We start from the raw sequence: 57,671 nt of genomic DNA, 5'->3' as shown, positions 1-57,671 counted from the left end.
GGGCAGCCGTTCGGCACGTCGAGCGGCACCCACACCCCGGTCACCGGCACGACCTCGTCCGGGTCGACGACGACGCCGTCGGCCGGCGGCATCGGCTGGAGGTGGGCGTGCGGCGGCGCCGGGCGCTGCAGGGCCATGAGCGTGTGCGACCACTTGGCCTCGGCGGTGCGCTGCATCTGCGCCGCCATCACCACCGCCTTCTCGGCCCACGCGAACAGGCCGACGCTCGGCCGCTCGCCGTAGTTGTAGCCGAACTTCTCCCAGCGCATGCCGCCGTCGAAGCCGTGGCCGAGCAGCTCGGCGAGGAAGCCGGCCTGGATCAGCGCGTCGTAGGCCCGCGTCTTCTGGTTGCCGAGCAGAAGGCCCGGCACCTGCTCGAGCGCCGCCAGCGGCGGATACACCGTCTGCAGCGCCTTGCGGGCGAACTGGGTGTGATCGGGCCCCGACTTGCGGGCCCACGCGTCGAAGCCGGCGCTGAACTTCTGCACGAGCTCGGTGCAGCGCTTGACGTAGGTCAGCGACGAGTATCGGCGCAGGCGATAGAACACCTGCGCGAGGGTGGTGGCGTCGATAGCGAGCTCGGCCGGCGAGAACGGCCGGACGATGGTCTGGAGCTCCGTCACTGCTGCCTCTGCCGCCTCTCCTCGGCCTGCGAGCCGCGGACCGCCGCGCCCGTGACGCGCGTGACCGCCGTGAATTCGCCGACCCGCTCGGCGCGCTCGGCGTGCCCGAGCAGGATGGCACGGGTCTGCTCGTTCGGCACGTTCACGCCCCTGTGATCGCGCCAGCCGGTCGGGTGCAGCGGCAGCGCCTCGACGTGGCTCATCGCCCACGCGTTGCTCGGGTGGCGCAGGTCGATCAGCAGCTGCTGCGCGCCGCCGTTCAGCACCTGCCCGTAGGTCGCCTTCGCCGCGTCGGTCTCGACCTGGCTCGCCACCTTGCCCTGCCACACGTAGAGCGTCATGTTCGGCGGGATCTCGAACTCGATGTAGTGGCCGTCGCTGTTCCACGACTCGAGCACCGCGTAGTCCTCGCGCCACGCGCGGCCGCTCGCCGGCTTCTCGAGCGACCAGAAGGCGCCCGCGCGGCCGTCGGCGTTCTCGATCACGCGGTAGATCTTCCGCGGGTGCCGCAGCGCGACCGCCTGCAGGTTTCCGCTGAAGGTGCGGATGTTGCGGTACGGGTTGTGCGACGGGTTGTGGAAGCCGCCCTGGCGCAGGTCGGGCCACGGGACGCGGTGGCGGTAGTTGGCGATCGTCGACGGCGGGAACGGCAGCTCGTCGGGCCGCGGCAGCCGGCGCTCGCGCAGGAGGCCGCGCTCGAGCTCCCGCGTCTCGGCGCGCAGGCTCGACGGGATCTCGTGGTACGACCCGGCGTAGATGTGGCGCTGGACCGTGTGCAGCCACTGATTCAGGTCGCGCACCGCCTGCGGGATCATGCGATCGCCGAGCGCCAGCAGCTCCTGCATCGCCGCTCGCAGCTGACGCAGGCGCTCCGTCATGCTGTCCGGCAGCACCCACCGGCCGCGGCGCAGGATCGCGTCGACCGTGGTGGTCACGCGCCCGACCAGCTGACGGAAGTGGCGCTGCAGCTCGGCGGTGTAGCGCGACAGGTCGAGCTCGCGGATGAAGCGGACCGCGTTGCCGTTGCCGAGCCGGTTGAGCAGCTCGATCGCCTCGCGCAGCACCGGCGCCGCGTCGGCGGCGTTGCGACCGACCCGCGCGAGCAGCCGGCCGACCCCCTTGATCGCGCCGCCCGCCACCGGGATCAGCGCGAACAGGCAGATCGCCAGCTCGACCCACTGCATGGTCTCCTGGCGCCGCTCGGGGTGGTCGGCGAGGCGGATGACCACCGCCAGGAGGTCGCGCACCGCGGTGACGTCGCCGACCACGGGGATCATGCCGATGATGGCGTCGACGATGATCTGGCTGATCGACTGCTGCTCGTTGAACCCGCCGCGGACGAGGCCCCAGATCCACTCACCGACGTCGGTGATGGCGCGCATGTACTCGCCGCCGCTCATCGCTGCTGTCCCTGGCCGGTGACGGCGTCGACGAGCGCGTCGGCGTCGCTGTCGGAGAAGTCTTCCTTGAAGGTCGGGTTCGGCGTCTGGTCCTTGCGCTCCCACGTGCGCACGTCGGGGCCGTAGCGGACGCGGGCCCGCTCGGGCGGCACGCCCTCGATGCGGGCCTGGCCGTTGGCGTCGAGCTTGCCCTTGAGGATCGTGCCGTCGCGCAGCTCGACCTCGTACTCGGCCTCCTGCACCGGATCGTCGTCGTGGTAGCGGTGGTCGAGGATCAGCGTGGTGTTGCGCTTCTTCTCGCACTCCTCGCAGAAGGGCTTGTCGGTGCGCAGCGCCTCGACCTGAGCCGACGAGCCGATGATCACCGTCGGACAGCCGACGACGATCGTGCCGCCGTGGGTGGTCGGGTCGCCGAGGCGCGCGGCCGGCTTGTTGCCGATGATCACCGACGGCTCGCCGCGAGCGACGCTGTCGGGGCCGGTCGCGCACACCAGCTTGTCGCCCTCGCGCGCGGCCGGCATCATGCCGATGAGCACCGAGGTCTCGCCGACGACCACCGGGCCGCCGACGTGGGTCGGCACCGGGCACACGTGCATGTCAGTGATGCGGGCTGCGGGCGGCATGACGTGTCCCTCGGGTCAGATGCCGCCGCTGTCGGCCGGGTCGGGCTTGGTGGGCTCGACCGGCTTGGCCTCGTCGGGGTTCAGCGGGCCGGCGGCCGTGCCGGTGAGCGCCGAGCCGCCGCTGTTGATCTTCACCAGCGTGCCGACGATGTCGATGCCGCCTGAATGAATGGTGATGAAGCCGCCGGGGCCGCGGATGGTCAGCCCCTGCGAGGCCTCGATCACGACCTTGGACGACTTGTAGTGGACCTCCTTGAGCGCCTCCACCGACAACAGGCCCGTGACCTTGCGGTGGACGTCGCCCAGGACCTGCTCGTGGTGACCGCCGCCGATCTTGATCTTGAGGTCGGCCTTGACCTCGAGGCTCTGGCTCTGCATCACCAGCTCGCGGCGGTTGCCCTCGATGACGGTGTCGACGTGACCGACGCCGTCGATGCCGCCGACGCGGATCCGCAGGTCGCCGCCGACGTGCTCGTTGCGGTTGCGATCGATGCGCCAGTGGTGGTCGCGCCAGATGTTCTCGTAGTAGTCGCCGATCTTGGCCCCGCCGTCGTTGCTGCCGACGGTCAGGTGGCGGTTGTGCAGCACGCTCTCCATCCGGTCGTGCAGGACGCGGATGTCCATGTTGCGCTGCGCGTGCATGAAGATCTGCTCGATCCCCTTCTGGTCCTCGAAGCGCAGCTCGTTGTAGCCGGCCCCCTGGTAGGTGTCCGACTTGATGGTGCTCTTCGTCTTCTGCTCCGGCAGCGGGTACGGCGGCAGGTTGAGGCCGTGGTAGATCCGGCCGACGATCACCGGGCGATCCGGGTCGCCCTCGATGAAGTCGACCAGCACCTCGTGGCCGATCCGCGGGATGAACATCGCGCCCCACGAGTTGCCGGCCCACAGCTGACTGACGCGGACCCAGCACGACGAGTCCTCGCTGAACTTGTCGCTGCGGTCCCAGTGGAACTGCACCTTCACCCGCGCGTGCTCGTCGACGTAGATCTCCTCGTTGGGCGGGCCGACCACGGTGGCCGTCTGCACGCCCCGCACCGTCGGCCGCGGGGTCATCCGCGGCGGCCGGTACGGCGTCCTGGCCTCGATGCACACGAAGCTGTTGTTGTAGGAGAACTCGGTGCCGGCGTCCTGCTCGAGCACCTGCGACTGCTCGCCCTTGTGCTCGACGCGCAGCAGCTTGTAGTCGCCGTCGAGGTCGCCGCGCTGGTGGCCGGCCTGCGTGAACGAGTAGCCGGGCACGAGCCGCGGGCAGTCGCTCTCGCCGAGGCCGCGGCGGCGGTCGTGCTGCATCGCCTCGAGCCGGATCTTCGCCAGGCCGGCGCCCTGATCCGAGGTGCGCCCGCCGCTCTCCTGGTACTCGCCGGGGAAGTCGTAGACCTCGAGGTCGGTGGCCAGCTGCGCCGACTCGCTGGCGTCCATCTGCTGGTCGGGCTTGTGGAGGTTGTGGTCGCGCAGGGATGACTTGCCGGTGCGCACGCCCTCGAGCAGGCGGAAGCGGGTGATGTGCTCCTGCCCGCGCACGAACCCGTGCGGCGGGGCCCACCACACCTCCTGCGGGCCCGCGATCGCCGGCGCGCCGGGCTTGTCGCTCATCACGAGCACGTGCTTCTCGGCGCTGTGCTCGAAGTAATAGTAGATGCCGTCCTCCTCGAGCAGCCGGCTGACGAAGTCCCAGTCCGACTCGCGGTACTGCACGCAGTAGTCGCGCGGGTTGTACGAGGCGAACAGGTCGAAGCGGAACCAGTCGCGCGGGATCCCGGCCTTCTCGAGCACCTCGCCGACGATCTTCTGCGTCGTCTTGCGCTGGAAGATCCGGCTGTCCTGGCGCCGCGTCAGCCGCCACACCCGCGGCACGAAGGTCACCTCGTAGACGTGGTGCTGGCGCAGCTCGCCGCTGTACTCGGCGCCGCACACGAGGCCGTGGATCTGGCGCGGCGACTCGACGCCGCCGATCGTCAGCAGGGCCGGTTTGTCGACCAATGCCGCGAGGTCGATCTCGGGGCCCGCGAGCTCGATGCGCAGCTCGAACAGCGACGAGACCGCCTCGAAGCCGGCGAAGCGGATGACTTCGAGATCGCCCGCGGAGGCGGTGAACGTGAACAGCGCCGCGTTACCCGTCAGCGCCGAGACCAAGTTGGCGATCAAACCCCTTCCACCCCCCGGACGCGCCATCGTAACAGAGCGGTGTACTGGCTGTTGCCGGCCGATGTCGCGCACGGGGCCTGCAGCGGAAGGTCCTGCCGCGCGCGCCGACGCCCGCTAGGATGCCCGCATGCGCGTACTGTTCTGCACCGACCCGCTGCTCGAGCGCCATCCCGATCGCGCGTTCGCGCCCGAGGTCGCGGCCGCCGACGCGGTCGGCGTCGCGTGGTCGTGCGTCGACTTCGAGGCCCTGGTCGCAGGAGACGTCGGCGCTGCGCTGCGTCGGGTCCGGGCGAGCGAGGCCGTCGAGGTCGCGGTCTACCGCGGCTGGATGTTGCCGCTGGCGGCCTACGACGCGCTGCACGCCGGCCTCGGCGCGCGCGGCCTGCAGCTCGTCAACGACCCCGCGGCCTATCGCAGCGCGCACCTGCTGCCCGCCGCGCTGCCGCACCTCGCGGACGACACGCCGGAGACCGTGGTGCTGCCGCGCGAGGACGGCCTGCACGGGTCACGGATCGAGGCCGCACTGGCGCGCTTCGGCGGGCGCGCGCTCGTCGTCAAGGACTACGTCAAGTCGCGCAAGCACGAGTGGAACGACGCGTGCTTCATCCGCGCGGCCGACGACGTCGCCGAGGTCCGTCGCGTGGTCGGCAACTTCCTCGATCGACAGGGCGACGACCTCGTCGGCGGCCTGGTCTTCCGGGCCTACGAGCCGCTGGTGCCGCTCGGGAACCACCCGAGGAGCGGGATGCCCCTGCCCCGCGAATGGCGGCGGTTCATCGCCGACGGACGCCCGCTCGTCGAGGCGCCGGCGTGGGAGATCGCCGACGAGGTCGCGCCGCCCGAGTTCGCCGACCTCGCCCGCCGCGTGCCGAGCCGCTTCTTCAGCCTCGACCTCGCCGAGCGAGCGGCCGGAGGTTGGACCGCGATCGAGCTCGGCGACGGCCAGGTCGCCGGCCTGCCGCCGCTACTGGATCCGGAGGTCTTCTACCGGGCCCTCACGGCCTGGGATCCGCAGCCGACCAGGCCGTGACGCGGAGCCGGCGAGCGCCGCGCCGCGGCGGTCCGCGAGGACATGTCCGTTCGGCCAGGCGGCGAGCGCGAGGCGCCTTCGCTGGCGCACGAAAAAACGGCCATGTCCTCATGGACATGGCCGTGTGAGCAGGTTCGGCGTGCGTCTCGGGCGCCGCGCCTGCTCGACCTCATTGCGGGCGCGGCGGGACCGTGCCGGCCCACGTGATCGCCGGCCGCTCGTCGGCGGGCTTTCTCGGCTGCTTCGTCCGCTTCGGCGGCACCTTCCCGGCCCACGTGATCGCCGGCTGCTTCGCCTTCTTCGGCGCCTCGCCCGCCCACGTGATCGCCGGCTTCTTCGCTTTCTTCGGCACCTCGCCCGCCCACGTGATCGCCGGCTTCTTTGCTTTCTTCGGCACCTCGCCCGCCCAGGCGATCGCCGGCTGCTTCGCCTTCTGCGGCGCCGCACCGGCCGGCTTCGTCGCGGGGCGCTCGCTGGCGTCGACGCGGCGGGCCGGCTTGCCGCGGCCGTGCAGGCCCGGGTCGCCCGCGGAGGCCCAGCCGTAGCCGCGGCCGGCCATCCGCGGCGCGGGCCCCTCCGACCCCCAACCGCCGTGCGACGAGAGCGTGAAGCTGCAACCGGTCACGCTGAAGAGGAGCGCCAACAGGGTCAGGATGAGCTTGGGCATTTCTTTTAAAAACCTCGGTGCGCACGGACGCGCGTCGGATCCGCCTATTCAGGGTGTCGACATTCGCCGTAGATCGGCCTCTGCTCACGGCGGGACCGCCGCCGGCGCGGGGAGCGGCGAATCGCCAAGAATGACGGTACATGTCCCAAAGTTCATTGTCATATCCGTACGGGCCTCCGCGACGACTCGGCGCTGGCGCGTTCGTTCATGGCGACGACCTCAGGAGGTGAAGCGTGGAGCCGCCGGGGCGGAAGGCGTCGAAGACGAGGTCGTCGCGATCGTCGCCGTCGAGGTCGGCGCAGACGATCCGCCCCACCCCTCGGCCGCTCCGGAGGACCTTCGGCTCGATGACCCGGGTGTCTTCGGCGACCTCGAACCGGGTGAGCCAGCCGTACCCGTTGAAGTCGCGCGTCACGACGATCTCGGGGCGCTCGTCGCCGTCGAGCTCGCACACGGCAAAGCTCGCTTCGTGCCGGCTGTAGTGCTCGGGAAGCGCGATGCCGTGAGGCGCAGCGAAGGCGCTGCCGCCGAGGCCGCGCAGCGTGACGAGCCCGCCGACGTGCAAGACCACGAGGTCGAGGGTGCCATCGACGTCGAGGTCGGCGACGGCGACGGCGAACGGCTGGTCGCCGACGGGCAGCAGCGTCTGCGGGAGAAAGCCGCCGAGACCGTCGCCGCGGAGCAGGCTGAGGTCGTCGGTGCCGACGTTGGCGGTGACGATGTCAACGGCGCCGTCAGCGTCGAGGTCGGCGGCGACGATGTCGACCGGCTCGCCCCCCAGACCCAGCGGCGGCCGCAGATCGAAGACCCCGCTGGCATCTCCATGGAGGCGGTCAAGTACGTTCCCGCCGGCCAAGAACAGGTCGTCGAGGCCGTCGGCGTCGGCGTCGCCGCGCGCGGCGGCGACACCGGCGGAGGGGGCGTGGAGCGCCTCGTGCGGCCCGTGCAGCGGATCGCGGAGCAGGACGAGGTGTGCGCTCCAAAGGACCGCGAGGTCGCGGGCGCCGTCGCCGTCGAAGTCCCCGCCGACGACCGCGCTCGCATACGAGTCGAAGCCGTCACCGAGGCCGATCGGCGCGTCGAAGCTGCCGTCGCCACGACCGCGAAGCAGCTGGACCGCGGTGGTGTAAGCGCTGGTGACGAGGTCGATGTGCCCGTCCTCGTCGAGGTCGAGCAACGCGAAGCCGTCGGCGACGACGCCGAGGTCGATCTCGGCGGGTGCGTCGTCGAGAGGGTCGGTCGTCGTGCTGGCGGCGCTGCTCGTGCCCGGCTCGACCGGCCCGAAGGCGGTCGACGTGGAGCCGTCGGAGTCGCCCGCGAGCGGCGCGGGTGTGCAGGCGACGAGCGCGAGGGCGAGGACGCCGCGGCGCTTCATGGCGCGCTCTCCAGGTAGTAGATGCCGCCGTCGTTGTACGCCGAGAGATAGTGGCCGAACACGAGGTCGAGGCGGCCGTCGCCGTTGAAGTCGCCGAAGTGCGGCGACAGCACTTGCTGGGCGTGGACGAGCGTGGCGGTCAGAGTGAAGCCCTGCTGGGGGTCGCCGGTGAGCAGGCGCGTACGGGCGGTCTGATGCTCGGGGTTGTTGTAGTCGGTGCCGTGGACCAGGATCTCGAGCAGGCCGTCCTCGCCGTCGAGGTCGACGGCGGCGATCGCTTGACCGACGAACGCCGGGCCGATCGGCTCGAGCGGGCCGTATTCGCCGGGGGCGACGGCGATGGCGATAGCGATGTCGGTCTCGCGGAGCAGGACGAGGTCGCGTCTCAGGTCGCCGTCGAGGTCGGCGATGGTCAGCGCCTCGATCCACTGGTCGCTGGCGACGAGCGGCGCCGGATCGGCGAAACCGCCGTGGCCGTCGCCGCGATGAAACTGGACGCCGCCGTCCTCGGAACACGCCCGGACCAGGTCGACGAGGGCGTCACCGTCGAGGTCGTCCGACGAGTCGATGCGGCAAGTCGGGGGCAAGGTGATCGTCTGGCCCGGCACGAAGCCGCCGAGCCCGTCTCCCAGGAGCACCTGCGCGATACCAGAGTCGTGCGCGATCAGGTCGGGGTCGCCGTCGGCGTCGAGGTCGGCGGCCGTGAGACGAGAGGTCGAGGGAAGCTCCGGAGCGAGTACGAGCTCTTGCGGACCGAAGCTGCGTCCGCCGCGGCCGCGAAGCAGACTGAAGAGCGCCCCTCCCCCGCCGAAGTCGTCGCCCCCCGCGAGGATGTCGAGATGCCCGTCCATGTCGAAGTCGGCGACGGCGACCGACGAGGGGGACGAGAGGACGGCGTGCTCGACAGGGCACGCCAGCGGCCGCTGGCTGCCGCCGTAGTGGACCACTGCGCGCGACTCGTAGGAGCAGGCGCTGACGATGTCGTCGAAGCCGTCGTGATCCAGGTCGACGAGGACGACGTCGACGCTGTCACTGCACGAGCAATCGACCAGCAGCGGGTAGAACGGCGCCGGCGCGGTGAACGGTTCGACGTCGCACACCTCGGCGGCGGCGGTCCAGCCGGAGACGCACGAGGGCTCGCAATCGGCGGCGAGCGGCTGCTGCTCGCACGCGGGATCGGGGAGATCGGGGTACGGAATGTCGAACTTCGGTCCCGTCGCAACCTCGGGGCTGCCGGTGCTCGTGCTGCTCGTGCTCGTCGTCGTGAGCCCCTCGTCGGCCGTCGCGCCCTCGGCAGGCGGCTGATAGTAGCTGGAGAGGCACGCGGCAGTGAGCGCGAGCGCGAGGACCAAGACCGCGTGCGCGTGCTGCATGTCCATACGGTACATCAGTCGAACAAGCCACGACGGCCGCAGCTCGACCGCTCCCAGCGGATCTGCAGCATCATCGAAGGGTCCGAGATCGAGACGCCAGCGCAAGCGGGCGCGACGCGAGCGATCGGGCTGCCGAGCGCCCTGCTGTCGGACTGGCGTTCCCGCCGTTCCGCAGGATGACGCAGCCTCCATGGCCAAGCGTTCCCGCCGACGGTCCTCGCCCACCCGAACGAGGTCGATCCCGGCTTTGCGCCGTCCAGCACATCTTCGCGGAGGCGCCGATCGTCGCGCTCGGCCATGGACCGGACCGCCCGGACCGCGAGCGACCGGGGTGAGCCGCCCGCGGACGTCGCCGCGACGTCGCTGTCGCGGCGGCCCCTGTCCGCGACGGCCCGGCGCCTGTCGCTTCGTGGAGAAGTTCGCCCCGCGCTGATATCCTCGCCGCCCCGTGCCCCGCGCCCTGCTCCTCTGCGCGCTCCTGCTCGCCTGCGCGCGTCAGACGGCGCCGGACAAGGCGCCGCCGGCCCCGCCGCCGGCCCCGGCCGCGGTCGATCCGTGCGCCCCGGCGCCTGTCCCCGGGGACAGCTCCCGCGCGCTCGCCCGGGCCGACGTCCTGCTCCGCTGCGGCGACGACGCGGGCGCGCTGGCGATCCGCTTCGCCCTGCTGCGCCGCGATCCGGGCTCGACCGCGCGGGCCTACGCGCTGGCGGTGCTGGCCCACGAGTCGGGGCGGGTCGGCGACATCGACGCGGCGGTGGGCGAGCTGCCGCTGACGGCCGGGGCGCGCGCCGTCTACCGCCTCACCCGCGACGTCTCGGCGTACCTCGACGCCAGGGCGCGGCGGCCCGAGGACCCGGGCAAGCGCGACGGGCCGATCGACGCGGCCGCGCTGGCGCGCGACGTCGCGGCCGCGCTGGCGGTCACCGCCGACGACCCCTACGCGCTGAGCCTGGCGCTGCGCTTCACCGCGCTGCACGACGCCGATCCGCGCGAGCGGGCCGCGCCGATCTGCCGCGACCGCGCCGACCCGCTGCTCGCCCGCCTGCGCGACCGCGAGGGCGCGGCGGTGCTGGCGGCCGCGTGCGGGCGGATCGCCTTCCGCTCGGCCGATCCGGTCGACGGTCGGCGTCGCTTCGCCCGCGCGCTCGAGCTGGCGCCCGACGACCACGCCGCGGCGCTCGCCTGGGCCGCCGCCGAGCTCGCGGCGGGCAACCTCGACGAGGCGGTGCGGCTGTACCGGCTGGCCTCCGCCGCCCCCTCGCCGCGCCTGCGCTACGCCGCGTTCCTCGGCCTCGGGGTCAGCCACGCCCGCCGCCGCGAGCGCGAGCCGGCCGAGGCCGCCTATCGCAGCGCGCTCGCCGAGCTCGGGCTCGACACCGCGACGCCCGCCAAGCTGCCGCCGGAGCTGACCTTCAACCTCGGCATCCTGCTGGCCGACGCCGCCGACCCGGCCGCCCGCGCCGAGGCCCGCGCGCTCCTGCGGGCCTACGTCGACGCCCTCGGCGCCGACGAGCGCCGCCGCCTGCGCGCGCGGATCCTGCTGCGCGAGCTCGGTGACTGAGGCTGGCACTTCGGGCATGTCTCACGGGACATGCTCTTTCAGGCAGTCTCTATCCGACATGCTCTTGGAGACATGATCGTTCGAGCATGTCCGTAAATGCTCGCCTCAGCGCGTCGCCCGCGGCGGCTCAGCCTCACCGCGGAGGGCCCGACGCTCGGGCCGCCGCGCCGACGATCACCCGCCCGTCGTGGTCGGGCGCGTACTCCAGCGGCTCCTCGTAGCGACCGACCAGGCGGCCGAGGCCGGCGCGGCACAGCGCGCTCTGGCCCCCGGCGTCGTGGCCCCACGCGGCCACGTGGTCGAGGCAGCGGGCGTACGCGGTGAACACCGCCTCGCGGCGCTGGGCCGCCAGCTCGCGCATCTGCTGGGCCAGGCCGGCGTCGCCGGCGGCCTCGACGGCGGCGCCCACCTCGTCGAGCAGCGCCAGGTCGGACTCGTACACCTGCGCCTTGCGGGTCTCGACCAGCGCCGCCGACTGATCGCGGCCGCCGGTCCCGCCCGCGGTGGCGGTCTCGTAGACCGCGCTCATGCGCTCGACCTCGGCCTTGCGGACCTCGAGCCACGCGCGCGAGCGGGCCGGGTCGAGGCTCTTCGGCGGCTGGCTGGTGAGCGCCGACTCGGCGTCGAGGTCGCCCTGCAGCAGCGCGACCTGGCGGCTGGCGACGCGCGCCTCGTCGGCGTCGACGGCGATCGGCGCCTCGAGCTTGTCGACCTCGCCGCCGCTGACCTCGGGCAACAACTTCTGCGCGCGGTCGAGGTGCTCGCGGCCCTTGGCGTGCGGCTGGCAGGCGCGCGACCACCCGCGCAGGCGTGCGGTCGCGGCCGAATTCGACGCACAGGCCCTCGGCCCCGGGGACCGGGCAGGACGCGCGCAGCCACGCCTCGGCCGCGCGCGCGTGGGCGATCGCCAGCCGCCGCGGCCCGCCCTCCTTGCCGAACCGCTCGATGTACTTCTCGGCCGCCTCGGGCGTGACGCCGGGGCGGAACACCGCGCGGAACTGGATCGCCGCCGCCAGCGTGCGCTCCTCCGGGCGGCCGCGGATCAGCGCGTCCAGCTGTCCTTCGGGCAATGTCCCGGCGCGCAGGCTCAAGATCAGCGAGCGGCGGCGGGCGGTCGCGGCGGCGCGGTGCCGCGGGGCGCGGGCCACCAGATCGAGGTAGCGGTCGCGGGCCTGCTCGTCGTTCAAGATCCGCTCGTGCAAGCGGGCCAGCCGCAGCACCGCGTCGGGGGCCCGCGGGTCCTCGCGGTGGACGTCGGCCATGCGCTCGAGCCAGTCGATCGCCTTCTGCGTCAGGCCGGCGCGCTCGTAGCAGCGACCGGCGCCGTCGGCCGCCTCGGCCGCCGCGTGGATGTCGGCGCCGAGGTCGGCGTAGAGCCCCTCGAAGGCCGCGCCGCAGCGGGCGTCGTCGCCGACCGCCTCCGACTCCTCGGCCTGGGCCCACAGCGCCGCGCGCCGCAGCGCCGCCACCTGGGCCACCTGCGGCCCGCCGGCGGCCTCGACCTCGACAGCCGCGGTGACCAGGGCGACGCGGGCGGCCGAGCGATCGCCGGCGCTGGCGGCCTCCATCCAGCGCGCCAGCAGCAGGCCGACCAGCAGCACCCGCGCCTGCTCGCGCGCCGGCCCGGTGACGGCGCGCAGGCTCGTCTCGGCCTCGTCCCAGCGGCGGTATCGCATCAGCAATTCGGCCCGCTCGACCGCGACCTGCCCGGCCTCGGGCGTGCCCTGCAGCCCGGGCTCGGCGAGGAAGGCGTCGTAGGCGGCCAGCCACTCGCGGTCGCCGGCGGTCAGCTCGCCGGGGGCGACGCGCGGGACCGGGTCGATGCAGCGGCCCCGCGGATCCGGCAGACATGTCTGTTCAGACATGACCCATCGAGCAGGCTCTCCCTCGCGCACGCGGCGGACCGCGTCGAGCTGGGCGCGGGCCGAACGGGCGGCCTGCTCGGTCGGCAGCCCGCCGGCCAGGGCGGCGCGGTGGTGGGCGTGGGCCTCGCGCAGCGCCTCGTCGGTCAGGGTGCGCTCGCCGATCTCGAGCGTCAGCCGCTCGGCGCGGGCCCACTCGAGCTTGCCCATCGCGTGGTGCAGCAGCGGCGCCTCGGCCTCGGCGGGGAAGTGCTGGCGCAGCGCCGCGTAGGCCTGGCGGGCCAGCGCGTGGCTCTGCGACCCGCCCGACTCGGCCCCCTGCTCGGCCCAGCGCAGCGTCACGGTCGTCAGCGCCGCGCGGGTCGCCTCGGCGCAGCGAGCCGCGTCGGGCCGGCCGCGGGTCGCCGCGTGAGCCTGGACGAGCAGCTCGATCTCCTCCCACAGGTAGCGATCCGCCAGGCGCACCAGCCCGTCCTGGACCGCGCTCGCCTGCTTGTCGCAGGCCGCCACCGCCGCCGCACCGGATGTCTCCGAGGACATGTCCTTCGGGGCACCCGGCGCCGCGGTCGTCGGCCCGCGCGGGGCGCAGGCCGAAGCCGACAGCAAGACCGGCAGCAGGGTCCGCAGCGCCCGCGCGGTCCGGCGCTCACGCCTTGCCATAGCAGTACTTCCGCTTGGCCCGGCCCTTCTTGGCCGCCTCCGCCGCCTCGGCGCCCTCTTCCCACGAGATCGCGTTGTACTCGCAGTCGCGCAGGGTCTTGGCGCACTCGGTCTTCTTGAGGCTCGGATTGTTGTAGCACCACTCCTTGAACTGCTGCGCCTCGCCGCCGCCGGAGCGCAGCCAGCGGGTCACGCCCTCCTGGGCCTTGAACGGCGCGCGCACCAGCAGCACCCCGAGCGTCGGCGACGACAGGGCCGCCTCGACGTCGTCGAGCGCCGCGACCGCGGTGGCCTTGCGGTCGATGCCCTCGAGCCCGACCTCGTACGCGGCCCACAGCCCGTTCGGCGCGCTGACGCGGACCAGCTCGCCGATGCTGCTCCGCTGCGAGTCGATCGCCTGCGCCAGCTGGTCGAGCGGCTCCTTCCACGCGTTCGCGGCCGGGCCGACCAGGCCGAGGCCCTCCGAGCCGAGCTCGAGCTGGGCCGCCTCGGCCGGGACCACCGGCGCCAGCAGCTGGAACAGCGCGGCCAGGTCGACGTGCTGGGTCTTCATCAGCGCGACGCCGGCCTGGCCGACCGCGGGCGGGCCGGGCAGCGTCGGCGTCGGCGCCGGCGCGGCGTCGCGGTGATCGACGACGGCCTTGGCGGGCGGCGGCCGCGGCGAGTCGCCGGGGTCCGGCTCCTCGGCTGTCATTCCGGACATGTACACGAGGCCAGCCACCAGCGGGGCCGCGAGGCCGAGGGCGTAGAGGCCGTAGCGCGGGCGGGTCGCGTCGGCGCGCATGGCCGCGTCGAGCTCGGCGAGCAGCTGCGCCAGCGCCGGGTAGCGCGCGTCGGGGTCGGGCTGCAGGCCGCGGCGCAGCACGTGCCACACCGCAGGCGGCACCTGCGAGCGCCGCGACGGCGACACCACCTTGCCGTCGATCACCGCCATCGACAGCTCGCTGTAGCTCTCGCCCTTGAACGGCCGCTGGCCGTACAGCGCCTCGTAGGTGGCGACGCAGAACGAGAACTGGTCCGAGCGGGCCGAGCTCGGGCGCGCCAGGTGCTGCTCGGGGGCCATGTACGCCGGCGTCCCGACGGTCATGCCGGTCAGCGTCAGCGACTGCAGCAGCGCCTCGCGCCCGGGCCGCAGCGTCAGCGAGGGCGCGGGCGCCGTCGGCAGGGCGGCGGCGTCGATGGCCGGGCGGGCCAGGCCGAAGTCCAGCACGTGGGCGCGGCCCTCGACGCCGACCAGCACGTTGTCGGGCTTGAAGTCGCGGTGGACCAGGCCGGCCGCGTGCGCGGCGACCAGCCCCTCGCCGGCCATCAGCATGATCGACAGGATCTCCCGCCACGTGCGCGGCTGCTGGCGCAGCCAGCCCTTGAGCGTCGAGCCGGCGATCAGCTCCATGGCGATGAACACCCGCCCGGCGACCTCGCCGGCGTCGAACACCGTGACGACGTTGGGGTGGCGGATCTTGGCCGCCGCCTGGGCCTCGCGCAGCATCCGGTTGCGACCCTCGGTCCCGCCCTCGGCGCCCGCGAGCAGCAGCTTGAGGGCGATCTCCCGATCGAGCTGCGGGTCGTAGGCGCGGTAGACCACGCCCATGCCGCCGGCGCCGATCCTGCCGGTGATCTTGTAGCGACCGACCTCGGCGCCGATCGGCAGCTCGGGCGCGTCCGTCGGCTGCTTCGGCGTGGCGTCGCCGAGCAGCGTCGGGGCGTTGGCGAGCGAGGCCCCCGGCGGCAACGTGCGCTGATGCGACGCCGTGTCTTCGAGGGCGCTCGCCTGAGTCTCGCGTCCTTCCACGCCCCAGCAATGGTGCCGGCAACGCCGTCCGGCGACAACGCCCGCGCACGCGCCTGCGCGCCGCCGCTCTCCGCGCACGGATCGGCGCCCGCCGGCCCTGGGGGCGCCCGGACGCGTGAAACCGGCCGCCCGCGCGCAAGCTCCGCGGTGGGCCCTATAGTGCCGGCACGATGCACTTTCGCCCGGCCACGAGCTCCGATGTCCCCGCGATCCTCGACATGATGGAGGACTTCAACCGCCTGGAGCACATCCCGTGGCGCCGCGGCCCCGGCGAGGCGCCGCTGCGGACGCTGATCGGCTCGCCCGGGCTCGGCACCGTGGTCCTCGGCCTCGAGGGCGACGCGCCGCTCGGCTACTTCGTGCTCACCTGGGGCTTCGACCTCGAGTGGGGCGGTCGCGACGCTTTCCTCACCGAGCTGTATCTGCGGGCCGAGGTCCGCGGCGCCGGCCGCGGGCGCCTGTTCCTCGACGCCGCCCTCGCCTCCGCCCGCGCCCACGGGGCCCGTGCGGTCCACCTGATGGTCCGCACCGACAACACGCCCGCCCTCGAGCTCTACCGCCGCTCCGGCTTCACCGCCCCGCCGCGGGTGCTGATGACGCGGCCGCTCGACTGAGTCTCATGGCGTTCAGGGCATGTTCCTCGCGCCATGCCGCCGAGGCCATGCCCTTTCGGACCTTCCCCTCGGGACATGTCCTCGGGTTCACAGGCCCGCGGCGGCCGCCTTGGCCGCGGCGGCGTCGAGCAGGTCCTGCAGCGCGAAGTTGTAGTCGAGCACGTGCAGGCCGAGGAAGGCCGGGGCGAACAGCGGCGCCGTGACGTCGATCGGGTCGGTGCGCACGTCGCCGTCGTCGGGCGCGGGCGCGACCGCGAGGAAGTGCTGGCCGTCGCCGTCGGTCTGGCACGACAGGTCGTAGAAGTCGCGCATCACCACGAAGGGCGTGTCGATGACCGCGCCGAAGTCGATCTTCGGGAACACCGCCTCCTGGTGGGTGAAGTTGGGGAAGAACGCCCCGCGGGCGCGCGCCGAGCCGCCTCCGGGCGCGGCCGGGTTGGCGCAGGCGACGTCGTTGCCGGGGATGTCGGGCGCGTTCGAGCCGCCCTCCGGCGGCAGCTCGGCCGCGTAGGTGCGGTAGGCGACGACGCAGCCGAGCTGCTCGGCGCTGTCGCACAGCGGGATGGTCGAGAGCGTGCCGCCGACCGCCGCGCCGAACGGCACGCTGAACGAGCCGCCGAGCAGGAACGCCGCCAGCAGCCGCTCGCGCAGGACCGGGTCGGGCTCGACGACTTCCTGGAGCAGCCGAGTCGTCATGTACGTGCCCTGCGAGTGGCCGAGGATCAAGAGCGGCCGGCCGTCGGCGTGGTGCTCGAGGTAGCTCTCGAACGCAGCGAGCACGTCCTGGTACGCCGCGGTCAGCAGCGTCTCGGCCTCGCCGCTGCCGTAGGTGCCGATCGTCACCTGGTGGTACAGCGGCGCGAACATCCGGCACATCGAGGTGAAGCGAGCCGCCTGGTTGAGCAGCGGGTCCAGCTCCTGATCGAGGTCGTCGAAGCTCTCGGTCTGGCCCGGCTGCAGGCGGATGTCGACGGTCGGGTAGACGTAGAAGCAGTCGAACGCCGGCGCGGCGGCGATCGTGTGCTCGACGATCGCGGTCCCGCCGTCGGGCAGGAGCTCGGTCGCGGTCAGGTCGGCGGAGAGGCAGGCGTCCGAGTCGACCGGCTTGTCCGGGTGACACAGCCACAGCGCCGGATCGGCGTAGCCCTCGAGCGGCGCGCCGGTGGTGCTCGGATCGCCGCTGGTGCCCGTGGTCGTCGGTGCGGCCTCGGTGGTGGTGGTCGTCGTCGTGTCGACCGTCGTGCCGGTCGTCGTCGTCGTGGGCTCCGTCGACGTCGCGGCCGTCCCCGTCTCCGTGGAGCTGCTCGCCGCCGCAGGCGACGAGCACGAGGAGGACGGCCAGCGGGACCCGGGGAGCGGTGAGCATCGCCTCACGTAAAGATCTGCGGCGACCGCCTGTCAAGCGCGGTCGTCGGAGGTTCGGCGCCCCCGGGCGCCCCGCGTCGACGAATCGCAGCAGCGAGTCGCATTCGCGGGACCGCCGACCTCGCTGGCCGCGAGCGGGCCGTCACTCGCACTTGCCGTGGATCAGCGGCGCCGCCTTCTTCTTGGTGACGATGTGCTGCGGATCGCCGTCGGCCGAATAATACCAGTCGGTCGTCGGCTTGCCGGTGCCGAGGTACGCCTTGAGGTCGCGGGCGACCTCCTCCGGGGCGGCCCACTGCGTGTTGTGGCCGAGGTCGTCGACCTGCACCCCGTCGGGGCCGAGCGGGCGCTTGCCGTACTGCTTGAACCAGTACTCGAGCTTGCAGGCGTCGACGGCCACGTCGAGCGCGGCGCGCAGCGCCTGCTGGTCGGGGTCGTCGTAGAAGAAGCCGTCCTGGGTGGCCCACAGGATCAGCGTCGGCACGCTCAGGTCCTGCAGGCGCTGGCTGTTGTCGGTCTGCAGCAGCGCCCGGGCCACGCCGATCCACGTGCCCATCCGCGTCGCCGCGGTCTCGGGCACGATCGAGGCCAGGTAGTCGGGGTCGGCCGCCGGGTCGACCACCCACGCGCCCTCGATCCACGCCTGCGCGTCGGCGTTCGCGTCGAGCGGATCGAGCTCGTACACGTCCTCGGGGAATTGCAGGCCCTGGGCCTCGAAGCCGGCCTTCCACGAGCCCTCGACCGGCTCGGCGAGGATGTAGTCCTGCAGCACCACGTTGCCGACCACGCTCGCGGCGGTGCCGATCAGGACCAGCTTGTCGACCCGCTGCGGGTGCGACAGGCCAAGCTCCTGGGCGACGAAGCTGCCCATCGAGTGGCCGACGATCGAGGCGCGGGCGATGCCCTTGGCGTCCATGAACGCGATGACGTCGTCGGCCAGGTCGGCCGGCTCGAAGCACTGCGCCGGCGCGGCGGCGCAGTCGGCCGCGGGCGGCATCGACGAGCCGCCGTGGCCGCGCTGGTCGAGGACGTACAGGTGATAATCGTCGTCAAGCTGGTGCAGCGCCAGCGCCGTCGGCAAGAACGAGCGCGAGGTATCGGTGTAGCCGTGGAGGAAGATGACCACGTCGCCGTCGGGGTCGCCGAGCTCGCGGTAGGCCACGTCGATGCCGGTGGACAGCGAGATGGTGTCGTGCTGCACGGGGCTCGAATCGCCGTCCAGCAGGTCTTCGAGGAAACAGGCCGGAGTAGCGACGGCCAGGGCTGCCAACAACGATGAATGACGAATCACGCGACGCATGAGCAGTCCGGTCATAGGCCAGGCGCGGAGCGCTCGCAACGGTGATTGCCCGGAGTGCGATTCAGGTCGATCGTGGCGACATTGTCCGGACAGCTGTGGCAAGCGCGACCCGCACTGCCTCGCGCGTGAACGGCTCCGCGACTGCGGCCACGAACCCCCGGAGCAGCGAACCATCGGAGATAGCGATGGCCACGGCGCTCGGCGGAGCGACCACGTCGCCCTCGAGGATCCAGACGTCGACGCCGGCGTCGGCGGGCGTCGCGGTATCGCTCGCGCGCTCGACGACGAGGCCGAGGTTCCTCAATGTAGCCACCAGTGCGTCGCGGGACGGTGAGCTCGCACCGACGATCCGCGCGTGCAGGCCCGCGAACGGCGAGATCTCGGCGGCCGGCGCCTGCTCGACCAGCGGCAGCTCGAACCAGAACAGCGAGCCCTCGCCCGCCTCGCTGTGATAGCCGATCGAGCCGCCCATCAGCTCGACCAGCCGCTTGCACACGCTGAGCCCGAGGCCGGTGCCGCCGTGCCTGCGCGCGTAGGAGCCGTCGACCTGGGTGAACAGCTGGAACATCCGCTCGCGCGCCTGCTCCGGGATCCCGATCCCGGTGTCCTCGACCTCGACGCGCAGGCGCGCGTCGAACCGCCGCACCCGCACGACCACGTCGCCGCGCGGCGTGAACTTGATGGCGTTGCCGACCAGGTTGAACAGCACCTGGCGCATGCGGCCCTGGTCGCCGACGACCGCGGCCGGCAGCGCCGGGTCGACGACCACCGCGAGATGCAGCCCGCGCGCCCGCGCCTGCGGCACGAACAGCTGCACCACCGACTCGACCAGGCCCGCGGGGTCGAAGGGCGCGGTCGACAGCTCGATGTGCCCGGCCTCGATGCGCGACAGGTCGAGGATGTCCTCGACGATCCGCAGCAGGTCGCGACCGGCGCTGTCGATCGCGTCGGTGTAGCGCTGCAGCTCCGGGTCGCTCACGTCCTCGCGCAGCAGCTCGTTCATGCCGATGACGATGTTGAGCGGCGTGCGCAGCTCGTGGCTCATCGTCGCCAGGAACTCCGACTTGAGCTGCGAGGCGCGCTGGGCCCCGTCGCGGGCGACCTCGGCCTCGTGGTAGGCGGCGCCGAGCTGGCGGCCCATCTCGGCCACCGCGTGGGCGCTGGCGTCGAGCTCGGCGATCACGATCGGCGGCGGCTCGACCACGTACTCGCCGGCGCCGATCCGGCGCACCAGGCCGTCGATGGCGAGCAGCGGCGTGACGACCTCGGCGGAGATCTGGCGCGCACGCCGGGCGATGAACCACAAGAACCCGCAATAGAACGCGATGAGCCCGAAGACCATCCAGCCGCCGATGCGGAACAGACGGTCGCCGAGGCTGTTGGCCTGGGCGTAGATGTCGCGCTCGGGCGCGACGATGAGGAGGGTCCAGCCGGTCTGCGCCGCGGTGCCCCAGGCGACCACGTGCGGGCCCTTGAGGTCGATCGCGGCCACGCCCTGCGGCGCGCCGCGGATCTTCTCGGCCAGCGCGGCCAGGTCGGGGCGCTTGTACACGTTGAAGTCGTCGGGCTTGAAGGTGTCCCGCGTGATGTGCTCGGTGTACGAGTAATCGGTCAGCTCACGCAGGCCCCACTCGGCCTCGCCCGCCGGCGGCAACGCCAGCAGCGTGCCGTCCTTGCCGATCAGCACGCCGTAGCCGCTCCACGGCAGCTGCAGCTCGAGCACCTCGGCGATGATCGTCTTGGTCGTGATGTCGAGCCCGATCACGCCCTCGAGGAAGTCGCCGCGGTACACCGGGGCGATGCACGACACCATCCACCCCTGCCCCGCCGGATCGACGTACGCGTCGGTCCACACCGCCTCGCGCGCCGGGTTGTGCTTGGCGTCCGCCTCGTAATAAAAATTGTACGAGGGGATGTCCATCCGCGGGCCGTACTGGCCGAGGCTGTCGACCGCCGGCAAGATCCGGTTCATCGAGTCGAACGTGTTGAAGTACAGCTGGACGATCAGCGGATTGCTCGCCAGGATGTCGCGCATCACCGGGTCGAGCTGGGTCGTGCGCGCGACCTTGTCGAGCTCGGCCGGGCCTATCGGCGTCGCCGCGCTGTAGTACAGCGAGCTGCCGGGCGCGCCGAGCTCGCTGTAGAACACGCCGTCGGGCGAGGTCTTGTAGGTCGCGCGCTGCTCGGGCGTCAGCGTGTACGGCCGCGTCAGCGCCTCCTGCGTCTGGCGGGCGTAGAGCGTCGCCATCTGCCGCACGCCGGCCAGCTGCCCGTCGATGATCGCGGCCTTGTGGGCGGCGATCCGCGCCAGCTCGGCGTCGGCGATCTCGCGCACCGCCGCCAGGTTCTCGCGCGTGCCGGCGACGTTGGCCAGCAGATAGACCGCGATGAGCGCGATCTCCACGAGCAGCAACGGGAGCAGCGCGACCCGCAGGAAGGCGCGCCAGACGTGCTGACGGAGCAGCAGTGGCGGGCGGACGGTCAAGTGCCCCCTACGTATCACGTTCCGGCGGCGCATGACCGCCCCGCGAGGGCGGGCGCGGCGACCGCCGCCGCAGGCTCGGAGCAGGCCCGATGAACGCACCTGCGCCCGATTCACACCACGGCGGGATCCCTCGCCTGAAGACGGCCCGTGCCCCGATTGCGGGCACCGATCGGCCGCGCAAATGCTGCCAATCGGCCCGGCGCCGCGCCGACCGCGTCCGCATCGGCGGTCGGCGTCATTTCGCGCGCCGCGGCGGCCCCGCGGCGCCCGCCCGCCGCTGTCACCAGATGTCCTTTCGGACATCCCATCCGCCACGCCCGCCGCGCTACCCTGGCGCCCCGGAGGAGACCATGGGCGTCCTGGCGATCTGGCGCTACCCCGTCAAGGCGATGCTGGGCGAGTCGTTGCCCGAGACCCACGTCGATCACGCGGGCTGCGACGGCGATCGCAAGTACGTGGCGGTCGACGTCGACACCGGCGAGACGATCGCCAACAAGCGCGGGCCGACGCACCCGGCCCTGCGCGCCTGCCGGGCGGCGCTGCTCGCCGACCGCGACGCCCTACTGCCGCTGCGCGTGACGCTGCCCGACGGCGAGGTCGTCGAGGGCGCGGACGTCGAGCCCGCGCTGTCGTCGCTGCTCGGCCGCCGCGTGCGCTTGCAGGCCGCCGCCGACGTCCCCGGCCGCTTCGCCGCGCCCGGCCGCCACCAGGACTTCGCCCCGGTCCACGTGCTCACGACCCGGACCCTGGCGCATCTGCGGGCGCTGCAGCCGGAGGTCGAATGGGACCCGCGCCGCTTTCGCCCCAACTTCCTGCTCGACGACGGCGACGAACCGGGCGCCTTCTCGGAGGACGCGCTGCTCGGCCGCGACCTCCGCGGCCCCTCGGGCCTGGCCCTGGCGGTCGGCCTGCCGACCCCGCGCTGCGTCGTGATCACCCGCGCCCACGAGGCGCTGCCCGCCGCTCCGCGGGCGCTGCGGACGATCGCCGAGCACCACGAGTTCGACCTCGGCCCGTTCGGCCGCCACGCCTGCGCCGGCGCCTACGCCGAGACCCGCTCGCCCGGGCGCGTGCGCGTCGGCGAGCTTTTGACCGCGGACGGCGACCCTGGCCCGCCTTCGGCCGCGATCGCGGCCTCGCTGGCGCGCGTGCAGGCGCTGCTGGCCGGCGAGGCGCCGGCTTGAAGGGTGACCTTCGGGACATGCCCCATCGGGCATGACCGAAAGAGCAGCAAGTCCGCCGCCGCGCCGACAGCCGGTGACATGAACTCTACGATGTCCTTCAGGACAAAAAACCGGCGTGGCCGCGCGGCGGGCTCCGCGGGGCGCCCGCATGGCCTGCTCGTTCGGTCCTGTCCCTCGGGACTTTCACCACCGGCACTCCGCTCACGACGCCGAGCACGGCGGGATTCGCATGACATGCATCAAGGGACATGTCCTTACAATAACCCCACCGGGATCTCGCGGCTGGTCGCGCGCGTCTCGGGGTCACGGGCGAGTTCGATTCTCCGCCCTGCCGATGCAATCGGCGAGGCGATACCCGGCCAGGGCCGCGCGGCGCATCGCCACCGCGCGGGCCGCTTGCAGGTAGCGGCGGTCGAGCGCGATCGGGAACGGCGAGGTCGCGCCGGCCGCGAGCGGGGCCAGCAACGCCTCGCGCAGGCGACCGTCGTACACGCTGGTGTCGGCGGCGCGGTAGCTCTCGTCGAGCCACAGATTGACCATCGCCTCGACCCCCGCCGAGCCGTCCGAGGCCGCCAGCTTCGGCTTCAGGCTCCGCCGCGGGACGGCGGCGACGATCCGGCTCTTGGCCGCCCGCTCCGTCTTCGGATCGTCGCCGAGCATGTCGTCCCACACCGCGTGCAGCCGGGTCGGCGTCGCGCCGGCCGGTCCGGGCAGCCGGACGATCAAGGCGTTGCCGCCGAGGTCGCCCTGCGGCAGGTGCCGCGACGAGAACAGCGCCACCGTGTGCAGCGGCTGGTGCGAGTCGCCGACCAGGTGGAGCACCCACGCCAGAGCGACCGCCCGGCGCTCGACCGGCAGGCTGCGATCGTCGAGCTCGCGCAGCGCGTTCGGCAGCGCCTGCTGGACCCCGAGCGGTCGCGTCGCGGGCGGGGCGATCGCCGGCAGCGCGTACGGGTCGATGTGGATCGGCTTGTTGTCGTAGTGCCACGTCGGGTTGTCGTGGCGCTTCACGTCGGCGAGGCGGCGCTCGATCTCGGTCTTCTCCGGGCCGGCCGACAGCGCCGCGATCGCCTCGTTCAGCTGCCTGTTCGCGCCCTTCAGCAGGTCGGGCCAGATCGCCGCGTGCATGAACACCCACTGCTGCCGCTCGGCGTCGTCGGCCGGGCGCGCCGCGATCTCCGGCGGCATGCGGGCCGCGAAGTCCTCGGCGAAGCGCGGGTGACGGACCAGCAGCTCCGACGCGAACACCTGCTGCGCCCGCGTCAGCTCGTCCCAGGCGATGCGGGCGACGATCCGGTGCCCGCTCTCGTTCCACGCCCGCGCCGTCCCCGGAGCCGCGACGATCGCCGCGGCGATCGTCAGTCTCGCTGCCATCCTCACGCGCATGGGCTCCTCCGCGGACCGATCTTACCGCAGTTCGGCGGCGCCATCGACCGCGGAGCGCCCGGCGAGTCGACGCCGGAGTCACCGCCCGCCGCTCACGACGCCAGGCGAGGGAGCGGACCGGCGAGGCGCGCGGCGAGCTCGTCGACCTCGGCCTCGGCGGCGGCGATCGAGGCCCGGAAGCGGCCGTCCTGAAACTCGTCGAAGCCGACGCGGACGAACGTGACATCGGTCAGGCCGATGAAGCCGAGGCAGGTCGTCAGGTGCGGCTCGAGGAAGTTGAGGTGCGCCAGGGCGCCGCCCGGGTTCAAGGCCCCGTCGCCGAGCGAGACGATCACGACCACCGGTCGCGCGCGCAGCAGCGGCTGGTAGGGCTCGGCCGCGGTCGCGTCGAAGCCGAAGGTCCGGCCCACGCGGATCACCTGGTCAAAGTACGCCTTGAGCTGCGCCGGCATCCCGAAGTTGTACATGGGCGCGCCGATCACCACCGCGTCGGCCGCCTCGAGCTCGTCGATCAGCGCGTCGCTGGTTTGCAAGGCCGCGCGCCCGGCCTCGGAGCGCGTCGCGGGGTCGCCGAACGCGGCCGCGATCCACGGCTCGTCGACCGGCGGCGGCGGCTCCAGCCCCACGTCCCTGTGAAGCACCGCGCCGCCGGGCTCGCGCGCGCGCCAGGCCTCGGCGAAGCGACGGGTGAGACGACGGGTGATCGAGCGAGTGACGCGCCCGCTGGCATCGACGACGAGGAGCTTGTGCATGGCGAGGAATGTAGCGACGCCCCTCGCCGCGTGCCTCCTCGCAAATTGTTGAGCTGCTCACCAAAAAGTGAGCGGCTCAGGCGACCCGCGATCGCGTCGCCCCGCGGCGCTCCATATAGGCCGCGCCCCACACCTCGAGCTGGTCCAGCACGCCCGACAGCGTCTTGCCCGACTCGCTCAGCGCGTACTCGACGCGCAGCGGGCTCTCCTCCGCGTGTACGGTGCGGACGACCACGCCGTCGGCCTCGAGCTGGCGCAGCTGCACGGTCAGCGCCTGCGCGGTGATGCCGGCGAGCGCCGCCTGCAGCTGCGAGAAGCGCCGCGGGCCGTCCTTGAGCTCGTAGAAGATCGAGGGCTTCCAGCGCCCGCGGATGACGTCGAGCGCGGCGCGGACGGGACAATCCTCGTGCAGCCGGTCGAACTTCTGCTCGTAATCGGCGAGGGACTTCATCGACGATGACGCTAGCCCGACCTCCTCGGCCCGACAACCATCGACCAGCGTCGCATGGCCGCGGCCCAGGGCCAGCGGCCGGAGCTCCTCGACGAGCCGCAGCGACGGTGTGCGGCGCGGTCGGCTTCGCGCCCGCCAGCGGTCCCTCGCGAGCCGCTCCGCCGAGCGGGTCTTGCGCCGAGCACCGGCGTCGACGGTCGGCGAACGCCTCGCGGGCGCGCCAGGCCGCGACCGCTCGCGCGCTCGACCATCGCGCCCATGCTGCCCGGCATGGGCGACGACACCTGCGCCATCACCTTGAAGGTGAACGGGTCCACGCTGCGCCTTCAGGTCGCGCCCTGGACCACCCTGCTCGACCTGCTGCGCGAGCGCCTCGGCCTCACCGGCAGCAAGAAGGGCTGCGACCACGGCCAGTGCGGCGCCTGCACGGTGCTCGTCGACGGCGTCCGCATCAACAGCTGCCTCAGCCTCGCGGTGATGCGCGACGGCGCCAGCGTCACCACGATCGAGGGCCTGGCCGAGGGCGACGCCCTGCACCCGCTGCAGCAGGCGTTCATCGAGAACGACGCGTTTCAGTGCGGCTACTGCACGCCGGGCCAGATCTGCTCGGCCGTCGGTCTGCTCGCCGAGGGCCACGCGCGCAGCGACGACCAGATCCGCGAGCTCATGAGCGGCAACCTGTGCCGCTGCGGCGCCTACCCCAACATCGTCGCCGCGATCGGCCAGGCCATGCGGCCGCGGAGGGACGCGTGAACCGGTTCGGCTACACCCGCGCGAGCGACGTCGGCGAGGCCGTGCACGCGGCCGCCAATGGCGACGCGGCCCAATTCATCGCCGGCGGGACCAACCTCGTCGACCTCATGAAGGAGCGGATCGCCGCGCCGAGCCGGCTCATCGACATCACCCGCCTGCCGCTGCGCGCCGTGAAGTCATTGCCGGACGGCGGCCTCGAGATCGGCGCGCTCGTCAGCAACAGCGAGGTCGCCTCCCACCCCGAGGTCGTGTCTCGCTATCCGCTGCTGTCACAGGCGATCCTCGCCGGCGCCTCGCCGCAGCTGCGCAACATGGCCAGCACCGGCGGCAACCTGCTGCAGCGCACCCGCTGCTATTACTTCTACGACGCCGCCCTGCCCTGCAACAAGCGCGCGCCCGGCAGCGGCTGTCCGGCGCGCGACGGCGTCAACCGGATCCACGCGATCCTCGGCGCCAGCGAGCATTGCATCGCGGTCCACCCTTCGGACATGTGCGTCGCCCTGGCCGCGCTCGCGGCCACGGTGCACGTCACCGGCCCCGCCGGCGCGCGCGCGATCGAGTTCGCCGAGTTCCACCGCCTGCCCGGCGACGCGCCCGAGCGCGACACCACCTTGCAGCCGGGCGAGCTCGTCACCGCCGTCGCGCTGCCGCGCGAGGGCTTCGCCGCCCACTCGACCTACCTCAAGGTCCGCGATCGTCACTCCTACGCGTTCGCCCTGGTGTCGGTGGCCGTCGGCCTGCGGATGGTCGACGGCACGATCGGCGAGGCCCGCCTCGCGCTCGGCGGCGTCGCGCACAAGCCGTGGCGCGACCCGACGGCCGAGGCGCTGCTGCGCGGCCAGAAGCCCGACGACGCCCTGTTCGCCGCCGTCGGCGAGCACCTCGTGCGCGACGCTCGCGGCTGCGGCCACAACGACTTCAAGATCGCCCTCGTCCGCCGCGCGGTGGTCCGCGCGCTGCAACAGGCGGTCGCCGGAGGGCCACGCGCATGACCACGGGAAAGACCGGCGAGCCACACGATCGCGTCGACGGCCGGGCCAAGGTCACTGGCCAGGCCCGCTACGCCGGCGAGTTCACGGCCCCCGACCTCGTGCACGGCTTCGTCGTCGGCAGCGCGATCGCCCGCGGCAAGATCGTCCGCATCGACGCCGCCGAGGCGCTCGCGCTGCCCGGCGTGCTGCAGGTATACACCCACGAGAACACCCCGCGGCTGGCCTGGCGCGACCGCAGCTGGCGCGACATGGTCGCCCCCGGCGGCTCCCCGCTGCGCCCGCTGCACGACGCCGAGATCCGGTTCAGCGGCCAGCCCGTCGCGCTCGTGATCGCCGAGAGCTTCGAGCTCGCGCGCGAGGCCGCCGGGCTCGTCAAGGTCGACTACGAGGCCGCGCCGCACGAGACTCGCCTCGCCGAGGTCGAGTCCGAGGCGCACGAGCCGGCCCGCGGCAAGAAGGGCTACACCCCGCCCCCGAAGCCGCGCGGGCGCGCCGACGAGGCCCTCGCGGCCGCCCCCGTGCGCGTCGAGGCGACCTACGAGCACCCGCCGCTGCACCACAACCCGATGGAGCCGCACGCCACCACCGTGATCGTCGAGGCCGACGGCAGCCTGACGATCCACGACAAGACCCAGGGCGTGAGCAACAGCCGCGACTACGTGTGCAAGGTGTTCGGCCTGGCGAGCGACCAGGTCCGCGTCGTCACCCCGTTCGTCGGCGGCGGCTTCGGCTCGGGCCTGCGTCCGCAATATCAATTGTTCCTCGCGGTCCTGGCCGCCCGCGAGCTGCGGCGCTCGGTCCGGGTGGTGCTGAGCCGCCAGCAGATGTTCACGATCGGCTACCGGCCGTGGACGCGCCAGCGCGTGGCCCTCGGCGCCGAGCGGGACGGCCGGCTGTGCGCGCTGATCCACGAGGCCGTCGGCAACACCTCGCGCTTCGAGGATTACTGCGAGAACGTGGTGCCCTGGTCCGGCGTGCTCTACGAGTGCCCGAACACGCGGCTCGAGTACGGCGTGGCCGCGCTCGATCTCTACACGCCGATCGACGCCCGCGCGCCCGGGGCCGTCACCGGCCTGTGGGCGCTCGAGTCGGCGATCGACGAGCTGGCCGACGCCCTGGACATCGACCCGCTGGCGCTGCGGCTCAAGAACTACGCCGAGGAGGATCAAGATCACCGGCGCCCGTTCTCGAGCAAGGCCCTGCGCGACTGCTACCGCGAGGGCGCGGCGCGGTTCGGCTGGCACCGGCGCACCCTCGCCGCCCGCTCGATGCGGGAGGGCGCGCTGCAGATCGGCTGGGGCATGGCCACCGGCATCTGGGAGGCGCAGCAGGCCCCCTCGCAGGCCAAGGCGCTGCTGACCGTCGACGGCCGGCTGCACGTCGCCAGCGCCAGCGGCGAGATCGGCCCCGGCACTTACACGATCATGTCGCAGATCGCCGCCGAGCAGCTCGGCTTACCGCTCGCCGCGGTCCGCTTCGAGCTCGGCGACACCGCGTTGCCGCCGGCGATGATCCAGGGCGGCTCGGCCACCGCCTCCTCGGTCGGCTCCGCCGTGCTCGCGGTGTGTCGCGCGCTGCAGCACACCCTCTTGAAGCTGGCGCAGGCCCTGCCCGACTCGCCCTTCGGCGGACGCACGCTCGCGGACGTCGAGTTCGTCGACCGCGGCCTGCGCCTGCGCAGCGGCGTCGCCCCGGCCGTGCCGCTCGCCGCGATCATGCGCCACGCCGGCCTCGGCAGCATCGCCGAGCAGGCCACCGCGATCCCCGACCTCGCCCGCCAATCACGCTACACCAGCAACGCCCACTCCGCGGTGTTCGTCGAAGTCGCCGTCGACGAGGCGCTCGGCACCGTGACGGTGAGACGAGTCGTCAGCGCGGTCGCGGGCGGGCGGATCTTGAACCCCAAGACCGCGCGCAGCCAGATCCTCGGCGGCGTGGTGTGGGGCATCGGCATGGCGCTCGAGGAGCACAGCATGCTCGACCACGGCCTCGGCCGCTTCGTCAATCACAACCTCGGCGAGTACCACGTGCCCGTCCACGCCGACGTGCCCGCGATCGACGTCGTGTTCGTCGAGGAGCGCGACGACGTCGTCAACCCGCTCGGCGTCAAGGGCCTCGGCGAGATCGGGATCGTCGGCGTCGCGGCCGCGATCGCCAACGCCGTGTTTCACGCGACCGGCCGGCGGATCCGCGAGCTCCCGATCACCCTCGACAAGCTGCTGTGATTTTTGGCCGCTCGTCCGACGCCAGCGAACCTCACCCCGGCCGCTCGGCCGTCTCTCGCCGTGCTCCGCGGCTCTCTGCCTGCCGGAGCTCGCGCTCGAGGAAGTAGTTCAGCAGCGTCCGCAGGACCACGATCGCAGCCAGCTGGCCGATCACCGCCAGCGACGGCACCACCGCGGTCTTGAGGATGTCGGCCGCCAGCTCGAACTCCAGCGCCAGCGCCAGCGACTTGCCGAGCTGCAGCCGGATCTCGTCCTGATAGGTGTCGTGCGCCGAGGCGCGGCGCGGCAGGTGCGGTATGAAGCGGGCCAGCGCCCGCAGCACCGCGACCGCGATCACCAGAGCCCCGCACAGCTCGGCGAAGAACGTCATGTACTGGACGACGGACGCCAGCACCATCTCCGTGGCGCACGCGCCCGGGATCGCGTTCTCGCAGGTCTCGCGGGCGGGCGCGACGGCTGCCGGTTCGGCCGCCGCGTGCTCCTCGATGCGCACGGTGAGAGGGCACGCGCACAGCAGCAGCGGAGCGAGACGGAGGAGACGCACCACCGGGGAACCATGATCGACGGCGCCGGCCTGGCGCGGCCGCAGCGTCATCCCGCCCGCGCGCCCGATCGCTGCGCGACGGACCGCCCCGACGAGCCCGCCGGCGCAGTTTGCGGCCCCCCTTCTCGCCTCGGCGAGCGTGCTCGGCCGCGCGACCGACCTCGGGCTTGCGAAGCTCGTGATTGCCGCGCGGCGCGAGCCAACGTGATGGCATCACGACGCGCAGGGAGCCTATTCTCCGCGACCCCTGCCGGCGATCGCCGCCTCCCCGTCGCCGAACGACGGGCGAGTCAATCGCTGTCCGACGAGGAGACGCCTGCACCTCGCCCGCTCTCTCGTCGCTCGAAGCGCGCCGAAGGAGCCCGCGCAATAGCGACGCACCGGCGACCTCCAAGCAGGCCGGCCTCGCGTCATGAGCATCCGGGGATCTCCGCTTCACCGCGACGCCCGGTTCGTGGTGTCTTCGCGCCGGCATGGAACGCCGCCTCAAGTCCCCCCCGAGCAAGCTGGCGAAGCTCGAGCCGGCGATCGCCGCCGTCCTCCCGGGCGGTCTGCCGCGCGACGTCGCCCGCTTCTACGCCAAGAGCGACGGCCTGAAGCTGTCCTGGAACGGCGAAGAGGCCGTCCTCGTCGGCCTCGCCGAGATGTTCGGCGGGCTCAAGAAGGGCTCGTTCCGCGAGCACCGCGTCGTCAAGAAGGCCGACGTGGACGAGCTCGAGTGGGCGGACCTCCCCTTCTACGAGCAGTTCTTCAACGAGCACGGGGATTACTACGACAAGAAGTCGATCGATCAGCTCAACCTCCGCATGCGGCTCAAGCTGCTCGCCAGCGTCGCCGGCGAGTCGAACGAGCTCGCCATCGACTACTTCGCCGACGAGCCGACGATCTACCTCGTGCACCGCGCCGACGCGGCGTACCCGCTGAAGGGCCTCGGCTTCGCCGACTTCGTCGCGTGGTTCTCGAAGTTCGGCACGTGGCGCTGGTACTTCGCCTTCCTCGACAAGAAGGCCGAGGCGAGCCTCAACATCGATCTGCGCGCAGAGCTCGAGCGCGCCTTCGAGGACGTCCCGGCGGAAGAGTGGGCCCCTCTCCTCGCGCGCCTGCCGAAGAAGAAGGCGCCCGGCCCCGTGCGCCCGCAGGTGCAAGCCGCCGCCAGCGAGCAGCCGGTCGTCCGCCCGTCCTTCCCGCCGCTGAAGCAACCGCCCGTGGTCCTCGAGGAGGAGTACCCGCGCCGCGTCGCGTTCAGCCCCGACGGCCAGCGCCTCGCGGTGTGGGGCGCCAACTACGAGCTCTTCGTCTACGACGTGGGCCGACGCGCGCGGCTGTGGAAGCAGAAGCACGCGGCGGCGATGGACCTGTCCCCGGACGGCCAGACCATCGCGGTGCTCGAGCGATCGCGGGAAAGCGAGCCCGCCGATCGGCTCGTCCTGCGCTCGAGCGTGACGGGCAAGCCGCTCCAGCGCGAGCCGTGGCGGCCGGGTCGCACGCTCACGGCTTTGGCCTGCGTGGGCGGCCGGGTCGTCGTCGCCGACGCCGCCGACACCCTGCACGTCCTCGACCTCGCCACGCAACGCGCCTCGAAGACCGTGCCCCGAGTGAAGAACGTGCGCCGGCTCGGCGCCGCCGGCGACCGGTTGCTCGCCCACGTCCAGGCTTACGACGCGGGCAGCATGATGCTCACCGGCCCGTCCGCGGTGAAGCTCTTCGATCTCGAGACGGGCGCCGTCGTCACGAGCTGGACCGGCGCCTCCGCGTTCGCTGCCACCGCGGACGGCGCGCTCGTGGCTCTCGGCTCGCTCGGCAAGCGGACGCTCGTGCGCATCGTCGAGCTCGAGTCCGGTCGCGTCCTCCACGAGCTCCAGGGCGGCGCCATTCACCCGGACGAGACCCCCGACGCCGGCTTCCACCTCGCGTTCTCGCCCGACGGCGCGCGCCTCGTCGTCAGCGAGCGCGTGTACGATCCGGCCAGCAAGACCGTGACGAGCACCGTGAGCCTCCACGACGCGAAGCAGGGCGCGCTCCGCGAGCGCGTCGACCTCGGACGGGACCCCGAGCGCCCGCGCATCACCATCGACGCCGAGGGGCTCGCCCTCTCGGTCGACGGCGTGCTCTGCGTCGCCGCCGACGCCTACGGCCTCCGCCTCTGGCAGGTCTGACGGCCGCGTCGGCGCTCAATCGCGGAGCTCGACCGCCGTCGCCGCGGAGCCGGCACGCTTCAGGAAGGTGCCCGGCGTCAGCCCGACGAGCTCGCGGAAGTCGGTGATGAGGTGCGCCTGGTCGTAGTAGCCCGCGTCCGCGGCGATGCGCGCCCAGTCCCGCGACGTCGCCGCCATCCGCACCGCGCGTCGCAGGCGGACGGTCCGCGCGAAGTCCTTCGGGCCGATGCCGACGCACTCCGTGAAGCTGCGACGAAGATGCCGCGCCGTGACGCCGAGCTGCTCCGCCACGCGCTCCACCCGGGCCTCGCCGCCCTCGAACAAGTGAACCGCGCGACGCGCCAGCCGTGCCGACGACGTCTCGAAGCTGTCGCGCGAGCGCAGCGCGAGCGCGCGGGACACCCGCTCGAGCACCTCCGGCAGGCTCCGCGTCGCCAGCAGCGCATCGCAGAGCTCGCTGCCCGGGCGACCCCAGATGTCTTCCAGCGGCACGACCCGATCCGTCAGCGCGTTCGCTGCCACGCCGAGGAGCGCCGAGGACCAGCCGGGCTTGAACTGCAGGACGATCGCTTGCGCGACACCGCCGCCGTCCTTGAACAGCGCCCGCATGCGCGGGCCGACCACGCACACGTCGCCGCTGCGGCCCTCCTCGAGCACGCGGAACACCATCGTCGTCCTGCCGTCGGGCAGCCGCTCGTAACGCGCGCGTCCGGCACTCGGCACGAGCACGAGCACGTCCTCGAGGAAGCGCGAGAGCGGAGACGTCGCGGCGGGGGCGCTCAGCGGGTGCAGCACCCACCGACTGTCGCGCGCCCGCGGCGATCGTTCAAGCCGGCGCGGTCGTGATCGCTCCGGAAATGTCCGGTCCTTCCAATCGGGCGTCGACGGCCGGAGCTACCAAGGAGGTCGAAGGGAATCCACACCATGACCGATCCCACTCCCGCAGCGCGCCCCACCCAGGTCCTCTCGATCTGCCCCATCGTGCTCCCGGCCCCCGGCCGCCCGGTGGAGCTCCAGCTGCGCGTCTCGGCGCCCGTGACCGGCGACGCGCTCCCCATCCTCCTGCTCTCGCACGGCCACGGCCCCTCCAACTTTCTCTCCTCCCTGAACGGCTACGCGCCCCTCGCCCACTACTTCGCGGCTCACGGCTTCGTCGTGATCCAGCCCACCCACCTCGACTCGAAGACCCTGCCCTTCCGCGGCTCCGATCACCCGGATGCGCCGCTCTTCTGGCGCGCGCGCGCCGAGGACATGAGGCGGATCCTCGACCAGCTCGACACGCTCGAGCGCGCCGCGCCAGCGATCGCCGGGCGCGTGGATCGCAGCAAGGTCGCCGTCCTCGGCCACTCGATGGGCGGGCACACCGCGAGCGTGCTGCTCGGCGCGCGGCACCGAGATCCGCGCGACGGCAGCGAGGTGAGCCTCGCGGAGCCACGGATCCGCGCGGGCGTGCTGCTCGCCGCGCCCGGCCGAGGCGACGCCCTCAGCCAGTACGCGGCCGAGCACTACCCCTTCTTCTCGACCATCGACTTCTCCACGATGACGACGCCCGCGCTCGTCGTCGCCGGCGACAAGGACGGGTCGTCCCACCTGACGACCGCAGGCCCCGCCTGGCACGCGGATCCCTACGTCCTCGCGCCTGGCCCCAAGTCCCTGCTGACCCTGTTCGACGCCGGGCACGGCCTCGGCGGCGTCTCGGGCTACGACGCCGCCGAGACCACCGACGAGAACCCCGACCGCGTCGCCGTCGTCCAGCGCCTCTCGGCGGCCTTCCTCCGCACGCAGCTCTATCCCGGAGACCCCGCGTGGCAGGACGCCCGGAATGCGCTGACCGGCGCCGCCGACCCGCTCGGACGGGTCGAATCCAAATGAGCGCAGGGACGGTCGCCTCAATAGTCTTCGCAGACGCCGTTGGCGCACACGCGGATGAGCTGCCAGCCCGAGCTGCAGAGATACGTCTCCGAGCGCGTGTGCGCCTTGTTCCACGTGGTCACGGTCTCGCCCTCGTTGCTGGCGGTGCAGGCCTTGGTGGGCTGGGCCGCGAGCGCGGTGTTGGCGATGACGATGCCGGCTGCGAAGGACAGAATGAATGCAAGCTTCTTCATGGTCGGTTCCTCGTGCCTGATCGATGGATCGGCGTCAGCTCGTGCGCGCCGTGAGCAATGCTCACAGTCGCACCCACGAGCGTATGCGGCGAGTGTACGCGTCGCGAGTCGCCGCGTCGTCGCAACGGTGCGAGGCGCGTTCGCACCGCTGCGACTGTCCCAGCGCGCGCCGCTCACCGCTCGCTGACGACCCGCGCGCGTCGACCTCGCCTCGCCCGCCTCGTCACCGTGGTTGCTCGCCGGACGGCATCCACCGGCCTGCTGCGCCGCGGTGAGCTACCAGCGACTGGGGACCGCCGAGCCGATCGTCGCATGGAGCTCGTGGCGCGCGCACGACCGCAGCCCGCCGGCGACGAGCGCGGCCGCCTCGACGCCCATCGGCGGCACGACGAGCACGTCCGGGAGCCGTTCGCGGAGCTTCAGCACCGTCTCGGCGCCGCCCTCGACCGTGCAGCCGCGGCCGAGGTCGAGCAGCTTCAGGCGGGTCGTCACCGGCGAGGCGAGCAGCGCCGCGAAGTCGTCGCGGGCGAACGCCACGCCCGAGAGCGTGAGGTGCTCGAGCTCGATGTCGTCGCGCTCGAACAGCGCGGCGATCCGGCCGAACGTCGCCAGCTCGGATCTCGCCGTCCATATCGTTCAGCCGGATCCGCGCCGCCACCAGCGACGGCATCACGCTGGTCGCCAGCACCTCCCGCGCGACCGCGGCCGGGAAGGCGCCGTGCTCGAGCCACAGCTCGCGCAATCGCGGCGCACGGAGCGGGACGAGCTGCGAGCCGTCGCCGACGAGAACCAGGCGCTCGAGCGTCTCCAGCGTCGCGGCGAGCCCGGCCGCCGTCCCCAGGTGCGCGTCGATCGAGCGGTCCGAGTAGCCGCCGAAGTCAGGCTGCGCAGCGCCGGCAAGGGTCGCCCGGCCAGGGCCTCGAACCACGGGCGATAGTCGTCCCGCAGCGCATCGGCGGTCATCCAGTGCTCGATCCACAGCTCGCGGGTCGCGTCGAGCTCGGGTCGCGCCAGCAGCGACGGCAAGTCGACCTCGTCGGCGAAGGTGCAATTGAGGTGCATCTCCCGCCAGCCGTCCTGCTCGTCGATGATCTCGGACCACGAATGGTCGGTGTCTGTCGTCATGGCGCCCCTCGGTCCAGACGATACCCGGCGACCCCCAGCCGCGACATCGAGAGCTCACCGAGGTCCGCTCGGCGCCTCCGCCTCTGCCGGGCTCACTCCTCGAGCTTGAAGAGCTGCCAGACCGGCACCCCGACGTGGCCCATGTCGCCGATCGTGATCCGCGTCGCTCGCACGTAGCCCGACTTCAGGCCGTCGCAGAAAGCGCCGCCAGGGATGACCTCGTAGACGTTGTTCGCGACGTAGCCGTAGCCGAAGCCCATCCCGCTGCCGCTCGCGAACTTCTCGATCGTGCACACCAAATCTTGCAGGGCCTGGTCCGAATACAACTCGAGCTCGGCGAACGCGACGTACTCCCCCGCCAGCGCCGCGCCTTCGGCCAGGCACGGCGCCTCGATCGGCGCGGTGGCCACGTCGAGCTCGAGGTCGAACGCCCCATCTCTGTGCTGGTACACGATCGCCGGCGAGTCCGGCAGACCGGTCAGCAGATAGCGCTGCCCCTCCTCGACGCGGAGCGCGACGCCGCCGCTGAGGTTGAGGATCTCGTGGCTGCCCGTGAAGGTCGCGATGCAGTAGCCCTCGAGCTCGACGCTGACCTGTCCGTTGTTGCTGTCGGCTCCACCCTCGCCGCCTTCGCAGGCCGCGAGCGCGAGGGCACATACGAGCGTTTTGAGTCCACGCATGGGGTCTCTCCTCGGAGGGACCCTCAGAGTGCACCGCCCGCGCGACACGGCTGAAGGTCCACGGGTGCGGGTCCTCGCGGCGCGGGCGACCGCGCCACCGGACTCGACCGTTGCCCGCGGCGTCAGAGCTTGATCGCCCACAGCTTGGCGCTGGCTTTCGGCAGGAACAGCACCACACCCCAGTCGTCGATGTAGGTCAGGTCGTACGACAGCGCGGGCGCGGGCATCGTCGAGACCGGGCGCTGGTCTCGCTCGGCCGTCAGCACATACGGATCCTCCTGCGTGCCGGTGCCGCTCGCGGGCTCGAGATCGAGGCGGAAGAACGCGTCGCGGTCGGCGTCGACGCTGTAGTTCCAGAGGTTCAGCCGGGTCCCGTCGTAGAAGACGGGCACGCTCTCCTGCGTCGGCGCGCCGTCGGGCCAGCTCGGCAGATCGCCGGTGAGCGTCAGGTGTTCGACCGCGAGCGTCGCCTTGTCGATGCGCCAGCCGCGAGTCGAGGTCTTCACGTCGTCGGCGACCGTCGGCGTGAACAGATACACGTGCGGGCCGCCGACCACGATCGACGAGCTGCCGTTCACGTCCCACGGGGCGTTCACCACCTCTTCGATCGTGTGCGTCCTCGGTTCGATCACCAGCACGCGCGTGCGCCAGTTCAGGCCGGCGTCGCCGGAGACGAGGGTCGTCCACGCCTTGCCCGTCTCCGGATCGTTGGCGGTGTGCGTGCCCGACTGCAGCACCGCCTCGCCGTAGTTCGGGTCGAACTTGACGAGCTGCGGTCCGTACGTGTCCTTGTCGAGGTAGGTCCACGTCCCGTTCACCACGTCCGCGTCGCGCACGGGGCCGTAGTGGAGGACCAGCTTGCCGTCGACGAAGCTCATCGCCGAATAGGTGTGACTCGCCTGGGCCGCGGCGAACGGCGCCGCGAAGGGCGTATCGGCGGGGTCCGTCAGCGTCTCCGCGGACTGGAAGAACCCGTTCGACGCGCCGGACGGATAGACGATGGGCGAGTTCGGCGCGACATAAGCAGGCGGATACGCGGAGGGCGGCGTCGGCGGCACCGCGATGCTGTACTTCAGGGTCTTTGCATCGAGCTTGAAGACGGCGTTGATGCTGCTGTCCGAGTGGCCGCCGCCGAACATGTAGAACGCCTTGCCCGCGTGATCGAAGATCGGGTTGCAGTACGCGTCGCGCACCGCGCCGACGGGCGACGAGCCGAGGTAGCCGGTCGCGGGCTCGAGGTTCGCCGCGGCCCACGGCTCGAACGGCTCGGAAGCCGTGAGCTCGAACCAGCCGCCGCCCTCGGGCACCTCCGAGACCCAGTCGGGCGCGGAGTCTTCGCCCGTCGTGGTGGGCGAGGACGTGCTCGAGTCGCTCGTGCTCGTGCTCGTGCTCGTGCTCGTGCCGTCGCTCGTCGTGGTGGGCGAAGACGAGATCGAGCTGCTCGAGCTCGTGTCGCCTCCTCCCGTCGTCGAGGACGCCGTCGTGCCGCCTCCGCCCGTCTCGGTGCTCGTGCCTGCCTCGCTGCCGCATGCGGCGAGCAGCGCAACGGCCCATACCATCCCCATCCCCAGCAAATGTCTCATCGGTCTTCGCTCTCCAGCAGCGGCGGGACTTATACCCGATCCCGTCGACGACTCGAGCCACGTCGAAATGGAAGCAAGCGCCCCGCGCGATGTCGCGAGGGGCTGCAACGCTCCCCCAAGCATCACGCGCAGCGTGCGCGACACACTCGAGGGACCCGCGGTGCATGCAATGCTGTCCCCCCATTGCCCCGGGCGACTATCAGCAACAGCGAGTATCACCCGCCGATCCTTTGCCCCGCCGCGCCCCGGGTCCGTGATAGGCTCCCGCGCATGCGCAGCCTACTTATGCTCCTCGCCAACGCCAGCGCCCTGGCCCTCGCGTGTGGTCCTTCGACCTCGACCAGCGAATCCACCACCGACGGCGGCACCCAGACCACCACCGACGGCACCACCGATCCCGGCGAGACCACGACCACCACCACCCTCACCCCGACCTCCACGACCACGCTCGACGAGCCGACCACGACGTCCACCACGACCGTCGATCCGCCGCTGCCCGCGTGCGACGTCCAGGTCTTCCCGGGCGACCACGCCGCCGCCGTCTGTCCCTCCGGCCCGTGCCCGATCTCCGGCGACGTCGAGCTTCGCTGCGGCGACTCCGAATTCGGCAGCCCTGGCGTCCGCGTCGCTCCCACGCCCGACGTCACCTGGGTCGCCACCTCGAGCAGCTCCGACAGCATGCTCTTCCGTGTCACGACCGACTCGGCCCAGCGAGTCACGCTGCCTGCTCGCTTCGCGCGGAGCACGATTCACCTCGCCGCCGGCCCCGGCGGCGACCTGCACGTCGCGGCCGAGGTCCAGGGCATGCTCGACCCCGGCGACGCCGACATCGCCTACGTCGCCGAGGCTCGAGATTGGGCCGAGGAGACCGCCCACGTGGGCATCGCCGGCGAGCCGCTGGCCGGGTTCCAGGTCCTCCCCGACGGCCGGCCGCACATCTGGCACTTCGGCGAGGGGCCCGAGGATTTCCGCGAGCTCGTCCGCGACGACCAGGGCGCGTGGACCAGCACGTCCGTCGCCTTCCCGACCGGCGGCTATGGCACGCCCAAGTTCGGGCGCGACGCGCAGGGGCGCCTCCTCGCCGCCGACATGCGCAAGGAAGACACCCTGTACTGGCTCGACGTCGAGGTCGACGGCGCCCTGCAGCGCCTCGGCAAGAACTTCAACTCGTCGAGCGGGCAGCACTACTTCCTCGTCCCGAGCGCGCAGCCGACCCCGCCGGTCGGGGCTCCGTTCGCCGCGCTCATCCAGGACGACGCGCTCCTCGAGGTCGCCTGGCCGATCGACGACGAGACCAGCGCCGCCGCCCAGATCCCCGGCTTCGGTCTGCTCGAGAGCATGTGCGAAGGTTCGGTGTCGCCCGACGACGACGACAATTGCCCGGCGTCGTGCATCGCCACGGCCACCGGCTTCGAGGACCACACCGCCACGCTCGCCCGCACGCCGGACGGCCTCGCCTGGGCCGTCGTGGTCACCACCCAGCTCGACACCACCTACGAGTACACGCTCGAATGTGAGGAGCGCTTCGGCTGCTTCTGCCAGCCCTCGGTGGTCAGCGACGCCACCGCCTCGACGCTGCACGTGTTCCGCGTGACCATGGACGGCGCCGACCCGGTCGAGGTCCTCACGCTGCCCATCCCCCGGCTGGCGACGTCCGACGCCTGGTCGGAGTTCGGCGACACCCTCGTCGCCACGCACGCGCAGGCGTATGGCGACTCGCTGGCGGTCGGCCTGCGCCTGCACGGCGCCCTCCCGGGCGAGATCGTCGTCCGCGCCCTCCGCATCGAGCTCGACGCCCTCGCGCCTTGAGGCGCGCGGGACCTCCACGCGTCACGCGGCAGAGGCCCCGGCTCAGCGAGGGCGCGGCCTCAGCAGGCCACCTCCCACAGGTGGCCGTCGGCGTCGTGGAAATAGACGCGGCCTTCACCGCCGAGGAGGTCGTCGGTCCTGTGATTGCGGGTGTCGTCGTGATCGTTGCCGAACGCGACCCCCCCGCGCGCAGGCGGTCGACGATCGCCCCGAAGCGAGCGGCGTCGACGCGGAAGGCGACGTGCGAGAAGCGCGGCTCGCTCGCCGGCGAGAACAGGACGAACACGCCGTGGTCGAGGTCGATGCGGCGCATGTCGTCGTCCTCGCCCTCGGGCACCGGTTGCGCGAGGCCGAGGAGGTCGGCCAAAAATCGCGCCGAGGCGGCGACGTCGCGCGCCTCGACGGCCAGGTGATCGAGCTGAATCATCGCGGTTCTCCTCCGGACGGGTCGGCGTCGAGCTCGGTCAGGGCTCGTTCGAGCGCCGCGACGAGCCGCTGCTGCGCGGCGGGCGACAGGGCCGCCGCGCCGGCCGAGAACTCCTGCGAGCGGACCGCCTGCAGCTCGCGGAGGAACCGCCGGGCCTTCGGCGTGACCGCGATCGTCTTGCGGCGGCGATCGGCCGGGTCTTCGATGCGCCGGAGCATGCCGAGCCGCGCCAGCCGCTCGAGCATCTGGCTGATCGAGGGCAGCGACAGGTTCATCGTCGCCGCCAGGCTAGTGGGGGTGCTGCCGGGTCGGGTCAGCGCGTGGTGCATGAGGATCGCCTGGTCGACGGTGACCGACGACTGGGTCAGGAACGCCAGCGCGCGCCCGCGGGGATGGGCGACCCGGTTCATGAACGCCTCGAGCACCTCTCCCAGGCGGGCGTTGACCGGATCGTCGGGGCTGCGGCTCATGGTTTGCTTCGCCACATGGTTCATCCGCATGAACCATTTGTCAAGGCGAAGGAATCGCGACGACGCCGGGCCCCTGCGCGCCGGCGGCCGCGACCGCCGGGCCGACGGACTCAGCGCATTTCCACCGCGACGCCGCGGACGAACAGGGCGGCGAGGACCGCCGCGTTGTCCCCGAACGTCAGCACGGCCGGGTTCGTCCCCTCGGCGAACGCCGTGCGCAACAGGGCGAACGAGCCGAGCGCGGGCATGTCGAGCAGGGGCCGCAGATCGAGCGTCTGGGGGTCGCCGAGGAGACGGAGCGTGGCCAGCTCCGGCAGCGCGCGCAGCCAGGCGAGGTCGGCGACGTTCTCGGCGTGCACCAGCTCCAGCGTCCGCAGCCCGCGCACCGCGGCCAGCGGGGACAGGTCGAGAGGCACGCGGCAGTCCAGCGACGCCGCGGTCAGGCGGGCGCAACGCGCCACGACCGCGAGGTCGACCTGGCGGTGCACCGCGACGAACAGCTCCGCGAGCGCGGGCAAGCGATCGAGGCCGGACAGGTCGGTGACGTCGAACTCGTCGCTCTCGCCATCGAAATGCGGCCAGATCACGAACACCAGGTCCGCAGTCGGGTCCGTGGGCAAGCGCGTCACCTTCGCCAGCATCGCCGCGTCGACCGGCGTGTCGTCGATGTACGCCGCGATGTCCTCGTTGAATCGCTGGCCGTCCGCCGACCACGCGTCGTAGGGCTCGCCGCGCACCGCCGGGTACGCCGCCTCGGCGGTGATCGGCTCGACCTCACCGGCGTCGATCAATTGCTGCAATACCATGAGGCGCACGATCCGGTCGGGCATCCATTCGCGGAGCACGTTCGTCCCGGCGCGCGGGCCCGACTCGGACGGGGTCGTCATCGCCGCGATATACCACGGCGACCGGACCGCGCCGTGCGGGGCCTAGCCCGCGCGCGAGTACGACTTGCCGAGTTGCCGCAGAGCGTATTCGACGCCGGCCTGGAGCGTCCCGCAGGTCACGATGCCCGTCAGCGGATCGCCGAAAGCCATCAGGTCCCGGGCGACCTCGGGGCGCACGCCGCTCAGGATCGGGAGCACGCCGAGCAGCCGCAGCGCCTGGGCGGTGCTGGTGAGGAGCGCGGCGGCGCGGACATCGAGCGAAGGGACGCCGGTGATGTCGATGATCGTGACTCGCGCGGCCGACGACCCCTGCAGCGCCACCTCGAGGATCCGCGCGCGGCGGGTCTCGTCGAGCGTGCCGATCAGGGGCATGACCAGGATGTCGTCGGTGATCGGGATCAGCGGCGCGCTCCGCTCGGCCAGCGCGGCCTGCAGGCGATCGACGATCACCATGTTCTCCAGCAACAGCGCCGCGTTACGCGAGAGGATCTGGTAGATCCGCTGCTCACGTGGGCCGAGCGGCACCTCGCAGCTCCACTGGATCGAGAACACGCCGACGACGCGGCTGCGCAGGGTCAGCGCGATCAGCAGCGCCGCCTTGATGCCGGCGGCCGCCCAGCGGTCGCGCAGGGCCTGATCGATGCGCGGGTCGGTCGCGGCAGCTCCGACGAGCACCGGCACGCCCGGCTGCTCGAGCCAGACTTGCGAGAACGGCATGTCACGGAGGCGGTAGCGGTCGCCGACGTGGGACCGCGCCGGCCGCACCGCCGCAGGCCGGACCACCGCCACCGAGAGCCACTCCGGCTCGTCGTCGGCGTCGTGGTCGACGGTGCAGAGCACGATCTCGGCCTCGTCGCGCCGCGGCGCCGGCAGGAGGAATGCCTGCAGGGTGGCCTCGCGGGCCGTCGCCGCGTTCAACTGCTCGGTCACTGCCAGGAGGACGGACCAATCATCCGCCAGCGCCGTCACCGACGCGTCCTCGGGGCCACTCGAAGGCTCGTCCATGCCGGGGCCAGGATACCCCATCGACAGAAAATGTTTTCCTGAATGCGCCCCGAGGCACGACGCGCTCATCGGCCCCTGCAGGCGCCCGCGAGCGGAAGGAGGTCGATATCGTTCCCGCAGCGCCGGCAGACGTCGCCTGCGTCCGCGCGAAGAACCCATTGCGCACACAGCGCCTCGAGCGCGGGCGTCGACTGCGCTGACCCGTCAGCCAGCGCGGGACTTCGGCGTGTTCTCGCATGCGGAGGGCGCTGCGCTCGCGGAGTCATTCCACTCCTCGCTCGGCCTGATGCTCGCCGGCTCGCTGCTGGTGATGTTCGTGCTCGGCGAAGCGGCAGTCGCGGAGCGACATTGGTTATTGGGCATCTTCGCGGCCATCGCTGCGATCGGCGCGGCCTCTCTGGCGAAACTCGGGCTGCGGCTCGCCCGGCGACGAACACCGGCGCCGCTCGAGTCGAGCGCCGGCGCGGCTGCCTTCGTGACCGAAACGAGTCGATCGATCGGCGCGCGCTCGCGACGGAATCGTCGTGATCGGCCCCGACGTCGCAGCATTCGTACCGGCGATCCGGTGGCGCCGACTTGGCGTCCCCGTCGCGAGACGATCACGCCGTCGTGACGAGGTGCCGCCGGGCCGTGACGGACATGTCACCGCATTCATGCCCGAGAGTCCCTAGGATGCGGCGCGGGCCTGTCCGGCCCGATGGTCGCGGCATCCCATGCATCACACTCGCTGCATTCCTGTTCTGTCCCTCGTTGCGAGCGGCGCGCTCGCGTTCATGTCACACGGCTGCGAAGACGGCGGCGACGATGCCGTGTTCGCGCGCGTCGGCGGGCCGGTGAGCGTCAGCTTCCAGGACGGCCAGGCGCCGACCAGCAGCTACGCCGGCACTCGCGACACCATGCTCGACGGCGACTCGCCCACCGCCAAGAACGACGCGGACACCAGCCTCTCGGTCGAGGCGGACACCGAGGTCCTGGCGCTGCTGTCGTGGGACCTGAGCGCCGCGATCCCGACCACCGCGGTCGTCGAGTCGGTGAGCATCACCCTCGAGATCTCCGACAAGAGCCCGGAGACCTTCTCGCTGTACGAGGCCAGGCGCGCGTGGAACGAGGCCAACGCGACCTGGAAGGCGTGGAACACCGGCAGCAGCTGGCAGACGGCGGGCGGCTACGGCGTGAACGACCGCGGGACCGTCGCGCTCGCCTCGTTCTCCGCGGCCGACACCGGCCCCGTCACGTTCTCGCTCAACGCCGCCGGGGTCGCGCTCGTGCAGCAGTGGGTGGCCAGCCCGGGCAGCAACCGCGGCTTCTTCCTCGACGGCGCGGGTACCAGCAATCGGCTCGAGTTCCGCGCCAGCGAGTACGGCACCAAGGCCAAGCGGCCCAAGCTGAGCGTGACCTGGCACGAGGCCGACGAGGGCGGCACCACCGGTGACGGCGGCGGCGAGGTCGTGCTCGACCCGACGCCCGGCAACTACAAGCAGAGCTGCGACGGTTCGTTCGGCGTCGCCCTCGACGGCGCCTACTTCCTCGACGGCAACGACGAGAACCAGGGCCTGCGAGTCTACCGGCGCGGTGCCGACGCCAACGCCGCCAAGACCATCGACGTGTCGGCCAGCATCGGCCTGTCGAGCTCCGACGAGGCCGACCTCGAGGACGCGGCGCGGATCGGCGACCGGATCTACGTCGTCAGCTCGCACGGGCGCGACAAGAGCGGCAACCTCGAGCGCATGCGCTACCGCTTCTTCGCCGTCGACGTCGCCGGGACCGCGCCGAACGTGTCGCTGACGGGCGCAGGCTACACCTCGAAGCTGCTCGACGACATGGTCAAGAGCAGCAACTGGCTGACGCCGAACGCGAGCGTGATCGCGACGCTCGCCACCGCGGCCAACCTGAGCAAGGCCACCGACGCCAACCTCGCGCCCAAGGTGAACGGCGCCAACATCGAGGGCCTCGCCTGGCTGCCGACGGCGCAGCGCCCCAAGCCATTGGTGCTCGGCTTCCGCAACCCGCTGCAAGGCACCGACGCGATCCTGGTCACCCTGCTCAACGCCGACGCGGTGCTCGGCGGCGCCGTCGCGCAGTTCGGCGAGGCGATCCTGCTCGACCTCGGCGGCCTGCGCGTGCGCGGGATGGCGTGGTCGCCGGTGCACGCGGCGATGTTGATCCTCGGCGGACCGAAGGACGGCGCCGCCGGGCCGTACCGCCTCTACAAGTGGAGCGGCGTCGCCGGCCAGGCGCCGGTGCTGGTCCAGAACATCACCTCGTTCCCGAGCGACTCGGGGCCGGAGAGCATCGTCGTGTACCCCGACACCCACGACGTGCAGATCGTCTTCGACCAGGGCGAACACCTGATCGACGGCACGATCTGCAAGGACAGGTCGCTGTCCAGTCAGTTCTTCAGCGACGTCATCGTCCACGTCCCGTGAGTCGCCGCCGGCGAGGCGCCCCAGGCCGACGCCTCGCCGAAGCTCTACTCATTGACGTCCGACGAGACCCTGTCGTCGGTGCGGTCGCCCCTGGCCGCGTCCTGCTTGTCGTCGGCCTTGTCGAACAGCGCGCCGGTTGCGCTCGGATGTCGCCTCTTTCGCGGCAGTTACCGGGCTCAGGCTCGCTATGTCCGACCGAGCGACTGCGGACCCAGTCCTATGAACAATGATGGCTTCGATGCACGGAGCGCGCCGCCATGAATCGACGGGGCCCTGATCCTGCGCCGGCGAACTCGCGAATCGATCGAGGCGCGCGCCGGACCGCGCGGATGATCGCCGTACTCGACGCGCGTGGCGGTGCTCCGTTCACAGCGAGTTCAGCCCCGTTCTCGAGGTCGCGCAGCCGCGAGCTCCAATCGGCCCGCGCTTCGCCGACCGGACGGGTCGGACGCGCGCCCGCCCCACACGCTGCGCCCCTCACCGGGCTCTCCGTCGCGGTCCCGATCGTTTGCGCCGGCACAGGCGTCCCGCCGAAGAGCACGCACGTTCCGGCTCGCCTGCCGGCCGAGCCCGGCACCCGTTCCACGCGCGGCCCCGGCTCCCCGCGCCATGCGCCGGGAGATCGACCCGAGGCTATACTCCCGGCATGAACTTGAACCTCGCTTCTCGACTGCTCTCTGCGGCTGCCTTCGCCGCGCTGCTCTCCCTCGCGTGCGGCCCGAACAAGGGCGGCAGCGACACCGGCGACACCGGCGATTCGACGGGCACCTCGACCGACGCGCCGGAGTGCACCCCCGGCGACACGAAATTCGGCGAGGGCGACTGCTCGGCCTGCGAATGCTCGGCCGAGGGCACCTGGCAGTGCAACCGCTGCAATCCGACCACCGGCTCCGACGTGACGAACGGCGGGTCGACGAGCGCCGATTCGACGAGCGCCGATGTCACGAGCGCCGATGCCACGAGCGTCGGGTCGACCGATGTGGACACCGGCTCCACGACCACCGGCGACGGCTCCACGACCACCGGCGACACCGGTGGCCAGGCTCTGCCGAACTGCACCGACCTCGGCGAGGGCGACATGTTCGCCATCGACGCGGCGAAGGTCGTCGGCGACGAGCTCGTGCTCGACGTCGGCTACAGCGGCGGGTGCACGATGCATGAATTCACCCTGTGCTTCGCCGGGATCGTGCTCGACACCGACATCCTGCTGGTCCGCGTCCACCACGACGCCATGGGCGACGCATGCGAGGCGTTCATCACGGAGCAGCGCATCGTCGTTCTGACGCCCCTGCAGCAGTTCGCGCCCTCGCCGGTCAACTTCGAGCTCGACGGCTGGCCGGGGCTGCTGCAGTACGTCTATTGAGGACCGGCCTCGCTCGATATTCGCGGTGCGCGACTCGATGCGAACGCCTTTGCTCTGAAGCGCCGCCGCATCCGGGCCTCCATCCGTCAGCCGGCGGCGACGACCGCCACGCGTCGACGGAGTCACGGCAGCTGCGGCGGCTGTCGCCGATCGACGGCGTGCGTCGGCGAGACCGACAGGAGGAGGACCCATCCGCGTCGGCGAGCCGAAGATCCGCCCGGGCCAGCAGGGCCCCGCCGGACGGCGCGCCCCGCCTCGATCGAGCAGAACGGCGTCCGCACGGAGGTCCGCCGGTGGCTGCCATGCCGGCGCGCCTGTCCGGTCTGGTACAGTGCGAGCCGCTGTCCGAGAGACAGGAGGATGACATGCCCCACCGCTGCCCCACGTGCCAGGAGCGCGAGCTCGACACCCTGGCCACCCTACCCTATGTCCGCGGGTTTCTCATCGCATATCAGATCGGCACCAAGAAGTTCATCGGCTGCCGTCCTTGCGTGCGCAAGTCGATCTTCAAGGAGGTCGGCCTGTCCGCCGTGGTCGGATGGTTCAGCATCACCGCGCTGATCATCAACCCCTTCTTGCTGGTCTACGGGGTCTTCCGCGGCGCCGTCCTGAGCCCCGATCCGGCGGCCGTCCGCAAGGCGCTCGCGGAGGCCGGGCTCCCGCCCGACGACGCCGGGGTGGACATCGTGCACATCGCATACGGCCTCGCCGCGGCGATGATCGCCGCCGACGGCAAGATCGAGCGCGACGAGGTGAGCGCGGCGATCCGGATCGGCGCCACCCTGTTCGAAGGCTTCGAGGCCGACGCCCTGCTGCGCCTGCTGCAGCGGCCGAAGGACCTCCCGGACCCGGTCGGCCTCGCCGGCGTTCTCGCGCAGGTCCTGGACGAGCCGCAAAAGCTCGCCGTCTACCGCTACCTCGAGGCCATCGCCGGCGCCGACGGCGAGGTCTCTGCCGACGAAGCCGCGCTGCTGCAGTGCGTACATTCCCGCCTCGCCCTCGACCCCCAGCTCGTCGCCGCCTGAATACCCGCAGACCTGGCGTCGCATCGACGCCAGGTCCGCGGGCCGCACGCTCGACGAGTGCGGCCCTTACGGCCTGCGCGGCAGATCGATGTGAAAGGTCGTCCCCTCGCCCGCGGCCGATTGCACGGTCACGCCACCGCCGTGCGCGTCGACGATCTCGCGGACGATGAACAGCCCGAGGCCGATGCTGCGCTCGCGATCGAGGCGCTGCTCGCCGCGGCGAAACGGCTGGAACAGCGAAGAGATCGACTCCGGCGGGATGGGCGGGCCGTCGTTGTGCACGAGCACGCGCACACGCGCCCCGCGGCCGACGCTGCGGACGGTGACCGGCGTACCTGCGAGCCCGTAGCTGAGCGCGTTGCGGACGAGGTTGCCGACCGCCTGGGCGAGCCGATCGGGATCCCAGCGCCCTTCGCCGTCGCCCTCCGGCTGGTGAACGATGACGCGGTCGGGGTGGTTGAGCGCCATCTCGTCGACGACCTGCCGGCAGACCTCGTGGATCTCGACCGGCTGCGGATCGATCGGGAGCCGTCCGCTCGCGCGCACCTGGGTGAAGTCGAGCAGGTCGCGGATCAATCGCGCCGCCCGCTCACCGCTGCGGACGATCCGCTGCACGACGTCGGCGAGCGGCGAGTCGGGCGACAGGCTCTCGGCCATCAACGTGGCCCCGTACAGCATCGCCGACAGCGGGTTGCGCAGGTCGTGGCTGACGATCCCGATCAGCTGTTGCTCGAACTCCGCCTGCCGCCGCTGCTCGGTGACGTCGCGCGCCGTGGCGACCAGCCGCTCCGGCTTGCCGCTCGCGTCGAGCACCGGCGAGACGATGATGTCCCACCACACCGGCGCGCCGTCGAGCTTCGGTCCGGGCCCCACGACCCGACCGACCTTGCCGTCTCGCGCCGTGGCGAGCGCCTCGGCGACCTCCTGGCGATGCGCGCTGCTCCACAGCTCGACCCAGGGGCGGCCGCGGAGCTGGCCGGGCTCGACGACGCCGAGCATGCGCAGTCCCCGGGGCTCACCGACAGCATGCGCCCCTCGAGGTCGAGCACGACGATGCCGTCCTGGCTCGACTCGAGGATCCGCCGGCTGAACTCCTCGCTCGCGCGCAGGGCCTCCTGCGCCGCGCGGGTCGCCAGCTCCGAGGCGCGCAGGCGGAGCGCGTGGCGGACGCTCTGCCCGAGCCGCTGAGGCGTCAGCGCGCCCTTGGCGATGTAGTCGACCGCCCCGTTCTTCATCAGCTCGACCGCCAGCGCGGTGTCCTCGTGCCCGGTGAGCACGATCGCCGGCATGAACACGTCGAGCTCCCGCAGCCCGCGGAGCACCACCAGCCCGTCGTGCCGCGGGAATTGATAGTCGAGCACCACGACCTCGACCGGCGACCGACGCAGGCGGGCGAGCGCGGCGATCGGGTCGTCCTCCTCGACCAGGGTGACCTCGAGGCCGGACTTGGCGAAGGCGCGACGGACCAGCTCGCGGTCGAGCTCGTCGTCGTCGATCACCAGCACGCGCACCGGCTCACCGGGGCGCGGGCTCGAAACGTTCTCCTGCTCGGGGGAGGCGGGGTCACGGCATCTCGACCAGGGTCCAGTACTTGTTGAGCGTCGCCATCACGTCGATGAAGTTGCCGAACGTGACCGGCTTGAGCAGGTAGCCGGCGACGTTGAGCTTGAACGCGTCGATCTTGTCGCGCTCCTCGTTCGAGGTCGTCAGCACGACGACCGACGTGGTCTGCAGCGCCGCGTCGGCGCGGAGGGCCCGCAGGAACTCGATGCCGTTCATCTTCGGCATGTTGATGTCGAGCAGCACCAGCCGGCGCGGTCCCAGCGAGCCGTCGCGCAGCTTCTCGAGCGCCTCGATCCCGTTGTTGGCGACGTGGATCGGGTTGGTCAGCCGGTTGCGCTGGAAGGCGCGCTTGACCGTCAGGACGTCGACCTCGTCGTCATCGACCAGAAGGATGTGCAGCTCGCGGGTATCCATCGGGGCTCGTGTTCGGGGCGGTCGCGGAGGAGGCTGGAAGGTCAGCTTCGGCGCGACCGACAAAGCAAGGCGCGCCGCGACCGCTCTCAGCCGGGGCGCTTGGGCCAGCGCACGACGAACGTCGCGCCCGCGCCGGCTTGCGACTCGAGGGCGACGCTGCCTCCGCGGCTCTCGACGATCTTCTTGACCACCGACAGCCCGATGCCCGCGCCCTCGAACTTGTCGCGCGACTCGAGCGTCTGGAACAGGCCCCAAATCCTTTCGTGGAATTCAGGCGCATTCCCGGCCCATCATCACGGAACGAGAATTCGTACGACTGGCCCGCGTCGCGCCACGAGACTGCGATGTGGACATCGTCGCGGCGCGCGTGCTTCAGGGCGTTGCTGATCAGGTTCTGGAACACCTGCTGGAGCGGGACGCGCTCGGCGGTCAACATCGGCATGCCGGGGGCGATCGTGATCCGGGCGGACGGCGGCGGGCTCAACAGTTCGACCACCTCGGCCAGCAACTGTCCGGTGTCGACGGTGACCGCGTCGACGCGCATGCGGCCGGCGCGCGAGTAATGGAGGATCCCGTCGATCAGCGTCTCGAGCCGGAGCACGCGCCTGCGCAGCAGGTGCATGTGCCGCTGCGACTCCTCGTCGATCTTGTCGGCGAGCGCCTCCTCGATCCACTGCGACAGGCTGGCGATCCCCCGCAGCGGCGCCTTGAGGTCGTGCGAGGCGACGTAGGCGAACTGGTCGAGCTCCTTGTTCGACAGCGCCAGCTCCTCGGAGAGCCGCTCGACGCGATGACGCGCGAGCACCTGCTCGGTGACCTCGAAGGCGACGACCATGGCCCCGGTGACCGCGTCGCTCGGGTCGCGGATCGGCTGCGCGACGTAGTTGAAGTAAGCGTCCCGGATGACGCCGTGGCGCATGACCGGGATGTTGAGCTCGAACACGTGGACGGGTCGACCGGTCGCCATCACGGTGTCGAGCGACGTGATCATGGCGTGCTCGCCGATCTCCGGGAACGCCTCGCGCACGGTCTGGCCGACCAGCTCCGGGCGCCCGAGCATCTCGCAGTACGGCGGGTTGGCGACCACGTAGCGGTGCTCCCGACCGACGAACACGGCGATCGGCACCGGCGCCTGCATGAACAGGTCGTACAGCTTCTCGCGCTCGCGCTCCGCGGCGGCGCGCAGGCGGGCGATCTGCAGGTGAGTGGCGACGCGGGCGACCAGCTCGCGCGCGGAGAACGGCTTGACGAGGTAGTCGTCGGCGCCGGCCTCGAGGCCCTCGACGCGCGACTCCTCGCCTGCGCGCGCCGACAGCATCAGCACCGGGATCCGCCGCGTGCGCGGGTCCTCGCGCAGCGCGCGGAGCAGGCCGAAGCCGTCGAGGTTCGGCATCATGACGTCGGTCAAGACGAGGTCGGGCGGGCGCTCCAGCGCCGCCGCGAGCGCGACGGCGCCGTCGGGGACGGCGTCGACGATCCACCGCTGCTGCAGCACGCGGCCGACGTAGTCGCGCATGTCGGCGTTGTCGTCGGCGAGCAGGATCCGCGCCGGCGGTCCGGCTTCGAGCGCCGGATCGGAGGCGGCCCCCAGCGCGTCCGCGGCGAGGTCGTCGTCGCCTTGCTGCGGGCCGGCCAGCCAGCGCAGCGCCTCCTGCACGTACGGCGCCGCGCCGGTGGCCGACGACACCTGGGTGCGGCGGAGGTTGATCTTTTCCGCGGGCAGGTGCGCGTGGCCGCGTGGGATCGCCACCGTGAACGTCGTGCCGACGCCGACCTCGCTGGTGACGTGGATCGTCCCTTCGTGCAGGCGCACGAGCTCGTGGACCAGCGCGAGCCCGATCCCCGAGCCCTCGTGGGTCCGTGAGCGCGCGCCCTGGACCCGATGAAAGCGCCGGAACAGGTGCGGCAGCTCGTGCTCCGGGATGCCGGTGCCGGTGTCGCGGACGGTCAGCTCGACCTGGTCGCCGCGCAGGCGCAGCGCGACCGCGATCGTGCCCTCGAACGTGAACTTGAGCGCGTTCGACAGCAGGTTGAGCACGATCTTCTCCCACATGTCGTGGTCGACGTGGATCGGCTCGGAGAGCGGCGGACAGTCGACGTCGAAGACGAGACCGGCGCGCTCGACGGCCGAGCGGAACGCGCTCGCCAGGTCGGTCGTCAGGGCCGACAGATCGATCGGCTCGTACGACGCCTGGATCCGCCCGGCCTCGATGCGCGAGAAGTCGAGCAGCACGTTGACGAGCTTGAGCAGGCGGACGGCGTTGCGGTACGCAGTGTCGAGGTCGGCGCCCTCGAGCCGGCGCTTCGCCGCCGAGAGCGCGTCCTCGAGCGGGCCGAGCATCAGCGTCAGCGGCGTGCGAAACTCGTGGCTGACGTTGCTGAAGAAGATCGTCTTGGCGCGATCGAGCTCGGCGAGCGCCTCGGCCCGCCGCCGCTCCTCCTCGTAGGCCTGCGCGTTGGCGATGCTGGCCGCGAGCTGCCCGGCGACCAGCTGCAAGAAGCCGCGGTAGTTGTCGTCGAGCTTGCGGAACGGGCTCAGCCCGACGAGCAAGACCCCGGCGCGACCGGTCTCCCCCGACGGGGCGATCGGCAGGGCGACGGCGTGCGTCGGCGGTCGCGGCCAGGCGCCGGTGGGGATGTCCCCGAGGACAGGCGGTATCTCGATGACGCGCTCGTGCCCGTGCAGCGCCTCGGCGAACGGCCACACCGAGTCCTCGAGCGTCGACACGACCTCCGGCGCGCCGGCGTGGCCGCGCGGGAGCCCGGCTGCCCCCGCCAGCTGCACGCGGCGCCGGTCGGCGTCGGCGATGTAGATCAGCGCGAACGGCAGGTCCTTCGGGTTGGTCTGCAGCGACGCCGCGCCGCGGACGCACACCTCTTCCCACGTGCGCGCCTCGGTCGTGCGGGCGGCCAGCTCGCGCAGCAGGGCGAGCTGGCGCTCACCGATGATCCGCTGCGTGTCGTCGGTGTTGGCGCAGATGATCCCGCCGGTCCCGCCCTGGTCGTTCGGCACCGGGCTGTAGGAGAACGTGTAGTACGTCTCCTCCGGGTAGCCGTAGCGCTCCATGATCAGCAGCAGCGCCTCGTCGTACGTGCCCTCGTTGAGGCGCATCGCCGACGCGGCGCGCGGCCCGACCTGATCCCAGATCTCGCGCCACACGACGGAGGCGGGCTGTCCGAGCGCCTCCGGGTGCTTGCCGCCGACGATCGACTTGTAGGCGTCGTTGTACAGGTTGATGAGCTCGTCGCCCCACCAGACGAACATCGGCTGGAGCGAGGTCAGGATGATTCGCACGCAGGTCTTGAGGCTCTGCGGCCAGGCGTCGACGGGGCCGAGCGGCGTCTTCGCCCAGTCGATCTCCCGCATGCGCGCGCCCATCTCGCCGCCACCGGCGAGCACGTGCAACCTGCCCGAGCGGCCGGCGGAGACATCCGAGTCAAGCACCATGACTCTCCATTACCGCACCGAGGTCCGAAGCCGCGGCACGCCCAAGAATCACGATTCTTGCGGAGACTCACCGGCCAGCGGTGCCCTTCGACCGTGCGAAGGGAATCACCGCCTCGCTCCGAGCGAGGCACGACTGCAGGGCGCAATTTCCGCCATCGCTCTGAGCTCGCCATGGCGGCCCAATCCTCGAACCGGGCGATAAACAGACCCCCGAGACGGCAAACGAGCGCGCCACCGACGAGGCCGCCATGCGCAACCGTGGGCGACGCGCGAGGCCTCCGACGGCCTCTGCAGTGGCATGACGGCCCGCGGTAGCGCGCATCACTCGGCGCATCGCGTCGACAGTGGGTTGCAGCGCGAGCTAAGGGCGAGGAGACGTCGTCCTCGGCCGCGGCCGTCGCGAGTTCCTCCGGGACATCCCGAGCGAGACCGATCCGTGGGGTGACAATCACCAGGGTGCGAGGCAGTCCATTCAGGACGTGTGACTCGATTGCTCGAATCACCGGACCGACGTCGTCCGCCGGTCCTCGTACGACGCTGCATTCGACGTGCAGTCGGCGAGTGGCGCAAACGGTCTCGCCCGGCGCGTCGCGAATGCGCAGCCGACAAGCACGAGGTCGATCGACGCCGTGCGCAGCTACCCGGTCGTGTCGTCGGTGGTCGCCGCCGAGCCCGTGCCCGTCGTCGGCGCCGTCGTGCCCGTAGCGTCCGTCGTCGTCGCGCCCGTCGTCGCCGTGTCCGTCGTCGTCGCGTCCGTCTGGGTCACCTCCGTCCCCTCCGAATCGGTGTCAGGCCCGCCGTATGCGGGCTGGCCGGTGGTACAGGCGGAGACCACGAGAGCGGCGGCCAGCGCGGCCAACGGGCCCGTGCGCTCCGCGCGGGACCGCGACACGCCGCAGTGGGGACAGACCGGATCGGCGGCGCGTACCAGCTCGTCGCATCCGGCGCAGGAGAACAGGTGAGTCTCGGGGACCCAAACCATGCGCGATGGTTCACCCGTTCCGCGGATCGTGTCAACGCGCGCGAGCGCGGGACATCGCCGGTACAGGGCGATCAGACGAGGTCGGGCCTGCCCGAAGCCAGGTCGTTCTTCAGCGCCGACGCGATCGCGCTCTGGAGGGTCCCCTTGGTGACGATGCTGCCCAGGTCGAGCCCGAGACCGACGAGCGTCTGCGCGAGGGACGGCCGGATTCCGGTCAGGATCGTCCGTGCACCGAGCAGCTGCAGCCCCTTGGCCGTGTCGAGCAGCGCGCGCGCCACACGAGTGTCGAGGTCGCGCAAGCCCGTCACGTCGAGGATGACCACCTGGACGTGGGTCGACTGCACGCCTTCGAGCGCGACGGTCATCACCTGATGGATCCGGTCCGCGTCCATCTGGCCCACGAGCGGCATGACCACGATCCGCTCGGTAATCGGGATGAACGGCGTCGACATCGCCTCCATCGTGTCGCGGAGCCGTGCGAGCGTCCGCTCGAACTCGCCGAGGAGCTCCTTGTACGAGGTGACGTCATGGGCCGTGCCGTACACGAGCCGGGTCGACTCGTCCTCGCTCGGGTCCATGTAGGCCGTCCAGGCGAGCCACTTGTAGGTGCCGTCCTTGCATTGATAGCGGTTGTCGAAGCGGATGGTCATCTTGCCCTCGAACAGGGCCGCGGCCTCGGCGACCGTCGCCGGGCGGTCGTCGGGATGGACGAACTCGATGAACGGCCTCGCCGTCATCTCCTCGGGGCTCCAGCCGAGGAGCCGCTCCCACGACGGATTGGCGTGGCGGAAATACCCGTTCGAGTCCAGGGTGACGAGGAGGCCCACCGAGACCCGGAACAACTTCTCGTAGACCTTGGCGTCCTGCAGCCGGGGCTCGAGCTGCGCCAGCTGCTCCCGCTCGCGCGTCACGTCGATCGCCGTCGCATGGATGAGCTGCTCCGACGGCTCGTCCCCCTCGTCCACCCGCGCGGCCCAGCCGAGCCACCTGTACGAGCCGTCCTTGCACAGGTAGCGGTTGTCGAACCGCTCGACCGGGTTGCCCTGGAGAAGATTGGCCACCTCGGCGAGCGTGGCCTCGCGGTCGCTCGGATGGACGAACTCGATGAACGGCTTGCTCCTCAGCTCGTCGAGGGACCAGCCGAGGATCCGCTCCCATGTCGGATTCAGGGCGCGGAAGTGGCCGCTCGCGTCCACCGTGGCCAAAAGTCCTGCCGAGGACTGGAACATCTTCTCGTAACTCAGCACCTGGTCCTCCCTTGCGCGACCGCGATTGCGAGCTCTCGCCGCGGGGGGCCGCCTGTCGACGAATCCCCGTACTCATATGTGGAGAGACTCCCGTGCCATGACGCAGGAGCGTCACAGCGCCTGCCTCATGGCAAGGTCGGCCCTCCGATCATCGGAGTCGGTTGTCCACGAGACCCGCCTGTATGTCAAGATCACCCGACGGCGCTGCGGCCGCGGCGCGGTGTACGAGTTCGCCGCCGATCGGAGCCACCGCCCGCCCACTGTGCCAGCCCGCGAGGCCGCGAGCAGGTTCGCGCCCGCGCGAACTACGATCGCGTCTGCGATGGCTTACTGGGATCGGCGGCGTGACGCGAATCGAAGCTATCGGTCGACCCCCTGTCGAATCGATTCGTGGGAGACTCAGGTCGCCGATCCGCCGCGGACGAAAAGCAGGTACGCCCGCAATCGGTCACGCGATTCGCTGCAGCTCGCCGACCCGATCATCCTCCCGACTATGGATGCCCGGATCGCGCTCGTGCGAGACGATCCAAGTCGCCACCGTCTTCGCCGCGCCCCACGACGTGCAGATTGACGCGTGTTCCGTCGAGGTGAAGGCCATCGCCCATTGGGTGCGCCACAACGGGCTCTCGGGCATGTCTGGTACAGCCACGTGGAGCCGCTCTCGTTCCCGGGGCGGTCGCACAGCGAGGGCGAACGCGCCGCCGAATCGAAGCAGTTCTCGCTCCCCGCAGACGGCCCGTGCCCGTTCATCGGGCTGCATAGCCCGATCGTTCGGGTCGTACGCGCGCATCGAGCACTCCGAGAAGAAAGGTGGAGCGCGAGCGAGGCGAAGTATCGACGCGCATCGACGTGAAGGATCGACGGCCGAGCCCGCTTCCTACGGCCTTCAGCCCGCATCTGGGGTCGGCAGCCCCGACCGTTCGTGCCCGTGCTGGCCCCGCCCCACATTCGCCGAGCACCTCCCGGACCCGCGACGGCCACTGCCGGCCTGCGCATTCGCCGAGCACCCGGCCAAGCGCACACCGGCCCTGCGAGGGGCCGAGCGCGCGCGCCGTCTCGGGGGCCGGCGCCTTCGCAGAAGATTTGGCTCGCAGCGGGCCGCCACGCGCTCCGAGACGTGTCGCCCCGCGGGGCGACCTGCACCGGGTCGTGGTCGGCGCGGGAGATTGTGGATACAGGTCACCTCTGGTATGGTGCTGCTGTCATAGGGGTCGTGCTGACCCCGTCCTTGCCTCTGGGCAAGGGTGCTTCGGACATGTTCCACGGGACAGGGCCATTTCGCATGGGCCCTGAATTCCCGCTGGAGGAGGAATGTGCATGCTTCGTACCGCTGGAGTCGTCTCGTCGATCGTCTCGTGTTTCCTGCTGTCGGCCTGCTACGAAGGAGGTGGTGCAGCGGGAGATGATGTCGCCACGGCGGAGCGCATCGTCACCGCCGAGGATCTCGAGGGGCTCGGAGCGGCAGGCGTGCTCGAGCTCGACCTGGGGGTGGAGGCGGTGCGGTTCTCGTTCGCGGCCGGGCCGATCGACTTCTCCAGGGTCGTCGTGGTCGGTGAGGACGGGCGCCGCTCGCTGCTGCAGGACCTGCTGGCGCGCCGCGGCGAGGCATGGGGCGTGATCCCGGCGCGGCTCGAGCTGGGTGACAGCTTCCTGGTCGACGCCGAGATGGTCGCCGACGCGGCGAAGAGGCGGCCGACCACGCTGATGGTGACGCAGGGGGCGGCGCTGTCGCGGCTGCCGCGGATCGATCAGGTCGTGACGGCGGGCGACGGGGTGCCGTCGCTGGTCGCGGGCGACCTCGGGTTCCTGCCGAAAGGCGAGCCGCGGGCGGCGGCGCAGACGTTCCTGCAGGATGTCGCGCCGGTGTTCCGCATGCACGCGGCGACCGACCTCGAGCCGCTGCGCGTGAAGAGCGACGACCTTGGCCAGGTCCACGTGAAGTTCCAGCAGTACCTGCACGACCTGCCGGTCGTCGGCGGCGAGCTGACGGTTCACGCCGACGGGGTCAGCGGGCGCGTACACGCGGTGAGCGGGCGGTTCATCGCCGGCGAGGACCTGGCGAGCGAGCCGGAGGTCGAGGGCGAGGCGGCGCTGGCGAAGGTGCTGAGCGGGCTCCCGGCCGACGCGGCCAGCACCGACGCACCCGACCTCGTCTATGTGGTCACCGAGGACTCGGTGGCGCTCGCGTGGATGGCCGAGGTGACCTACACCAGCGCCGACGGGCCCGAGCGCGACTTCGTGTTCGCCGACGCCCGGACCGGCGAGCTCGTGACGCGCCACCCGCAGCACCACCGGGCGCTGGTGCGCAAGGTCTACGACGCCAAGAAGGGCGAGAGCCTGCCCGGCTCCGAGATCGCCAATCCGGGCAGCTCGGCCGACCTCTCGGCCAAGGACGCCTTCACCTACGCGGGCACGACCTACAACTTCTACAAGGATCGGTTCGGCCGCGACTCGTTCAACGGCGCCGGCGCGACGATCCACTCGTCGGTGCACTTCAGCGTCGGCTACGACAACGCGTTCTGGAACGGCCAGCAGATGGTCTACGGCGACGGCAGCGGGCAGTACTTCTCGTCGCTCGCGCGCGACCTCGACATCGTCGCCCACGAGCTGACCCACGCGGTCACCCAGTACGAGGCGAACCTCGTCTACCAGAACCAGTCCGGCGCGCTCAACGAGGCCTTCTCCGACGTCATGGCGGCCTCGGTGCAGGCCCACGTGGCCGGCGGCGTGGTCTCGGCGGCCACGTGGAAGCTGGCCGAGGCGTCGTGGACGCCGACCACCTCCGGCGACGCGATGCGCTACATGGACGACCCGATCAAGGACGGGCAGTCGTACGACTATTGGCCGACCCGCTACCAGGGCAGTCAGGACAACGGCGGCGTGCACCTGAACTCGGGCATCGCCAACCTGGCGTTCAAGCTGCTGGTCACCGGCGGGGTCCACCCGCGCGGCAAGACGGCCAACAACGTCACGGGGATCGGGATCACCAAGGCGAGCAAGATCTTCTACGACGCCCTGGTGACCTATCTGCAGTCCACCGCGACCTTCCAGGACGCCCGCAACGCGACGGCCCAGGCGGCCACGGCGATCCACGGGGCCGCCTCGGCGGAGGTCGCTGCGGTCCACGCGGCGTGGACGGCCGTCGGCGTGCCTGGCGATCCGGGCAGCGGCGGTGGCGGTGGCGGCGGCGGGAGCTGCACGGGCACGCAATACCAGGGCACCCTGTCCGGCGCGGGGGCCCAGCAGGCCCAGCCGAACGGCTCGTACTATCAGACGACCGCGACCAAGACGCACAAGGCCTGCCTGACCGGGCCGAACGGGACGGACTTCGACCTGTACCTCCTCAAGTGGAACGGCAGCGCGTGGGCCCAGGTCGCCAAGTCCGAGACCGCGACGTCGAGCGAGTCGATCTCCTACGTCGGCACCGCGGGCTACTACACGTATACGGTAGCGTCGTACTCCGGCGCCGGAAACTACACGCTGACCGCAGGGGTGCAGTGATCGCGTGATCCACCGGGCGCGATGAAGATAATCTGACGAATCACTGCCCCCGTACGCCGGTACGCTCGTCGACGACGCAGGGAGACACCCGTCCCCTGCGTCGTCCACCTCGCGCCGGCGTCCGGCGTCATCATCAGGCCGGGCCGGCCTGGCGCGTGCCTGGGCCGGTCGTCGCTGCTCCTGCGGCCTCGCGCGGAAGTCCTGCTCGTCGCCTTGGCTCCGTGGCCGCGCCCATGCGAAGCAGGACGTGCAGAGCGACGTGGCGAGCGCCGAGAAGCATGCGACTCGACGGC

45 protein-coding genes and 2 pseudogenes (1 of these 47 cut by a window edge) are annotated in these 57,671 nt (G+C 71.7%); 16 read left to right on the top strand and 31 right to left on the bottom strand.

What is annotated here, in order from left to right; all coding sequences use genetic code 11:
* The 4 genes and pseudogenes from OV079_RS55610 to OV079_RS06015 all read right to left on the bottom strand — a co-directional run.
* Positions 1–623 carry the 5' portion of an Imm72 family immunity protein gene (locus OV079_RS55610; RefSeq protein WP_267766765.1) on the bottom strand. It extends 262 nt beyond the left edge of the window, so 623 of the gene's 885 nt are visible here — the first part of the coding sequence; the start codon lies at positions 621–623; its stop codon lies off the left edge, out of view.
* On the bottom strand, positions 620–2,023 hold the full coding sequence (locus tag OV079_RS06025) for a hypothetical protein (protein ID WP_267766764.1): 1,404 nt from the start codon (positions 2,021–2,023) through the stop codon (positions 620–622). Before OV079_RS06025 ends, OV079_RS55610 begins: the two co-directional genes overlap by 4 nt.
* Before the next feature lie 353 nt (positions 2,024–2,376).
* Positions 2,377–2,646 (bottom strand): annotated as a pseudogene (locus tag OV079_RS57335) (PAAR domain-containing protein); the annotation flags it as partial.
* 15 nt (positions 2,647–2,661) lie between these two features.
* Entirely contained in the window at positions 2,662–4,791 is a 2,130-nt protein-coding gene (locus OV079_RS06015; RefSeq protein ID WP_267766762.1) for a type VI secretion system Vgr family protein, read from the bottom strand.
* A 127-nt stretch (positions 4,792–4,918) separates the two neighbouring features.
* Here OV079_RS06015 and OV079_RS06010 point away from each other — a divergent pair, with 127 nt between their 5' ends.
* Positions 4,919–5,821, top strand: a complete 903-nt coding sequence (locus tag OV079_RS06010) for an ATP-grasp domain-containing protein (protein WP_267766760.1) — start codon at positions 4,919–4,921, stop codon at positions 5,819–5,821.
* A 169-nt stretch (positions 5,822–5,990) separates the two neighbouring features.
* Here OV079_RS06010 and OV079_RS06005 read toward each other — a convergent pair whose 3' ends face one another.
* The 3 genes from OV079_RS06005 to OV079_RS05995 all read right to left on the bottom strand — a co-directional run bounded on the left by OV079_RS06005 (position 5,991) and on the right by OV079_RS05995 (position 9,236).
* Entirely contained in the window at positions 5,991–6,488 is a 498-nt protein-coding gene (locus OV079_RS06005) for a hypothetical protein (RefSeq protein WP_267766758.1), read from the bottom strand.
* A 205-nt stretch (positions 6,489–6,693) separates the two neighbouring features.
* Entirely contained in the window at positions 6,694–7,863 is a 1,170-nt protein-coding gene (locus OV079_RS06000) for an FG-GAP repeat domain-containing protein (RefSeq protein ID WP_267766756.1), read from the bottom strand.
* Entirely contained in the window at positions 7,860–9,236 is a 1,377-nt protein-coding gene (locus tag OV079_RS05995) for an FG-GAP repeat domain-containing protein (protein ID WP_267766754.1), read from the bottom strand. Before OV079_RS05995 ends, OV079_RS06000 begins: the two co-directional genes overlap by 4 nt.
* Before the next feature lie 448 nt (positions 9,237–9,684).
* Between OV079_RS05995 and OV079_RS05990 the strand changes: the two genes are divergently transcribed.
* Positions 9,685–10,797 (top strand): hypothetical protein, encoded by a 1,113-nt coding sequence (locus OV079_RS05990; RefSeq protein WP_267766753.1) that lies wholly within the window; start codon positions 9,685–9,687, stop codon positions 10,795–10,797.
* 38 nt (positions 10,798–10,835) lie between these two features.
* Here the strand turns inward: OV079_RS05990 and OV079_RS05985 are convergent, their stop codons facing one another.
* Both OV079_RS05985 and OV079_RS05980 read right to left on the bottom strand, forming a co-directional pair.
* Positions 10,836–13,319 carry a hypothetical protein gene (locus tag OV079_RS05985; protein WP_267766752.1) on the bottom strand — a complete coding sequence of 828 codons (2,484 nt, stop codon included), beginning with the start codon at positions 13,317–13,319 and terminating at the stop codon, positions 10,836–10,838.
* Positions 13,306–15,111, bottom strand: a complete 1,806-nt coding sequence (locus OV079_RS05980; protein ID WP_267766751.1) for a serine/threonine-protein kinase — start codon at positions 15,109–15,111, stop codon at positions 13,306–13,308. Before OV079_RS05980 ends, OV079_RS05985 begins: the two co-directional genes overlap by 14 nt.
* A gap of 170 nt (positions 15,112–15,281) precedes the next feature.
* Between OV079_RS05980 and OV079_RS05975 the strand changes: the two genes are divergently transcribed.
* Positions 15,282–15,725, top strand: a complete 444-nt coding sequence (locus OV079_RS05975) for a GNAT family N-acetyltransferase (RefSeq protein ID WP_267766750.1) — start codon at positions 15,282–15,284, stop codon at positions 15,723–15,725.
* Between the two features lie 87 nt (positions 15,726–15,812).
* Here OV079_RS05975 and OV079_RS05970 read toward each other — a convergent pair whose 3' ends face one another.
* The 3 genes from OV079_RS05970 to OV079_RS05960 all read right to left on the bottom strand — a co-directional run bounded on the left by OV079_RS05970 (position 15,813) and on the right by OV079_RS05960 (position 20,875).
* A complete protein-coding gene (locus OV079_RS05970; RefSeq protein WP_267766749.1) occupies positions 15,813–17,099 on the bottom strand; it encodes a DUF3089 domain-containing protein in 1,287 nt (428 codons plus the stop codon).
* Positions 17,100–17,232: 133 nt separating this feature from the next.
* On the bottom strand, positions 17,233–18,390 hold the full coding sequence (locus OV079_RS05965) for an alpha/beta fold hydrolase (protein ID WP_267766748.1): 1,158 nt from the start codon (positions 18,388–18,390) through the stop codon (positions 17,233–17,235).
* Positions 18,391–18,451: 61 nt separating this feature from the next.
* Entirely contained in the window at positions 18,452–20,875 is a 2,424-nt protein-coding gene (locus OV079_RS05960) for a sensor histidine kinase (RefSeq protein WP_267766747.1), read from the bottom strand.
* A gap of 350 nt (positions 20,876–21,225) precedes the next feature.
* On the opposite strand from OV079_RS05960, the gene OV079_RS05955 reads away from it, so the two are divergent.
* Entirely contained in the window at positions 21,226–22,059 is an 834-nt protein-coding gene (locus OV079_RS05955; RefSeq protein ID WP_267766746.1) for an MOSC domain-containing protein, read from the top strand.
* A 303-nt stretch (positions 22,060–22,362) separates the two neighbouring features.
* Here OV079_RS05955 and OV079_RS05950 read toward each other — a convergent pair whose 3' ends face one another.
* The 3 genes from OV079_RS05950 to OV079_RS05940 form a co-directional block, all read right to left on the bottom strand.
* Positions 22,363–23,433, bottom strand: a complete 1,071-nt coding sequence (locus OV079_RS05950; RefSeq protein ID WP_267766745.1) for a S1/P1 nuclease — start codon at positions 23,431–23,433, stop codon at positions 22,363–22,365.
* A 104-nt stretch (positions 23,434–23,537) separates the two neighbouring features.
* Positions 23,538–24,197, bottom strand: coding sequence for an FMN-dependent NADH-azoreductase (locus OV079_RS05945; RefSeq protein WP_267766744.1), 660 nt, complete (start codon positions 24,195–24,197; stop codon positions 23,538–23,540).
* A 76-nt stretch (positions 24,198–24,273) separates the two neighbouring features.
* Positions 24,274–24,648, bottom strand: coding sequence for a winged helix-turn-helix transcriptional regulator (locus OV079_RS05940; RefSeq protein WP_267766743.1), 375 nt, complete (start codon positions 24,646–24,648; stop codon positions 24,274–24,276).
* 258 nt (positions 24,649–24,906) lie between these two features.
* Here OV079_RS05940 and OV079_RS05935 point away from each other — a divergent pair, with 258 nt between their 5' ends.
* From OV079_RS05935 to OV079_RS05925, 3 genes are read left to right on the top strand one after another with little or no spacing between them, the layout of a single operon-like run.
* Complete coding sequence (locus OV079_RS05935) at positions 24,907–25,401, top strand: (2Fe-2S)-binding protein (protein ID WP_276602612.1); 495 nt, start codon at positions 24,907–24,909, stop codon at positions 25,399–25,401.
* The gene (locus OV079_RS05930; RefSeq protein ID WP_267766742.1) at positions 25,398–26,393 is read left to right on the top strand and encodes an FAD binding domain-containing protein; all 996 of its coding nucleotides are present in this window, start codon (positions 25,398–25,400) and stop codon (positions 26,391–26,393) included. The genes OV079_RS05935 and OV079_RS05930 overlap by 4 nt, the downstream gene beginning before the upstream one ends.
* A complete protein-coding gene (locus OV079_RS05925) occupies positions 26,390–28,618 on the top strand; it encodes a xanthine dehydrogenase family protein molybdopterin-binding subunit (protein ID WP_267766741.1) in 2,229 nt (742 codons plus the stop codon). Before OV079_RS05930 ends, OV079_RS05925 begins: the two co-directional genes overlap by 4 nt.
* Positions 28,619–28,649: 31 nt before the next feature.
* Here the strand turns inward: OV079_RS05925 and OV079_RS05920 are convergent, their stop codons facing one another.
* Complete coding sequence (locus OV079_RS05920; protein ID WP_267766740.1) at positions 28,650–29,162, bottom strand: DUF1622 domain-containing protein; 513 nt, start codon at positions 29,160–29,162, stop codon at positions 28,650–28,652.
* A 473-nt stretch (positions 29,163–29,635) separates the two neighbouring features.
* Between OV079_RS05920 and OV079_RS05915 the strand changes: the two genes are divergently transcribed.
* Positions 29,636–31,318, top strand: coding sequence for a WD40 repeat domain-containing protein (locus OV079_RS05915; protein WP_267766739.1), 1,683 nt, complete (start codon positions 29,636–29,638; stop codon positions 31,316–31,318).
* Positions 31,319–31,333: 15 nt separating this feature from the next.
* On the opposite strand, the gene OV079_RS05910 is transcribed toward OV079_RS05915, so the two are convergent.
* Entirely contained in the window at positions 31,334–32,113 is a 780-nt protein-coding gene (locus OV079_RS05910; RefSeq protein WP_267766738.1) for a helix-turn-helix domain-containing protein, read from the bottom strand.
* Between the two features lie 129 nt (positions 32,114–32,242).
* Here OV079_RS05910 and OV079_RS05905 point away from each other — a divergent pair, with 129 nt between their 5' ends.
* A complete protein-coding gene (locus OV079_RS05905) occupies positions 32,243–33,190 on the top strand; it encodes an alpha/beta hydrolase family protein (RefSeq protein ID WP_267766737.1) in 948 nt (315 codons plus the stop codon).
* Between the two features lie 17 nt (positions 33,191–33,207).
* Here the strand turns inward: OV079_RS05905 and OV079_RS05900 are convergent, their stop codons facing one another.
* The 5 genes from OV079_RS05900 to OV079_RS05880 all read right to left on the bottom strand — a co-directional run bounded on the left by OV079_RS05900 (position 33,208) and on the right by OV079_RS05880 (position 36,787).
* On the bottom strand, positions 33,208–33,423 hold the full coding sequence (locus OV079_RS05900) for a hypothetical protein (RefSeq protein ID WP_267766736.1): 216 nt from the start codon (positions 33,421–33,423) through the stop codon (positions 33,208–33,210).
* A gap of 276 nt (positions 33,424–33,699) precedes the next feature.
* Entirely contained in the window at positions 33,700–33,960 is a 261-nt protein-coding gene (locus OV079_RS05895; RefSeq protein WP_267766735.1) for a hypothetical protein, read from the bottom strand.
* 132 nt (positions 33,961–34,092) lie between these two features.
* Complete coding sequence (locus tag OV079_RS05890) at positions 34,093–34,548, bottom strand: hypothetical protein (RefSeq protein ID WP_267766734.1); 456 nt, start codon at positions 34,546–34,548, stop codon at positions 34,093–34,095.
* 92 nt (positions 34,549–34,640) lie between these two features.
* Positions 34,641–35,228: a hypothetical protein gene (locus OV079_RS05885; protein WP_267766733.1), complete on the bottom strand. Its 588-nt coding sequence runs from the start codon at positions 35,226–35,228 to the stop codon at positions 34,641–34,643.
* Positions 35,229–35,350: 122 nt separating this feature from the next.
* Complete coding sequence (locus OV079_RS05880; protein WP_267766732.1) at positions 35,351–36,787, bottom strand: hypothetical protein; 1,437 nt, start codon at positions 36,785–36,787, stop codon at positions 35,351–35,353.
* A 294-nt stretch (positions 36,788–37,081) separates the two neighbouring features.
* On the opposite strand from OV079_RS05880, the gene OV079_RS05875 reads away from it, so the two are divergent.
* Positions 37,082–38,620 carry a hypothetical protein gene (locus OV079_RS05875; RefSeq protein WP_267766731.1) on the top strand — a complete coding sequence of 513 codons (1,539 nt, stop codon included), beginning with the start codon at positions 37,082–37,084 and terminating at the stop codon, positions 38,618–38,620.
* 423 nt (positions 38,621–39,043) lie between these two features.
* Here the strand turns inward: OV079_RS05875 and OV079_RS05870 are convergent, their stop codons facing one another.
* The 3 genes from OV079_RS05870 to OV079_RS05860 form a co-directional block, all read right to left on the bottom strand.
* Positions 39,044–39,532 (bottom strand): MarR family winged helix-turn-helix transcriptional regulator, encoded by a 489-nt coding sequence (locus OV079_RS05870; protein ID WP_267766729.1) that lies wholly within the window; start codon positions 39,530–39,532, stop codon positions 39,044–39,046.
* 95 nt (positions 39,533–39,627) lie between these two features.
* Entirely contained in the window at positions 39,628–40,404 is a 777-nt protein-coding gene (locus OV079_RS05865; protein ID WP_267766728.1) for a DUF6892 domain-containing protein, read from the bottom strand.
* 42 nt (positions 40,405–40,446) lie between these two features.
* Positions 40,447–41,409, bottom strand: coding sequence for an STAS domain-containing protein (locus tag OV079_RS05860; protein ID WP_267766727.1), 963 nt, complete (start codon positions 41,407–41,409; stop codon positions 40,447–40,449).
* Between the two features lie 226 nt (positions 41,410–41,635).
* Here OV079_RS05860 and OV079_RS05855 point away from each other — a divergent pair, with 226 nt between their 5' ends.
* The 4 genes from OV079_RS05855 (at position 41,636) to OV079_RS05840 (ending at position 46,223) form a co-directional block, all read left to right on the top strand.
* On the top strand, positions 41,636–42,022 hold the full coding sequence (locus OV079_RS05855; protein ID WP_267766726.1) for a hypothetical protein: 387 nt from the start codon (positions 41,636–41,638) through the stop codon (positions 42,020–42,022).
* A gap of 196 nt (positions 42,023–42,218) precedes the next feature.
* Positions 42,219–43,835: a DUF3616 domain-containing protein gene (locus tag OV079_RS05850; protein ID WP_267766725.1), complete on the top strand. Its 1,617-nt coding sequence runs from the start codon at positions 42,219–42,221 to the stop codon at positions 43,833–43,835.
* 646 nt (positions 43,836–44,481) lie between these two features.
* Positions 44,482–45,198: a hypothetical protein gene (locus OV079_RS05845; protein ID WP_267766724.1), complete on the top strand. Its 717-nt coding sequence runs from the start codon at positions 44,482–44,484 to the stop codon at positions 45,196–45,198.
* A 365-nt stretch (positions 45,199–45,563) separates the two neighbouring features.
* Positions 45,564–46,223 carry a tellurite resistance TerB family protein gene (locus tag OV079_RS05840; RefSeq protein ID WP_267766723.1) on the top strand — a complete coding sequence of 220 codons (660 nt, stop codon included), beginning with the start codon at positions 45,564–45,566 and terminating at the stop codon, positions 46,221–46,223.
* 66 nt (positions 46,224–46,289) lie between these two features.
* On the opposite strand, the gene OV079_RS05835 is transcribed toward OV079_RS05840, so the two are convergent.
* From OV079_RS05835 to OV079_RS60585, 4 genes and pseudogenes are all read right to left on the bottom strand, one after another.
* The gene (locus tag OV079_RS05835) at positions 46,290–47,222 is read right to left on the bottom strand and encodes a sensor histidine kinase (protein WP_267766721.1); all 933 of its coding nucleotides are present in this window, start codon (positions 47,220–47,222) and stop codon (positions 46,290–46,292) included.
* Positions 47,223–47,242: 20 nt separating this feature from the next.
* A pseudogene (locus tag OV079_RS05830) lies at positions 47,243–47,722 on the bottom strand (response regulator); the annotation flags it as partial.
* 64 nt (positions 47,723–47,786) lie between these two features.
* A complete protein-coding gene (locus tag OV079_RS05825; RefSeq protein ID WP_267766719.1) occupies positions 47,787–48,200 on the bottom strand; it encodes a response regulator in 414 nt (137 codons plus the stop codon).
* The gene (locus OV079_RS60585) at positions 48,163–51,648 is read right to left on the bottom strand and encodes an ATP-binding protein (RefSeq protein WP_276602611.1); all 3,486 of its coding nucleotides are present in this window, start codon (positions 51,646–51,648) and stop codon (positions 48,163–48,165) included. Before OV079_RS60585 ends, OV079_RS05825 begins: the two co-directional genes overlap by 38 nt.
* Before the next feature lie 548 nt (positions 51,649–52,196).
* On the opposite strand from OV079_RS60585, the gene OV079_RS05810 reads away from it, so the two are divergent.
* The gene (locus tag OV079_RS05810; RefSeq protein WP_267766718.1) at positions 52,197–52,610 is read left to right on the top strand and encodes a hypothetical protein; all 414 of its coding nucleotides are present in this window, start codon (positions 52,197–52,199) and stop codon (positions 52,608–52,610) included.
* A gap of 91 nt (positions 52,611–52,701) precedes the next feature.
* Here the strand turns inward: OV079_RS05810 and OV079_RS05805 are convergent, their stop codons facing one another.
* Positions 52,702–53,877 carry a PAS domain S-box protein gene (locus OV079_RS05805; protein WP_267766717.1) on the bottom strand — a complete coding sequence of 392 codons (1,176 nt, stop codon included), beginning with the start codon at positions 53,875–53,877 and terminating at the stop codon, positions 52,702–52,704.
* A gap of 448 nt (positions 53,878–54,325) precedes the next feature.
* Positions 54,326–54,511: a hypothetical protein gene (locus OV079_RS05800; RefSeq protein ID WP_267766716.1), complete on the bottom strand. Its 186-nt coding sequence runs from the start codon at positions 54,509–54,511 to the stop codon at positions 54,326–54,328.
* 683 nt (positions 54,512–55,194) lie between these two features.
* On the opposite strand from OV079_RS05800, the gene OV079_RS05795 reads away from it, so the two are divergent.
* A complete protein-coding gene (locus tag OV079_RS05795; RefSeq protein ID WP_267766715.1) occupies positions 55,195–57,378 on the top strand; it encodes a M4 family metallopeptidase in 2,184 nt (727 codons plus the stop codon).
* The last annotated feature ends 293 nt before the right edge of the window (positions 57,379–57,671 follow it).

It is taken from the genome of Nannocystis pusilla, from assembly GCF_026626665.1.
Classification (GTDB): Bacteria; Myxococcota_A; Polyangia; order Nannocystales; family Nannocystaceae; genus Nannocystis; species Nannocystis pusilla.
Note: the sequence above shows the minus strand (reverse complement) of the source record. Positions and strands in the feature narration are given on the sequence as shown.

What these genes read in the sequence shown, in the direction of transcription:
- OV079_RS05875 (WP_267766731.1), top strand. Translation starts at nt 37,082, where the DNA reads ATGCGCAGCCTACTTATGCTCCTCGCCAACGCCAGCGCCCTGGCCCTC.
- OV079_RS05915 (WP_267766739.1), top strand. Translation starts at nt 29,636, where the DNA reads ATGGAACGCCGCCTCAAGTCCCCCCCGAGCAAGCTGGCGAAGCTCGAG.
- OV079_RS05925 (WP_267766741.1), top strand. Translation starts at nt 26,390, where the DNA reads ATGACCACGGGAAAGACCGGCGAGCCACACGATCGCGTCGACGGCCGG.
- OV079_RS05955 (WP_267766746.1), top strand. Translation starts at nt 21,226, where the DNA reads ATGGGCGTCCTGGCGATCTGGCGCTACCCCGTCAAGGCGATGCTGGGC.
- OV079_RS05940 (WP_267766743.1), bottom strand. Translation starts at nt 24,648, where the DNA reads ATGAAGTCCCTCGCCGATTACGAGCAGAAGTTCGACCGGCTGCACGAG.
- OV079_RS05825 (WP_267766719.1), bottom strand. Translation starts at nt 48,200, where the DNA reads ATGGATACCCGCGAGCTGCACATCCTTCTGGTCGATGACGACGAGGTC.
- OV079_RS05835 (WP_267766721.1), bottom strand. Translation starts at nt 47,222, where the DNA reads ATGCTCGGCGTCGTCGAGCCCGGCCAGCTCCGCGGCCGCCCCTGGGTC.
- OV079_RS05860 (WP_267766727.1), bottom strand. Translation starts at nt 41,409, where the DNA reads ATGGACGAGCCTTCGAGTGGCCCCGAGGACGCGTCGGTGACGGCGCTG.
- OV079_RS05995 (WP_267766754.1), bottom strand. Translation starts at nt 9,236, where the DNA reads ATGCAGCACGCGCACGCGGTCTTGGTCCTCGCGCTCGCGCTCACTGCC.
- OV079_RS06005 (WP_267766758.1), bottom strand. Translation starts at nt 6,488, where the DNA reads ATGCCCAAGCTCATCCTGACCCTGTTGGCGCTCCTCTTCAGCGTGACC.
- OV079_RS05840 (WP_267766723.1), top strand. Translation starts at nt 45,564, where the DNA reads ATGCCCCACCGCTGCCCCACGTGCCAGGAGCGCGAGCTCGACACCCTG.
- OV079_RS05975 (WP_267766750.1), top strand. Translation starts at nt 15,282, where the DNA reads ATGCACTTTCGCCCGGCCACGAGCTCCGATGTCCCCGCGATCCTCGAC.
- OV079_RS05880 (WP_267766732.1), bottom strand. Translation starts at nt 36,787, where the DNA reads ATGGTATGGGCCGTTGCGCTGCTCGCCGCATGCGGCAGCGAGGCAGGC.
- OV079_RS05935 (WP_276602612.1), top strand. Translation starts at nt 24,907, where the DNA reads ATGCTGCCCGGCATGGGCGACGACACCTGCGCCATCACCTTGAAGGTG.
- OV079_RS05905 (WP_267766737.1), top strand. Translation starts at nt 32,243, where the DNA reads ATGACCGATCCCACTCCCGCAGCGCGCCCCACCCAGGTCCTCTCGATC.
- OV079_RS05865 (WP_267766728.1), bottom strand. Translation starts at nt 40,404, where the DNA reads ATGACGACCCCGTCCGAGTCGGGCCCGCGCGCCGGGACGAACGTGCTC.
- OV079_RS05885 (WP_267766733.1), bottom strand. Translation starts at nt 35,228, where the DNA reads ATGCGTGGACTCAAAACGCTCGTATGTGCCCTCGCGCTCGCGGCCTGC.
- OV079_RS05900 (WP_267766736.1), bottom strand. Translation starts at nt 33,423, where the DNA reads ATGAAGAAGCTTGCATTCATTCTGTCCTTCGCAGCCGGCATCGTCATC.
- OV079_RS06010 (WP_267766760.1), top strand. Translation starts at nt 4,919, where the DNA reads ATGCGCGTACTGTTCTGCACCGACCCGCTGCTCGAGCGCCATCCCGAT.
- OV079_RS06025 (WP_267766764.1), bottom strand. Translation starts at nt 2,023, where the DNA reads ATGAGCGGCGGCGAGTACATGCGCGCCATCACCGACGTCGGTGAGTGG.
- OV079_RS06000 (WP_267766756.1), bottom strand. Translation starts at nt 7,863, where the DNA reads ATGAAGCGCCGCGGCGTCCTCGCCCTCGCGCTCGTCGCCTGCACACCC.
- OV079_RS05985 (WP_267766752.1), bottom strand. Translation starts at nt 13,319, where the DNA reads ATGGCAAGGCGTGAGCGCCGGACCGCGCGGGCGCTGCGGACCCTGCTG.
- OV079_RS05945 (WP_267766744.1), bottom strand. Translation starts at nt 24,197, where the DNA reads ATGCACAAGCTCCTCGTCGTCGATGCCAGCGGGCGCGTCACTCGCTCG.
- OV079_RS05845 (WP_267766724.1), top strand. Translation starts at nt 44,482, where the DNA reads ATGAACTTGAACCTCGCTTCTCGACTGCTCTCTGCGGCTGCCTTCGCC.
- OV079_RS05795 (WP_267766715.1), top strand. Translation starts at nt 55,195, where the DNA reads ATGCTTCGTACCGCTGGAGTCGTCTCGTCGATCGTCTCGTGTTTCCTG.
- OV079_RS05965 (WP_267766748.1), bottom strand. Translation starts at nt 18,390, where the DNA reads ATGCGTCGCGTGATTCGTCATTCATCGTTGTTGGCAGCCCTGGCCGTC.
- OV079_RS05890 (WP_267766734.1), bottom strand. Translation starts at nt 34,548, where the DNA reads ATGACGACAGACACCGACCATTCGTGGTCCGAGATCATCGACGAGCAG.
- OV079_RS60585 (WP_276602611.1), bottom strand. Translation starts at nt 51,648, where the DNA reads ATGGTGCTTGACTCGGATGTCTCCGCCGGCCGCTCGGGCAGGTTGCAC.
- OV079_RS05950 (WP_267766745.1), bottom strand. Translation starts at nt 23,433, where the DNA reads ATGGCAGCGAGACTGACGATCGCCGCGGCGATCGTCGCGGCTCCGGGG.
- OV079_RS05800 (WP_267766716.1), bottom strand. Translation starts at nt 54,511, where the DNA reads ATGCCCGAGAGCCCGTTGTGGCGCACCCAATGGGCGATGGCCTTCACC.